Annotated in this window: 48 protein-coding genes, 1 tRNA gene and 1 pseudogene (1 of these 50 only partly in view); 36 read left to right on the forward strand and 14 right to left on the reverse strand. The window is 43.9% G+C overall.

Annotated elements, in window-relative coordinates:
- Both pyrR and CLV31_RS04660 read left to right on the forward strand, forming a co-directional pair.
- A protein-coding gene (pyrR, locus tag CLV31_RS04655) for a bifunctional pyr operon transcriptional regulator/uracil phosphoribosyltransferase PyrR (protein WP_111391729.1) crosses the window boundary here: on the forward strand, nt 1–480 show its 3' portion. 69 nt of this gene lie to the left of the window's left edge; only the last 480 of its 549 coding nucleotides appear in the window; the start codon falls outside the window, past its left edge; it ends in the stop codon at nt 478–480.
- Nucleotides 481–482: 2 nt separating this feature from the next.
- Complete coding sequence (locus CLV31_RS04660) at nt 483–1,409, forward strand: aspartate carbamoyltransferase catalytic subunit (RefSeq protein ID WP_111391730.1); 927 nt, start codon at nt 483–485, stop codon at nt 1,407–1,409.
- Nucleotides 1,410–1,771: 362 nt separating this feature from the next.
- On the opposite strand, the gene CLV31_RS04665 is transcribed toward CLV31_RS04660, so the two are convergent.
- Nucleotides 1,772–2,374 carry an outer membrane beta-barrel protein gene (locus CLV31_RS04665; protein WP_111391731.1) on the reverse strand — a complete coding sequence of 201 codons (603 nt, stop codon included), beginning with the start codon at nt 2,372–2,374 and terminating at the stop codon, nt 1,772–1,774.
- Nucleotides 2,375–2,587: 213 nt separating this feature from the next.
- Between CLV31_RS04665 and CLV31_RS04670 the strand changes: the two genes are divergently transcribed.
- The 4 genes from CLV31_RS04670 to CLV31_RS04685 all read left to right on the forward strand — a co-directional run bounded on the left by CLV31_RS04670 (nt 2,588) and on the right by CLV31_RS04685 (nt 7,108).
- Nucleotides 2,588–3,304 (forward strand): ABC transporter ATP-binding protein, encoded by a 717-nt coding sequence (locus tag CLV31_RS04670; protein ID WP_111391732.1) that lies wholly within the window; start codon nt 2,588–2,590, stop codon nt 3,302–3,304.
- Complete coding sequence (locus CLV31_RS04675; RefSeq protein ID WP_111391733.1) at nt 3,297–4,922, forward strand: putative ABC exporter domain-containing protein; 1,626 nt, start codon at nt 3,297–3,299, stop codon at nt 4,920–4,922. The genes CLV31_RS04670 and CLV31_RS04675 overlap by 8 nt, the downstream gene beginning before the upstream one ends.
- A gap of 153 nt (nt 4,923–5,075) precedes the next feature.
- Nucleotides 5,076–6,443: a pyridoxal-phosphate dependent enzyme gene (locus CLV31_RS04680; protein WP_111391734.1), complete on the forward strand. Its 1,368-nt coding sequence runs from the start codon at nt 5,076–5,078 to the stop codon at nt 6,441–6,443.
- A gap of 2 nt (nt 6,444–6,445) precedes the next feature.
- Entirely contained in the window at nt 6,446–7,108 is a 663-nt protein-coding gene (locus CLV31_RS04685) for a hypothetical protein (RefSeq protein ID WP_111391735.1), read from the forward strand.
- On the opposite strand, the gene CLV31_RS04690 is transcribed toward CLV31_RS04685, so the two are convergent.
- Nucleotides 7,086–7,814, reverse strand: a complete 729-nt coding sequence (locus CLV31_RS04690) for a lysophospholipid acyltransferase family protein (RefSeq protein ID WP_317048773.1) — start codon at nt 7,812–7,814, stop codon at nt 7,086–7,088. The two genes, CLV31_RS04685 and CLV31_RS04690, sit on opposite strands and share 23 nt — an antisense overlap.
- A 221-nt stretch (nt 7,815–8,035) precedes the next feature.
- Between CLV31_RS04690 and CLV31_RS04695 the strand changes: the two genes are divergently transcribed.
- From CLV31_RS04695 to CLV31_RS04720, 5 genes and pseudogenes are all read left to right on the forward strand, one after another.
- Nucleotides 8,036–8,269, forward strand: coding sequence for a hypothetical protein (locus CLV31_RS04695; RefSeq protein WP_111391736.1), 234 nt, complete (start codon nt 8,036–8,038; stop codon nt 8,267–8,269).
- Between the two features lie 60 nt (nt 8,270–8,329).
- Complete coding sequence (locus tag CLV31_RS04700) at nt 8,330–9,484, forward strand: 6-bladed beta-propeller (RefSeq protein WP_111391737.1); 1,155 nt, start codon at nt 8,330–8,332, stop codon at nt 9,482–9,484.
- A 192-nt stretch (nt 9,485–9,676) separates the two neighbouring features.
- Nucleotides 9,677–11,449: pseudogene (rpsA, locus tag CLV31_RS04710) on the forward strand (30S ribosomal protein S1).
- A 303-nt stretch (nt 11,450–11,752) separates the two neighbouring features.
- Nucleotides 11,753–12,349, forward strand: a complete 597-nt coding sequence (locus CLV31_RS04715) for an outer membrane beta-barrel protein (protein ID WP_111391739.1) — start codon at nt 11,753–11,755, stop codon at nt 12,347–12,349.
- Nucleotides 12,350–12,393: 44 nt separating this feature from the next.
- Entirely contained in the window at nt 12,394–12,768 is a 375-nt protein-coding gene (locus tag CLV31_RS04720) for a hypothetical protein (RefSeq protein ID WP_111391740.1), read from the forward strand.
- A 14-nt stretch (nt 12,769–12,782) separates the two neighbouring features.
- Here CLV31_RS04720 and CLV31_RS04725 read toward each other — a convergent pair whose 3' ends face one another.
- The 3 genes from CLV31_RS04725 to CLV31_RS04735 all read right to left on the reverse strand — a co-directional run bounded on the left by CLV31_RS04725 (nt 12,783) and on the right by CLV31_RS04735 (nt 15,742).
- Entirely contained in the window at nt 12,783–14,939 is a 2,157-nt protein-coding gene (locus CLV31_RS04725) for a xanthine dehydrogenase family protein molybdopterin-binding subunit (RefSeq protein ID WP_245943323.1), read from the reverse strand.
- An 84-nt stretch (nt 14,940–15,023) separates the two neighbouring features.
- A complete protein-coding gene (locus CLV31_RS04730; protein ID WP_111391742.1) occupies nt 15,024–15,497 on the reverse strand; it encodes a (2Fe-2S)-binding protein in 474 nt (157 codons plus the stop codon).
- A gap of 174 nt (nt 15,498–15,671) precedes the next feature.
- A tRNA-Cys gene (locus CLV31_RS04735) sits at nt 15,672–15,742 on the reverse strand.
- A 366-nt stretch (nt 15,743–16,108) separates the two neighbouring features.
- Between CLV31_RS04735 and CLV31_RS04740 the strand changes: the two genes are divergently transcribed.
- The 22 genes from CLV31_RS04740 to CLV31_RS04845 all read left to right on the forward strand — a co-directional run bounded on the left by CLV31_RS04740 (nt 16,109) and on the right by CLV31_RS04845 (nt 44,165).
- A complete protein-coding gene (locus tag CLV31_RS04740; RefSeq protein ID WP_111391743.1) occupies nt 16,109–17,368 on the forward strand; it encodes a c-type cytochrome in 1,260 nt (419 codons plus the stop codon).
- A gap of 38 nt (nt 17,369–17,406) precedes the next feature.
- Nucleotides 17,407–20,487, forward strand: a complete 3,081-nt coding sequence (locus tag CLV31_RS04745) for a TAT-variant-translocated molybdopterin oxidoreductase (protein WP_111391744.1) — start codon at nt 17,407–17,409, stop codon at nt 20,485–20,487.
- Between the two features lie 17 nt (nt 20,488–20,504).
- Nucleotides 20,505–21,869: an NrfD/PsrC family molybdoenzyme membrane anchor subunit gene (gene nrfD, locus CLV31_RS04750; protein WP_111391745.1), complete on the forward strand. Its 1,365-nt coding sequence runs from the start codon at nt 20,505–20,507 to the stop codon at nt 21,867–21,869.
- 2 nt (nt 21,870–21,871) lie between these two features.
- On the forward strand, nt 21,872–22,402 hold the full coding sequence (locus CLV31_RS04755) for a DUF3341 domain-containing protein (RefSeq protein WP_111391746.1): 531 nt from the start codon (nt 21,872–21,874) through the stop codon (nt 22,400–22,402).
- A gap of 13 nt (nt 22,403–22,415) precedes the next feature.
- Nucleotides 22,416–23,108: a c-type cytochrome gene (locus CLV31_RS04760; RefSeq protein ID WP_111391747.1), complete on the forward strand. Its 693-nt coding sequence runs from the start codon at nt 22,416–22,418 to the stop codon at nt 23,106–23,108.
- A gap of 2 nt (nt 23,109–23,110) precedes the next feature.
- The gene (locus CLV31_RS04765) at nt 23,111–24,406 is read left to right on the forward strand and encodes a quinol:cytochrome C oxidoreductase (protein WP_111391748.1); all 1,296 of its coding nucleotides are present in this window, start codon (nt 23,111–23,113) and stop codon (nt 24,404–24,406) included.
- Between the two features lie 24 nt (nt 24,407–24,430).
- Entirely contained in the window at nt 24,431–25,468 is a 1,038-nt protein-coding gene (locus CLV31_RS04770; RefSeq protein WP_111391749.1) for a cytochrome c oxidase subunit II, read from the forward strand.
- A gap of 11 nt (nt 25,469–25,479) precedes the next feature.
- A complete protein-coding gene (locus tag CLV31_RS04775; protein WP_111391750.1) occupies nt 25,480–27,366 on the forward strand; it encodes a cytochrome c oxidase subunit I in 1,887 nt (628 codons plus the stop codon).
- 25 nt (nt 27,367–27,391) lie between these two features.
- Nucleotides 27,392–28,426: a COX15/CtaA family protein gene (locus CLV31_RS04780; protein WP_394335949.1), complete on the forward strand. Its 1,035-nt coding sequence runs from the start codon at nt 27,392–27,394 to the stop codon at nt 28,424–28,426.
- A 2-nt stretch (nt 28,427–28,428) separates the two neighbouring features.
- A complete protein-coding gene (gene cyoE / locus CLV31_RS04785) occupies nt 28,429–29,334 on the forward strand; it encodes a heme o synthase (protein WP_111391752.1) in 906 nt (301 codons plus the stop codon).
- A gap of 3 nt (nt 29,335–29,337) precedes the next feature.
- On the forward strand, nt 29,338–29,919 hold the full coding sequence (locus tag CLV31_RS04790) for a cytochrome c oxidase subunit 3 (RefSeq protein ID WP_111391753.1): 582 nt from the start codon (nt 29,338–29,340) through the stop codon (nt 29,917–29,919).
- 27 nt (nt 29,920–29,946) lie between these two features.
- On the forward strand, nt 29,947–30,723 hold the full coding sequence (locus tag CLV31_RS04795; RefSeq protein WP_111391754.1) for a cytochrome c oxidase subunit 3: 777 nt from the start codon (nt 29,947–29,949) through the stop codon (nt 30,721–30,723).
- A gap of 18 nt (nt 30,724–30,741) precedes the next feature.
- Complete coding sequence (locus CLV31_RS04800; RefSeq protein ID WP_111391755.1) at nt 30,742–31,071, forward strand: cytochrome C oxidase subunit IV family protein; 330 nt, start codon at nt 30,742–30,744, stop codon at nt 31,069–31,071.
- A gap of 74 nt (nt 31,072–31,145) precedes the next feature.
- On the forward strand, nt 31,146–31,817 hold the full coding sequence (locus CLV31_RS04805) for an SCO family protein (RefSeq protein ID WP_111391756.1): 672 nt from the start codon (nt 31,146–31,148) through the stop codon (nt 31,815–31,817).
- Nucleotides 31,801–32,358, forward strand: coding sequence for a DUF420 domain-containing protein (locus CLV31_RS04810; RefSeq protein WP_111391757.1), 558 nt, complete (start codon nt 31,801–31,803; stop codon nt 32,356–32,358). Before CLV31_RS04805 ends, CLV31_RS04810 begins: the two co-directional genes overlap by 17 nt.
- 42 nt (nt 32,359–32,400) lie before the next feature.
- On the forward strand, nt 32,401–32,646 hold the full coding sequence (locus tag CLV31_RS04815; protein WP_111391758.1) for a hypothetical protein: 246 nt from the start codon (nt 32,401–32,403) through the stop codon (nt 32,644–32,646).
- Nucleotides 32,647–32,700: 54 nt separating this feature from the next.
- A complete protein-coding gene (locus CLV31_RS04820; protein ID WP_111391759.1) occupies nt 32,701–36,405 on the forward strand; it encodes a sensor histidine kinase in 3,705 nt (1,234 codons plus the stop codon).
- A 45-nt stretch (nt 36,406–36,450) separates the two neighbouring features.
- A complete protein-coding gene (locus tag CLV31_RS04825; RefSeq protein ID WP_245943324.1) occupies nt 36,451–39,915 on the forward strand; it encodes a hypothetical protein in 3,465 nt (1,154 codons plus the stop codon).
- Between the two features lie 63 nt (nt 39,916–39,978).
- Complete coding sequence (locus tag CLV31_RS04830) at nt 39,979–40,683, forward strand: SDR family oxidoreductase (RefSeq protein ID WP_111391760.1); 705 nt, start codon at nt 39,979–39,981, stop codon at nt 40,681–40,683.
- A 3-nt stretch (nt 40,684–40,686) separates the two neighbouring features.
- On the forward strand, nt 40,687–42,669 hold the full coding sequence (gene ispG, locus CLV31_RS04835; protein WP_111391761.1) for a (E)-4-hydroxy-3-methylbut-2-enyl-diphosphate synthase: 1,983 nt from the start codon (nt 40,687–40,689) through the stop codon (nt 42,667–42,669).
- Between the two features lie 155 nt (nt 42,670–42,824).
- Nucleotides 42,825–43,019 (forward strand): DUF6728 family protein, encoded by a 195-nt coding sequence (locus tag CLV31_RS04840; protein WP_111391762.1) that lies wholly within the window; start codon nt 42,825–42,827, stop codon nt 43,017–43,019.
- A 66-nt stretch (nt 43,020–43,085) separates the two neighbouring features.
- Nucleotides 43,086–44,165 carry an amidohydrolase family protein gene (locus CLV31_RS04845; protein WP_111391763.1) on the forward strand — a complete coding sequence of 360 codons (1,080 nt, stop codon included), beginning with the start codon at nt 43,086–43,088 and terminating at the stop codon, nt 44,163–44,165.
- Here the strand turns inward: CLV31_RS04845 and CLV31_RS04850 are convergent.
- From CLV31_RS04850 to CLV31_RS04860, 3 genes are all read right to left on the reverse strand, one after another.
- Nucleotides 44,162–44,788, reverse strand: a complete 627-nt coding sequence (locus tag CLV31_RS04850) for a hypothetical protein (protein ID WP_111391764.1) — start codon at nt 44,786–44,788, stop codon at nt 44,162–44,164. The two genes, CLV31_RS04845 and CLV31_RS04850, sit on opposite strands and share 4 nt — an antisense overlap.
- 4 nt (nt 44,789–44,792) lie before the next feature.
- Nucleotides 44,793–46,040: an LVIVD repeat-containing protein gene (locus CLV31_RS04855; RefSeq protein WP_111391765.1), complete on the reverse strand. Its 1,248-nt coding sequence runs from the start codon at nt 46,038–46,040 to the stop codon at nt 44,793–44,795.
- A gap of 111 nt (nt 46,041–46,151) precedes the next feature.
- Nucleotides 46,152–46,979, reverse strand: coding sequence for a sugar phosphate isomerase/epimerase family protein (locus CLV31_RS04860; RefSeq protein WP_111391766.1), 828 nt, complete (start codon nt 46,977–46,979; stop codon nt 46,152–46,154).
- 180 nt (nt 46,980–47,159) lie between these two features.
- Between CLV31_RS04860 and CLV31_RS04865 the strand changes: the two genes are divergently transcribed.
- The 3 genes from CLV31_RS04865 (at nt 47,160) to CLV31_RS04875 (ending at nt 50,186) form a co-directional block, all read left to right on the forward strand.
- A complete protein-coding gene (locus tag CLV31_RS04865; RefSeq protein WP_245943325.1) occupies nt 47,160–48,149 on the forward strand; it encodes an NHL repeat-containing protein in 990 nt (329 codons plus the stop codon).
- 277 nt (nt 48,150–48,426) lie between these two features.
- Nucleotides 48,427–48,807: a VOC family protein gene (locus CLV31_RS04870; RefSeq protein ID WP_111391768.1), complete on the forward strand. Its 381-nt coding sequence runs from the start codon at nt 48,427–48,429 to the stop codon at nt 48,805–48,807.
- A 77-nt stretch (nt 48,808–48,884) separates the two neighbouring features.
- Nucleotides 48,885–50,186, forward strand: a complete 1,302-nt coding sequence (locus CLV31_RS04875; protein WP_111391769.1) for a sensor histidine kinase — start codon at nt 48,885–48,887, stop codon at nt 50,184–50,186.
- A 52-nt stretch (nt 50,187–50,238) separates the two neighbouring features.
- Here CLV31_RS04875 and CLV31_RS04880 read toward each other — a convergent pair whose 3' ends face one another.
- The 6 genes from CLV31_RS04880 to CLV31_RS04905 all read right to left on the reverse strand — a co-directional run bounded on the left by CLV31_RS04880 (nt 50,239) and on the right by CLV31_RS04905 (nt 57,582).
- The gene (locus CLV31_RS04880; protein WP_111391770.1) at nt 50,239–50,799 is read right to left on the reverse strand and encodes a LutC/YkgG family protein; all 561 of its coding nucleotides are present in this window, start codon (nt 50,797–50,799) and stop codon (nt 50,239–50,241) included.
- The gene (locus CLV31_RS04885) at nt 50,796–52,154 is read right to left on the reverse strand and encodes a lactate utilization protein B (protein ID WP_111391771.1); all 1,359 of its coding nucleotides are present in this window, start codon (nt 52,152–52,154) and stop codon (nt 50,796–50,798) included. The genes CLV31_RS04880 and CLV31_RS04885 overlap by 4 nt, the downstream gene beginning before the upstream one ends.
- Nucleotides 52,151–52,909, reverse strand: coding sequence for a (Fe-S)-binding protein (locus CLV31_RS04890; RefSeq protein ID WP_111391772.1), 759 nt, complete (start codon nt 52,907–52,909; stop codon nt 52,151–52,153). The genes CLV31_RS04885 and CLV31_RS04890 overlap by 4 nt, the downstream gene beginning before the upstream one ends.
- Before the next feature lie 9 nt (nt 52,910–52,918).
- Entirely contained in the window at nt 52,919–54,253 is a 1,335-nt protein-coding gene (locus CLV31_RS04895) for an FGGY-family carbohydrate kinase (RefSeq protein WP_111391773.1), read from the reverse strand.
- A 115-nt stretch (nt 54,254–54,368) separates the two neighbouring features.
- On the reverse strand, nt 54,369–55,406 hold the full coding sequence (locus CLV31_RS04900; protein ID WP_111391774.1) for a GntR family transcriptional regulator: 1,038 nt from the start codon (nt 55,404–55,406) through the stop codon (nt 54,369–54,371).
- Between the two features lie 55 nt (nt 55,407–55,461).
- The gene (locus CLV31_RS04905) at nt 55,462–57,582 is read right to left on the reverse strand and encodes a bifunctional aldolase/short-chain dehydrogenase (protein WP_111391775.1); all 2,121 of its coding nucleotides are present in this window, start codon (nt 57,580–57,582) and stop codon (nt 55,462–55,464) included.
- Nucleotides 57,583–57,671: the final 89 nt, after the last annotated feature.

Here is a 57,671-nt window from a genome sequence, read left to right on the forward strand (position 1 = left end):
ATCGAAAATCATGACGATTTCGAAAATACAGTACTTTTAGGACTACAGCCCAGGGGCATTATCCTTTTGGACAAGATTGTGGCACTTTTAAAAGAAATTGCCAGAATTGAAGTGCCTTCCGGGTATTTGGATGCTACTTTCCACCGAGACGATTTCAGACGAAGGGATTTTCCGCTTAAGGCCAATGAGACCAAGATTGATTTTTTGGTAGAGGGAAAAAAGGTGATTCTTATTGATGATGTACTCTACAAAGGCAGATCGGTCAGAGCGGCAATGGACGCGATGATTGCTTTTGGAAGGCCTCAAAAGGTTGAATTGATGGTCTTGGTAGACCGAAGGTTGACCAGGGATTTTCCGATTATGCCCGATTATGTGGGGATCAAGGTCAATACCTTGGATTCGCAGCACGTGGTGGTAGAATGGAAGGACCAAGGTCTTCCTCAGGATGCAATTTGGATTACAGAGAAAGAAAAAAGCTAACCATGTCTCAACTCAGCACCAGACACCTGCTCGGGATTAAGGATATTTCAGAAACTGATATTCGCCTGATTCTGGAAACAGCCGCCAACTTCAAAGAAGTAATAAACAGACCTATCAAGAAAGTACCATCACTGAGAGACATTACAATCGCGAATATTTTCTTTGAAAACTCCACCCGCACACGCCTTTCATTTGAACTGGCCGAGAAAAGACTCAGTGCCGATGTGGTCAATTTTTCCTCTTCCAACAGTTCCGTGAAAAAAGGGGAGACCCTGGTAGACACAGTGAATAATATTCTGGCGATGAAAGTGGACATGGTCGTGATGCGTCATGCCAGTCCGGGAGCTCCTCACTTTCTCTCTCGGAATGTCAAAGCAAACATTGTCAATGCAGGCGATGGCACTCATGAGCATCCTACCCAAGCGCTGTTGGATGCGTTTTCCATGCAGGAAAAATTGGGGGATTTGGCCGGAAAAAAGATCGCGATCATCGGCGACATCCTGCACAGTAGAGTGGCTCTTTCGAATATTTTTTGCCTGCAAAAGCTGGGTGCTGAAGTGATGGTCTGTGGTCCGATTACCTTGTTGCCCAAGTATATTACCAGCTTGGGAGTGAAAGTTGAACTGGATGTGAAGAAAGCACTGGAGTGGTGTGATGTGGCCAATGTCCTCCGGATTCAGCTCGAACGTCAGCAGATCAAGTATTTTCCGAGTTTGAGAGAATATTCGCTCTATTACGGAATCAATAAGAAAATGCTCGATGCCTTGGATAAAAAAATCGTAGTCATGCACCCAGGCCCCATCAATAGGGGTGTAGAATTGAGTTCCGATGCAGCTGATTCTGACCAATCCATCATTCTCGATCAGGTAGAAAATGGGGTGGCTGTGAGGATGGCGGTACTCTATCTCCTGGCAGGAGCAAAAGGTTAAATTGCACCAAGTATTAAGAATCCGGTATCAAGATGCCAGGGTTTAGACTTAATAAACAGGATGCGTGTCATTAGATTCCGAGATCGACGTGAATCTATGCAGTAAATAAGGGTGAGATTTCGGTCTCACCGTTTTTGTTTATGGTTGGATCAAAGATCAATATGATTATTGGATTCCGAAAACTGATTATACGCTATTCTGCCAGTTGACGAATATTCCACTGATTTTGGGCTGGAAGACCGATGGCCGAAGACCGAAGATTCCCAAAAATATGGCGTTAACTTGGTCTTCTGACCTTTAGAAATGCTACTGGCAAGATTCCGAATATTTATTTTCCGAAATCCGAGATTCCAATTCCAAAATTATTTCCCCCATTTTCCTCCGCCTACAAAGAAGCCTAGGGTGATTCCATAATATTGATTGATGGCTTCTCCGATTACTTGTCCACTGACGTTCTGAAGGTCACTTGGTGGTACGATATTGTACTCGGCTCCGATACGGAATTTGCCCAATTCCACACCTGCTCTCACCATGGGAGCCCAGGCAAAGCTTGCCTCTAAGGTTCCTGTTTCATAGTCAATGTCTGAATCATCTATTTTTACCGAGCTCAAGGCATAATATCCAAACCCTGCACCTATATAGGGAGCAACTCTACTGTTGCCGTTATTGAAATAGTAATTCAGGGTACCGGTGATCGAAGCATTGCCGGAAACCTCTCCTTCAAAATCTTCTGAAATCGTGTAATAGGTAACATCCTTGGCCAATCCAGCCACTCCAAATCTTAACCCAAAGGCCAAATTGTCCCTGAGCAAGATCTGGGGTTCGAGATGAAAAAGAGCACCGATTCCCCCATCTTTAGGAATTGCAGCTCCCAAATCTGTACTCAACCTAAATCCACCTGCCCGCTGAGCCATGGCAGAATGTACAAGAATAAAAACCAATAGAACTCCGAGAAGTTTTTTCATAGAATTTGTGAATTTTTAAGAGCTTGCGGTTGCAAAAAGGATTCCAAAAATTAAACCAAATAGGCCAGTACTTGGGATATGGACCGATGGTTCAATTCCAAACCAAATGATGGTTGACAATCTTTTACCTTCGATGATGGACGGAATACTTCGATCCTGACATTCGTACTGGAAAAAGTTCCAAATTTTAGACAATCTCGCAAAAAGAGTTTTATGCTTACAGTCACTGATTTGACCAAAAAATACGGAAAACAAAACGCCGTAGACGATATTAGTTTTCATCTGGAAGGTGGAGAAGTGGTAGGTTTGCTAGGTCCCAATGGTGCCGGTAAGAGTACTACCATGAAATGCATCGTGGGGCTTTTGAGAAAATCAGCCGGAGAGATAACCATCGGAGGGCATGATCATCTCAGTGTCGAAGCCAAGAAATTTTTCAGCTACATCCCCGAAACCCCTTATGTCTATGATCTTTTGACGGTCTGGGAACATATGCAGTTTATCGCACAGGCTTATGGGGTAAGGGATTGGCAACCCAGAGCCAAAGAACTCCTTTCCCTTTACGAATTGGACGATAAGGAGAAAAAATTGGGTAGAGATTTGTCAAAAGGGATGAGGCAAAAAGTTTCCATCTGCTGTGCATTATTGCCGGACCCTCAGCTGTTGTTTTTCGATGAACCCATGATCGGCTTAGATCCCAAGGCCATCAAAAACACCAAAATCTTGTTTAAAAAACTCAAGGAACAGGGGAAAACCATTCTGGTGTCCACCCATCTGATTGACAGTGTGGAGTCCATTGCCGACCGGATCATGATCATGAAAGACGGTCGTATCATCGGCAATGACACTATTGAAAATCTCAAAACTCAGGCTGCTTCCGGACAGGGCTTGAGTTTAGAAGATTTGTTTTTAGAATTGACCAAAGATGAATGAGATCCGATTGTTGCTCCGCAAGGATCTTTGGATCCTGAAAAACAATATCCTGCTGATATTTCGAAATCCTACCCGGCTTATCCCTTATGCTGTGGCGGTGGGGTATTTTATTTTTATCTACACCCGAAGGATGGGGCGTGATCGTGTTTCCACTGAGGAGATCAATTTGGATGCTGCGGGTGAAGTGGATTTTGCCATGCAGAATCTCATCGGAGGAGTGACTATTCTCGCCTTGGGATTTTTGATGTTTCAATTGTATCGGGCGACCAAAAACAACGTCACGTTTTTCAAAATGGCCGATGTCAATCTGTTGTTTACTGCTCCTGTCAAACCTGAAAATCTTCTGATCTATTACATGGCAAGGTCTATTCTTCCGGCATTGGGAGGTTCGCTCTTTTTTTTGGTGTACAGTGGAGGTCAGATGGCCAGAGATTTTGAACTGGGAGCACTGGGAGCCATATTTCTGCTCTTGGGGTTTGCCCTGTTTTTCTTTATGATTTTTCCGCTCAGGTTTTTGATTTACACGCTTCACACCCGTTTTGGAATTGTCGAATACCTCAGAGGGGGGATTGTCATACTGGGAGTTGTGTTGGCTTCGGTGATTTTGATTCCCGGTTTTATGGCTGAGAAGTTTTGGCAGGGCCTGTTTTCGTGGATTGCTTCTCCTTGGTTTGATTTGTTTCCTTTGGTGGGTTGGAGTAGAGGGATGATGGGATATTTTGTTACCCAAAACTGGATCTTATCTGTCGGGTTTTTGGTGCTTTACGGTCTGAGTTATTTTACGGTGGTCAAGCTGGTGATCCGATATTCAGGCTACTATTACGAGGATGTATTAGAGTCTACCAAGTCCAATGAGGAAAAACTGGAAAAGGCGCTCGGAAAGCGTGAAGTAACCGAAGACACGTATAGCCTCAATGCCAAAAAGCAGTTGGCCTTGCCTGAATTCGGAGTGGGAGCCAAAGCTTTTTATTGGAGAAATTATGTACACAGTAGCAGGCAGGATTTCCATCCTTTGATCGGAGTTTATTCCATGGGTATGGCGCTCTTGGGTATTCTGTTTGCAGGTCTGTCCAATTTTGATTGGTTTTCGCACAAGGTGCTTTATTTCTACCTCTGCTTTATGGTTGCTTTTTACTTTTTGGCTGGGATAGGAAGGGCAAATATTGGAGATCTCAAAAAGCCTTGGTTTATATTGGTCCCATCGAGCTGGGCATCCAAATTTTGGAATATGATCAAGCTGGACTTGGTCCAAACCCTGATCTTTTCAATTTTGTTGATTGTGCCGTCGGTGTTTCTCGCGCAGATAGACCCTTGGTTGATTTTGATTTTTCCTTTGGGGATGATTTTTTCTTACCTGGTGGGGTTGGCGATCAACCTTATCCCACAGGTTGGGCTGGAAGAAGGGTGGGACAGGATTTTGATCAAGCCCCTTATGATTGGAGGGATTTTCCTGTTTGGATTGATTCCTTTTTTCATTTTGTCCGTGATCGTATTGGCTCTTACCGACCAGTTTTTTCTGGGGATGTTGGTCATGGTCCTCGGACTTGGGTTTATAGCAGCTATTCTCATCCATGTGACCTTGGATATTTTGAAAAGGCTTGAGTTCAAAGAGATTTAGGACAAGCTTAGCAGTTTGGAAAGTGAACCAAGAGTACTTCAATTAACTCTTTTCAGAACCTGAAGTGGGCAAAATATTATTTGGTTTTCCGAATGGAAAATCCTTTTGGCCTGAAAAAATCCTGTAATTTTGAATTCCAAATATAACAATGCTATGATTTATAACTCCATCATCGATACCATCGGAAATACCCCGATGATCCGGCTCAACAAACTTTCCAAAGGAATCAAAGGAGAGGTCTTGGTCAAAGTGGAATATTTCAATCCCGGAAATTCCATGAAAGACCGGATGGCTATCAAAATGGTGGAGGATGCAGAGAAAGCAGGGATATTAAAACCAGGCGGAACCATCATCGAAGGTACATCCGGAAATACCGGGATGGGTTTGGCTTTGGCCGCGGTGGCAAAGGGGTACAAGTGTATTTTTACCATGGCGGACAAACAGTCCAAAGAAAAAATAGACATCCTCAAGGCGGTCGGTGCTGAGGTGGTCGTATGTCCCACCAATGTGACTCCGGATGATCCCCGATCTTACTATTCAGTAGCCAGAAAACTGAATCGCGATATTCCCAATTCTTTTTACCCCAATCAATACGACAACCTCTCCAACACCGCGGCCCATTATGAGACCACAGGTCCGGAAATCTGGAAAGATACCGGGGGCCGAATCACCCATTATGCAGCTGGAGTAGGTACCGGTGGATCGATGTGTGGAACAGCTAAGTTTTTGAAGGAGCAAAATCCTGATTTGGTGACAGTCGGGATCGATACCTATGGTTCTGTATTCAAAAAATATAAAGAGACCGGAATTTTTGACGAGAAAGAAATCTATCCATATCTGACCGAAGGAATCGGCGAGGATATTCTTCCCAAGAATGTCGATTTCAGTTTGATCGATCATTTCATCAAGGTGACGGATAAGGATGCCGCAGTAATGACCCGACGGTTGGCTCGTGAGGAAGGACTTTTTGTGGGATGGTCTTGTGGATCGGCGGTGCATGGAGCTTTGGAATATGCCAAAGACCATTTAAAAGAAGGCGATGTGATGGTGATCATTCTACCGGATCATGGTACGCGCTATTTGGGTAAGATCTACAATGACGAGTGGATGCGAAATCACGGCTTTTTGGAAGACAAAACATTTTCTACAGCCCGGGATATCATTGCGCAGCGTAGTGGAAACTATCACTTGCTGTCTGTGAAAAAGACAGATTCGGTAAAAGAAGCCATTGCCATGATGAATGGCAAAAGCATTTCCCAGATTCCTGTAGTTGACGGGGACGAGGTGGTGGGCAGCTTGACCGATAATAAGCTGCTTTCCAAAATCATCGACAATCCTTTGCTCAAAGATGCTTCTGTTGCCGAGGTGATGGAGCCTTCGATGAAATTTGTCGCTTTGGACTCTACGTTGGATGTACTTTCATCTATGGTGGAGAAAGAAAAAGCAGTTTTGGTGAGAGATACATTTGACAGCATCCATATCATCACCAAGCATGATATCCTGGAGGCGTTTACCAATTAATTATGGAGGCAGAACGGCTAAACAAGCTTTTGACTGTATCGGTAGATTTTGATATCAAAGAATCATTTGTAAAAGCCTGGGAATTATTCAAATCCCAGGCTTTGTTTCATGTCATGTACATGCTTTTGATTCTATCGATTCAGGGACTTGTGGTGATCTACGTTCAGGAGTACATGATTATTTACAGTGCTTTTTTGGCTCCAGCTCTCTATTCGGGATTCTTTTTGGTAGCCAACAAAATCAGTCGCGGAGAACCCGTGATTTATCCTGATTATTTCGGGGGTTTTCGGTTTTGGTTGCCTCTTGTAGGGATTTCATTGCTTTCTCAGGTGCTCGTTGCCTTAGGGTTGTTTGCCTTGGTGATCCCTGGAGTGTATTTGGCGGTAGGTTACCTTTTTGCCATGTTGATGGGGATTTTTGGTGGCTTGGACGTGTGGTCAGCAATGGAATGGAGCAGAAAATTGATCACCCGAAATTGGTGGCAGTTTTTCGCATTGCTAATGATTTTGATAGCCATGAACTTGCTTGGACTTCTTTTGGCAGGCATCGGACTTTTGGTCAGCTTTCCGATGACTTTTTTGGTGTTGTATGTGATTTTTGAGGATATGACTCAGGAGGTATTCTCTGAGGAAGGCGCCGGGATCACTCATGGGCCAGAAGCATAGCTTCCAGCCTATTCCGGCATTTGGAAGCAAATTCATTCACCGCGTTTTCGCTCGGGATAGGTGGATTGATCGGGTCTGAAAAGTAGATCCTCACTTTTCCGGGTGTGAGGAGGATAGAGCCTCTTTTCATAATCTGATCTGCACCGATCACTGCCATAGGTAAAATGGGGATCCGAGTATCAATGGAAAGCCGAAAAGCGCCTTTCTGAAAGGGAAGAAGAAGATCCGAGCTGTCGTTCCGGGTGCCTTCCGGTGCCACCACCACAGAAATTCCCTTTTCCAAAATGCCGATCAGCTTTTCCAAACTAGCTCTTCTTGATTCCACGGAAGTACGATCCACCCATACGGCCAATTTCCCCACTACCCAACCAAAGAATGGAATTTTGGAAAGTTCTTTCTTTCCCAGTGCCCGAAGCGCTTGAGGAATGGCCATGGGGATGACCGGTGCATCAATAAACGAGCGATGGTTGAAAATATAGATGTATGGTTTGGTCGGATCGATTCTTTCTTTGCCATGGACTTCAAACCGGATCCCGGAAAGAAAAGCCCAAATCCCTGCCCAAACACGAATAAGCCGAATGGAAACCTTGTCCCCCCGGTCTGCGACCAATATCGGGATGACAATGAATATTCCGAGCATCAACAATAGAGCGATAAAGATCAGTGCAGAATAGAGGGTGTAAATCCACTGGAAGAACTTGATCATTGGCGAAATTGAGTTAAATTTGGGTTCGTTAATTATCCTTCAACTCTTTGCTTGCAGGTCCCAGTTTGATTAAGTTCAAAATGGGACCTTTTTTTAACTAATTCAAATTCTTTTAAATCAAAATTATGCCGTTCAGACGATATTAATAGGTTTCATCCAAAGTGACTTTTATTTTTTTTTTATTGAAATTCAGATCATGTTCAACTTAATCTTTTCGTAAAATGAAAAAGTACCTTTTATCAGCCACATTCACTTTTGCAATGGTGGTAATGTTGTTATCTTCTGGGAAAGTACAAAGCCAAGCATCTCTTCCAGAACAGGGCTATGAACCAAAGCTTGAACCTTTCAGCTATCCTATAGTTGCTGGTACACTTTGGGTCGTTAAGTGCAGGCCATTGGAGGATGCATCATGTTCAGTTTCTGCTCAAATTCCATGTGCCGAAGCCGAAGGTTAAATTTAAATAAGCCTTTATGAAATGGTTATTCATCTAGGCTTATTTTTTTAAAATTGTATTATGAAAACATATTTCTTTTGCATTGTACTGGTCGTTTTCTTTAGCTGTACAAAAGAAATCGACAAAGAGAAAATTTCGATTAACTTGAACGATACTAAAGATTTGAAGTATTCGGAAATTTTTCAGAGTTTTGAATATATTTATCTTCAAATACCTGATAGTGTACCTCTTATAAACCCTGTTAAATTAACAATAAATGAATTCGGGATTTTTGTTCAGGATAGAGACCAAGATAATTTATTAATATTTAGTAGTTCAGGTAAATTTGAAAGAATCATTAAATCATCTGGGCCTGGACCTGGTGAATTCTTAAATCTGGAAGATTTCCAAATTCTCCTAGATGAAATTTTAATATTGGATAATAATTTAAAGAAATTAATAAAGTTTGATTTGTTGGGAAGATTTAAAGAGGAAAGTAAAATTGAATTTCACCCATACAACATTCATCAATCAAGCAATCGACTATTAATGTATTTTGCTAATAGGCCTGAGTACAAGAATTTTTCTATTGTTGGAAAAAATAAGAATGAGCTTTCAGGGATGAAAAAAGTAAAAGAAGAATTCATAGGGATAAATTATTCTTCAACTGCTGGCTTCTTAAAAGACGATTTAAGGAAAAAGATTTTTTTGAAACTTGACACATCTTATGAAGTAGTTATTTTTGATGAAACTGGAAATATCGAAAATGAGATTGAATTTGATTTTGGACGGTATAATTTTTCAGATCAAAAGAGAAAGGAATTCGGGCTTTCTCCTGAACGTTATACTTATTTAAGGGAGAATAATATGGTAGAAAATATATTTTCGTTTCTTCCACTTAAGAGTAATTTCTTGGCAACAATTGTTCAAATCGGATTAAAGGCCAAATACGTTATTTTAAATGAAGACTTAAAAAGTTATACAGTTGCTTCGAAATTTATCAACGATATCGATAATTTTGAGGGCGATTTTTCGCCAATTTCTCAATTCAACGGGAATATTATTTTATCCAAGGATTCAAGAAGTTTTCAAAAAGAATATCTCAAAAGTTTTGGGGGAAAATCAATCAGTTCTAATGATTTTAATAAACCGGATGGCATTCATCAGTTTTATAAAAAAAATGAACATGATTTTCAAAATGATAACTTTGTTGTAATTAAAGCTAAGGTGAGATAATGAACTGTTTTTTTGATTTGTAAAATTGTTGAATAATCTTCCACCACTTATTCTCCTTTTTCAAAAAAACCTTACCTTTGCAATCCGTTCGGGTGAATGGGGTGTTTTGCGTTTGCAAAGCGCTGATTTCTAACCAAAAAAGCAGCAGTCTCATGACTCTAGGACTGTTGGTTTTCAGAGTCAATTTTATTTATGTCTAGTTCAAAAGAATTTAATTGGGACAACTTCGGCACCAAAGGTTTCGGAGAAGGCTATTCCAAAGAGCAAAGAGCTCAGATGGAAGCCATGTACGCCGGAACCTTGAATGAGATCACTGAAAAAGAAGTGATCAAAGGTGTGGTAGTAGGAGTAAACGACAAGGATGTAATCATCAACATCGGGTTCAAATCTGACGGACTTGTGCCGCTTTCTGAATTCCGGGATGTAGCCAGCATCAAGCCAGGCGACGAGGTGGAAGTATTCATCGAGGAGCAGGAGAATGCATTGGGTCAGTTGATCCTTTCCCGTAAGAAAGCCAAAATCGTCCGTGCTTGGCAGGACATCGAAAGCGCTCTTGAAAATGACAGCGTGATCGAAGGTTTGGTGAAGAGAAGAACCAAGGGTGGTCTGATCGTAGATATCTACGGGGTAGAGGCCTTCTTGCCAGGTTCTCAGATCGACGTGAAGCCTATCAGAGATTTCGATATCTATGTAGGTAAGAAAATGGAAGTAAAAGTGGTGAAAATCAACCACACCAACGATAACGTAGTAGTTTCTCACAAAGTGTTGATCGAGAAAGATCTCGAAAAGCAAAAGGCAGAAATCCTCAACAACCTCGAGAAAGGTCAAGTTTTGGAAGGTGTGATCAAGAACATGACCAACTTCGGTGTATTCATCGATTTGGGTGGTGTAGATGGTCTACTTCACATTACAGATATCTCTTGGGGCCGTATCAATCATCCGGAGGAAGTATTGCAGCTTGACCAGAAGGTTCAGATTGTTGTTCTTGATTTCGATGATGACAAGAAGAGAATTTCGTTGGGTATGAAGCAGTTGACTTCACATCCATGGGATTCTTTGGCTGCTAACCTTGAGGTTGGATCCAGAGTACAAGGTAAGATTGTCAACGTAGCTGACTACGGTGCATTCTTGGAATTGGCTCCGGGTGTAGAAGGTTTGATCCACGTTTCCGAAATGAGCTGGTCTCAGCACTTGAGAAACCCAGCTGACTTTGTAAAAGTAGGTGACGAGATCGAAGCAGTAGTATTGACTTTGGATAAGGATGACAGAAAGATGTCTTTGGGTATCAAGCAGCTTACCGAAGATCCTTGGACAAAAGGTGATATGTCTACCAAATATGCGGTAGGTACCAAGCACAAAGGCGTGGTAAGAAACTTGACCAACTTCGGTCTCTTCCTTGAATTGGAAGAAGGAATCGACGGATTGGTTCACGTATCTGACCTTTCCTGGACTAAGAAAATTAAGCATCCTTCTGAGTTTGTAAAAGTTGGAGACGAGCTAGAAGTAGCTGTTCTTGAACTTGACGTGGACAACAGAAGATTGGCTTTGGGTCACAAGCAGTTGGAAGAAAACCCATGGGATACGTTCGAAACGGTATTCCCTGTAGGTTCAGTGCATAAGTGTACTGTCAACTCCAAAAACGACAAAGGTGCTGTCCTTGAGCTTCCTTACGGACTGGAAGGCTTCGCCACTGTGAAAAACTTGGAGAAAGAAGACGGTACTTAGGTAGAAATTGGTGAATCTTTGGATTTCAAAGTGACCGAATTCTCTAAGGACGATAAGCGTATTGTTCTTTCTCACACAGCTACCTTCAGAGAAGAAGCTAAAGCGGCTAAGAAAGCAGCAGTACCAGCTGGCAAGAAGAAGGAAGATGCAGTCGAAATGCCTGCCCAAGCTGAAAAATCTACTCTCGGAGACATCGATGCTCTAGCTGAGTTGAAAGAGAAAATGGAAGGTAAAAAATAAGAAGCTAGATTCTAGACATTAGAATCAAGACTAATTACAGTAAATAAAAGAAGCGCCGGCTAAAAAGTCGGCGTTTTTTTGTTTAAAACCTGCCATGTCTTAAGTTGTCTGTGAGAGCTTGTAGCGATTCTACTTGGTTCTTCGTAAGGTCATTGTATATTCAGTAAATCACTTTCCACTTTAAAAAATGATGAAATACCCATGAGAAAATGCTTCTCACACAGGGGGATGATTATCCGGGGCATTCTCCCGATGAAAGATCGGGACAGGCTATGTGGCAAATGAAAATCAAATTATAAACAGATGAAAAAGAACTTGCTTTTTACTTTTATGCTTTTGAATTCGGTCTTTGCTTTTGGTCAAAGTGGTCTGGAGTTGAAAGGGTTTGTTGGATTTTCTAGCACTATTCTCGGTCCAAAACAGGAATTTATCGGCGGGAGCTCAGGGGAAATGAAAAACCTGAAAGAGTTTGGATTAATTCTCTCTCAAGAAATCGGGCCAAACATCAGGTTAAAGAGCGGGTTAACTTATTCCTATTCAGCAGTACAATTTACACCTCCTCCCTGTCCGAATTGTGGTGTAAATGATCTTTTTGCTCATAATCCTGATTTCAAAATGCTTTCTATTCCAGTATTTGCAGAATATGCCTTAGGAGATTTCTTTTACGCTGCTGCAGGACCTATCCTGGATTTCCAGCTTTCTGAAGGAAACAATATTACGGATCAAAGTGGATTGGGCTATTTGGTAGGATTTGGGGGGAAAGTGAAAACTGAAAAATTTTCGTTCTCACTTTTTCCCAATTACAAAAGACACAGCGTCATTCCTTTTGAGAATAATGGAAGCGGGAAAGATATCTTACGTGAGTTTGGAGTTCAATTGGGAATTGGGTATCGGTTTTAACTAACTTTTTTCAATCGACGCTAGCTGTGAGATTTATTGGGATCATGATTCTTGTACTTTTTGTTCTTTCTTCATGTGATAGAGAAGATGATCTTCCTTTTGAACTAACTGCCGAGGGACTGGTGGGAACCTGGGAGCAGTACCAATACCGGGGAAGTACCGGTATAGAAAAATTTGAAACAGAATACGAATCAACAGGGAAGACAATCACTTTTTTCTCAGACGGAGAGTGGGAATCAGTTGATTTTTTTGAATGTGATGAAGGGGAATACAGTGTAACAGACCAAATCCTGACCATGATTTTCCAATGTGATGATCCAGTAAAAACTCAACTATTCAGGCTGAAAAGAGAAAAGGATCAACTGATTATTTCACCCTCATGCTTTGAGGGATGTTTTTATGTTTTTAAGAAAATTTAGGCCTTCGATAGGGCTCAGCTTACGTTATTCCAGTCCACTTTTTCTGCCGAAATCGGTAATTCCCGAACCCTGGTGCCTGTCCCGTTAAAGACTGCATTGGCAATTGCCGCTGACACAGGTCCTTGTGCAGCTTCACCGGCACCCAAGGGAGGAAGTTCCGGTCTATTAATAATGTGTACTTCTACGACAGGCACCTCTTTTGCTCGGAGAATGGGATAGGAGTTCCAGTCGGTACTCAGCACACCATGTTCATCGAAATCTACCTTTTCCAGCAATGTCCAACTGGCTGATTGGATCATTCCTCCTTCGGTTTGGTTCTTCAGCCCATCGGGATTGATACATTGACCGGAATCGATTACTCCGGTGAGTTTTTCCAGTTTGAATGTTTTAGAGGATTTATCAATCGATACTTCCGCGACCACAGCAAAGTAAGAGGCAGAGTTTTTGTATTTGGCAAAAGCGACACCAAAACCTTTATTTACTGCGTTTTGAGCCGTATTCCAGTTTGTTTTTTCGGCGACTGATTGTAAAACTGCCTTTGCGCGATCGTCATCTAGATTCTGTATTCGAAACTCGATTGGATCTATCTCTGCTGCTGAGGCGAGTTCATCAATAAATGATTCCAAGGCAAAAATATTCCCATAAGCCCCCAATCCTCTTAGGGCTGAGGTCCTGAGTGGTCCATCGTAGTTATGAAGAAGCAGTCGCTTTGAAGGAATGGTGTAAAGCGGAATGGCATTTCTGTACGAGCCTCCTGAAAATCCTCCTTTTTTGAATTCAAAAGGCTTTTCCAAATGTCGTGCTGATACATAATGTCCTCCATTTCCATTGGGACGGGTACTATGCGTATCTGAAAATAGATTGGTGTCCCAAGCGATAATTTTTCCTTCCGGATTCAAACCCGCCTCCAGTTGTATGACCATGGCAGAGCCATAAGGTTCCCACTGATGTTCATCCTCTCGCATCCATTGAAGTCGGACCGGTTTTTCGGGAAATTCTCTTGCAATCAAGGCTGCCTCAGCTGAAACATCATCTGCCCCATTGTGACCATAGCATCCCGATCCCGGTATTCCGATGCATCTGATTTTTTCTTTGTCCAGCCCGAACAAATCGGATAAGGAATTCTGAAGGGGATAAACTCCTTGTGAAGGGGACCAAACAGTGAGGTTACCGGCTTTCCATTGCGCCACTGCACAGGAAGGACCTGTAGAGGCATGCATGTGGTAAGGGCGGTGGTATTCCTGTATTAATTTCTTGGAGGCAATTTTCAGATTTTTTGAAATATCTGCAGAATCTTCTATGGTCTCGGGTGACATGGATTTGGCTTTCATGTCTTCGAAGAGTGAGGCTTGAGAAACTTTGATTTGAGGTGTTTCCCATTCGCAAGTGGCTTTCAAGACCATCCAAGCTTTCACCGCCTGATATTCGCGGGTGGCTATCACCGCCAAAAAGCTCCCGTTACGAACTACCTTCAGAACCCCTTCCAGCATTGAAACTTCTGAAAAATCATTCGTTATCAATTTTGCTCCATAGGTTGGGGGATGTAAAACCCTTGCGTGAACCATCCCATCAATCCGAAGGTCCTGTACAAAGTGGGCCTTTCCTCTCACCAAGTTTTTAATATCATCTCTGGCAATGGGTTTGCCGACTAGTTGATGTTCTTGATACTTTTTGAGAATTGCATTTCCCGTGATTTTGCCCTCCAGATTTTTTCCTGCCAAAAGTTCCCAATAGGAAATTGCCTGGTTCGATTTGCTTTTGATGATGCCATTTTGCACGCTGAGGTTGGATATGTTCTCATTCCATGCGTTTGCAGCAAGAGTAAGCAGATACAGTCTCGCTTCCGCTGCAGCCTGTCTGATGGCTTTTCCGCTTCCTTCCACCGAATTACTACCGGCGGTGTAGCCTTCGTTGGCGGTCTGTCCGGTGTCACCATTGATGATGTGGCAAATCTCAAATGGAACATCCAGTTCTTCAGCGGCCATTTGGAGAAGTGTGGTGCGTATGCCCTGACCCAACTCCTGCTTTCCTGTAAGGATAGTCACATGACCATTGGCATCCAATCTGATCCAAGAATCGATCAAATCCTTGTCAACATGAGGTCTAACCGGAATGCCTTGGTATGTACCAGGTTGTGAATTTGTGCTTCCGGTACATGAAAGTAAAGGCATAAGTTGAAATCCCAGTACAAGTTGTCCAGTGGACCTCAGGAATTTCCGTCTTGAGAAATCCGTTGATTCTGTATTTTTCATATCTCAGAAGGATTCAGTTGATTTCGCTGCGGTCTTCACTGCCTGAATAAATCTGGAATGTGTGCCGCACCTACAAATGACCCGGTGAAGGGTTTCCCGGATCTCACCGTCTGATGGATTGGAATTTTTTTTCAACAGACTGACAGCGGAAATTATCATTCCATTGATGCAGTATCCGCACTGTGCCGCTTGGGTTTCAATGAATGCTTCCTGGACTGGGTGAAGTTTTCCATCTTTTTCGAGTCCTTCTAGGGTTAGTATTGATTTGGTCTGAGCAGATTGGCAAGGTAACAAGCAAGAGGGTTCGGCTTCTCCATCCAAGAGCACTAGGCACGCTCCGCACTGTTGCAGTCCGCATCCGAATTTGGCACTGTTGATTCCAAACTCTTCACGGAGAATGTACAAAAGCGGCTCTGAAGGGTCTGCCGAGAAGGTCTTGTTTTCCGAATTGACGTTAAGTTTGATTGGCTCCTTCACTTTTTTGTGACAATGGTTGGTCTTTAAAATAAAAAATCAATTGGCCAATACCAATTTAAGAAGGGGCTGATGGTCGGGATAGGTTATGAATTACTATCGGAACTTGAAAAAATCGGGTAATGAAGGTATTGAAACGTAAAAAAGCATCCGTTTTGGCGGATGCTTTTTCTGTTGAGGTCGCGAGCGGATTCGAACCGCTGTACAAGGTTTTGCAGACCTCTGCCTAGCCACTCGGCCACGCGACCATTTTCTAATGGAGTGCAAATGTAGAGATATTCTTTGCTTGTTCAAATAATCCCAATTTGATTTTTTGAGTTCACAAGATCAAAAAAAATCTAAATGAAGTGGATTTATAAACCTTTTTATCCCTCAAATCCTGATAATCAAGCCCCTAAGAATCCGGCTTGAAAATTATGCTATTTATAATTATTCCAAATAATATCAGGATCAAAAAAAAAGACTCAATATGCTGTAAATCAATATCCTATCAGTTTGAAAGTTGAGTATTGCTCAGAAATGGGGGTTTGGAATTCATGTTTGAAAAATTAACGTCCGATAGTACCTTTGCAGGGGTTAAAGAGAACCTTAAAAACTATTTAATTAGCTAAAATATGTTATCCAAACGCTCGTTAGTAGGGATTCGATGGAGTTTCCAGACGCTGGCAGTGCTGTTTTTCTTGCTGATTGGAGTTTCGGCTTATGCTGTAGACCCAGCGGTGGCAAGCAGTGACGAAGCAATTGCGGCAGGTAAAACTGTCTTCAATGCAAACTGTAAACAATGCCATAAGCTCGATCAAAAAAGTGTTGGTCCAGCCTTGAGGGGAATTACAGAAAGACAGACCATAGAGTGGGCAAAAGCTTTTATTGTAAATTCTCAGGCAGTTATTGCTTCAGGAGATGCCTACGCCAATGCATTGTACAAGGAGTACAACAATACGGTCATGCCTTCTCACACTTTTTTGACCGATGGCGATTTGAGCAATTTGTTGGCTTATATCGAATACGGGGATAAAGTGGATCCAGCTGCTGCGGCCGTCACCGGAGGTGATGCTTCCGGAGCAGCAGCTAGTGGAGGAATTCCAAGTGAATATCTGTCCATTATTCTGGGAGTATTGGTTCTCGTGCTCTTACTGATCCTCGTAGTCTTGGGCTTGATTATTTCGGTTCTTACCAAATACATCAACAAACAGGATCTTTCTGAGGATGACAAGGAGTTCGTTTCTCAAAAGTCAGACCTTTCCAAGGTATTCAAGAGCGATGCCTTTATTATTATAGTAACTGCCCTGGTGATAGCCTTAGTCGCTAAAACTGCCATTGACGGCCTTTATTCTGTAGGGGTTCAGCAAGGTTATGCTCCAGCCCAACCGATCGCATTTTCCCATGCACTTCACGCGGGCCAATATGAAATCGCCTGCCAGTATTGCCATACCGGGGTAGAAATCGGTAAGTCCGCCAATATCCCTTCAGCCAATATTTGTATGAACTGTCACACTCATATCCAAAATGTGGGTGGTAAAGAAGGAATATCCCCTGAAATTGCCAAAATCTACGCAGCCGTAGACAATAATCAGCCTATCGAATGGGTAAGGGTTCACAACCTTCCCGACTTGGCCTATTTCAATCATGCGCAGCACGTGGCAGTAGGTGGCATCGAATGTCAAACCTGTCATGGTCCTATCCAAGAGATGGAAGTAGTGGGTCAGCACAGTTCATTGACCATGGGCTGGTGTATTGACTGTCACAGACAAACCGAAATTGCTACCGAAGGCAATGCCTATTATGATAAGTTGGTTCAGTTGCACTCCACCTCTAAAGATGCTTTGAAAGTAAAAGACATCGGCGGCTTGGAATGTGCTAAGTGCCACTATTAATTCCTTATCCTTTTGCTAATTCATTCCTAGAAATAAAAATGAAGGAAAATAAAAAAACCTACTGGAAAGGGCTCGAGCAACTCAGCAACGATCCGGAGTTTGTGAAGCATGCCGACAGGGAGTTTGCAGAACTTCCTACCAACATGAATGAGGATGGCAGTGCTTCCAGGAGAGATTTTCTCAAATTGATGGGTTTCAGCTTGGCAGCAGCTTCTCTTGCGGCTTGTGAGGCCCCTGTGAGAAAGGCGATTCCATATGTTAATAAGCCGGTGGATGTCAATCCATCCATTCCAAACTATTATGCATCTACTTTCGCATCAGGCGGTGATTATGCTGCTGTGGTGGTGAAAACAAGAGAAGGGCGTCCGATCAAGATCGACGGAAATGACCTCTCACCTATAAATAAAGGAAAAGTAAATGCCATCGTAGAAGCTTCTGTGCTTTCTCTTTACGATAAGCAAAGATTAGCTGGACCGATGGTGGCAGGTGCCAAGTCTGACTGGAAAACAGTGGACGAGCAAGTTAAATCCAAACTTGCTTCTGCAGGTTCAATAAAGATCGTCGCAAATACCATTTTGTCTCCTTCCACTGAGAAAGCTATCCAAGAATTTGGAGCTGCTTTTGGTGGAGCAGAGGTGATCATGTATGATCCGATCTCAAACTATGGTATTTCTAAAGCGGCTGAAACTTTCTATGGTCAGGCGGTAATCCCTTCTTATCATTTCGATAAAGCCAAAACTATTGTCTCCTTTGGCGCAGACTTTTTGGGCACTTGGATATCTCCGATAGAATTTGCTGCGGCCTATGCCAAAACCCGGAAGGTGAGCAAAGAGAAGCCTGAAATGTCCCGTCATTATCAGTTTGAGTCTAACCTGTCATTGACTGGTGCCAATGCTGATTACAGGACTCCAATCAAAGCTTCTCAGTCTGGGCTGGCTGTACTGGCGCTGTATAACGCTATTGCTTCCAAAGCCGGAGCAGCAACAGTTTCTGCCGCTAAAGTTGAAATTGCAAACCTTGACAAAGCTGCAAATGACCTTTGGGCTGCTAAAGGTGCTTCTTTGGTAGTTTCAGGTTCAAATGATCCTAATGTTCAGATTGTGGTAAACGCCATCAACGAACTTCTTGGAAACAATGGTGCTACGGTGGATTTCTCCACTCCGGTATACTTCAGAAAAGGAAATGATGCCCGCATGAATCAATTCATCGCTGAATTGAAAGGCGGACAAGTGGGCGGAGTTATTTTCTACAACTGTAACCCGGTATATGATCATGCCAGAGGTGCTGAAATCGCGGAAGGAATTGCTAAAGCTAAAGTAAGTATCGCTACCAACGGTACCATGGACGAAACTGCATCTTTGGTGCAGATTGTGGCTCCCGATCATCACTTTTTGGAGTCTTGGAATGACTATCAGCCTAAAAAAGGGCATTTCTCTTTAGCTCAACCTACCATTTCTCCTTTGTTTGACACCCGTCAGGCTCAGGATTCTTTCTTGACTTGGGCTGGTTCGACTACAAACTACTATGATTATCTCCAGGCTAATTGGAATACCACACTTTATCCATCGATGGGTGGTGGAGTTTCTTTCCAAGAATTCTGGGATAGATCATTGTTCAACGGTGTTATTGCTTCTGAATCCACACCTTCTGCGATTGCTCCGATCACTGATGCTTCAGCAGCAGCTGCAGAAGTGGCAAAAACATACGCCGCCGACAATGCAGGTTCAGAATTGGTGATTTATTCGAAAGTAGGTATCGGCAACGGTACATTCGCCAATAACCCTTGGCTTCAGGAAATGCCAGATCCAATCACCAAAGCGACTTGGGACAACTATCTGACGGTCTCTCAAAAATGGGCGATTGCAAATGGCGTGACTATGGTGGAAGAAAACACCAAGAAAGCTCAAATCTCAGTGAACGGGAAGACTCTTATCGTTCCGATCTTGGTTCAGCCAGGCCAGGCAGATGGTACCTTTGGTTTGGCATTGGGATACGGTCGAACCAAAGCAGGAAGAGTAGCCGATGGAGTAGGGGTGAATGCCTATGACCTTCTGGATTCCTCCAAAGGCTTTGTGAACTTTGATATTACTTCAGGTGTGGAAGTAGCCGTTACCGGCGATTCCTATAAAATAGCAAGAACTCAAACTCACCAGACTTTCATGGCTCGCGAAAACGTGATTCAGGAAGCGGTGTTAGCGGATTATAAGCAAGACGCTTCAGCGGGACGATACAAGCCTGAGATTTATAAGGATGGAGAGTTTGTAAAACCTTCCAAGATTTCCCTTTGGAGTGGCCATAAATACAGCCAGCATCATTGGGGTCTTGCCATCGATATGAACTCTTGTATCGGTTGTGGAGCGTGTACAGTGGCTTGTCAGGTTGAAAACAATGTGGCTGTAGTCGGTAAGCAGGAGGTCTTGAATAGAAGAGAAATGGCGTGGATCAGAATCGATCGCTACTACTCCTCTGATGCAGCCGCTGATGATTTGAGTGGTTTGGAGATTGCTTCTGAAAATCCGGAGGTTACTTTCCAACCCATGATGTGCCAGCAGTGTAATAACGCACCTTGTGAAACGGTATGTCCAGTAGCTGCAACCACTCACTCATCTGAGGGGCTAAACCAAATGACTTACAACAGATGTATCGGTACTAGATATTGTGCCAACAACTGTCCATATAAAGTGCGTCGATTCAATTGGTTCAAATATCACGACAACAAAGACTTTGCTGGAGTAAACGTTGCTCAAAACGATGATTTGGGTAAAATGGTATTGAACCCGGATGTAACTGTGCGAGTGCGTGGGGTAATGGAAAAATGCTCCATGTGTGTGCAGCGAATTCAGGCGGGTAAGTTGACTGCAAAACGTGAGAAGCGTAAGCTGGAAGACGGTGAGGTAAATGTAGCCTGCGCGGTAGCTTGTCCTACTGATGCGTTGGTGTTTGGTGATATGAATGATCCAAACAGTAAAGTTTCCAAACTACTGAAGATTGAAGAGACAGACTCTGCAATCAAAGAAGTAGGGGAGGAAAGAGCGTATCACGTGCTGGAAGAAATCAACGTGAGTCCTAACGTTTGGTACTTCACCAAGATCAGAAATAAAGATAAAAACGAAGCGTAATCATAATTTTATAAACTATGCAGGTTACTTCATCCGTACGCGAGCCGTTAGTTACCGGGGGTAAATCCTACCATGATGTGACACATGATGTGGCACGTCAGGTAGAAGGTAAGCCGACCAAACTTTGGTTTTTGGCTTTCCTGACTGCCGCCGGGGTATTGGCTCTAGGATCAATTGCCCTTCTTGCTACCCTCTGGGAAGGGATCGGAATGTGGGGTCTTAACAAAACAATCGGCTGGGCTTGGGACATTACCAACTTCGTGTGGTGGGTCGGTATCGGTCACGCAGGTACATTGATTTCCGCGGTTTTGTTGCTTTTCAGACAGAAATGGAGAACATCCATCAACCGTGCTGCCGAGGCGATGACCATTTTTGCGGTTATTTGCGCAGCGATGTTCCCGGTTATCCACATGGGACGACCATGGTTGGGAGCCTATTGGGCCCTTCCTCTTCCCAACACCTTCGGTTCGCTTTGGGTTAACTTCAACTCACCGCTTCTTTGGGACGTATTCGCAATCTCCACTTATTTCTCTGTATCCCTTGTATTCTGGTATATCGGTTTGATCCCTGATTTCGCGACTATTCGTGACCGGGCTACCGGATTGAGAAAAACCATTTACGGTGCACTTTCCTTTGGTTGGGATGGCGCAGCCAAAACTTGGATGAGATATGAATCGGTATCCTTGATTTTGGCCGGTTTGGCTACTCCTTTGGTACTTTCAGTTCACACCATCGTATCCTTTGACTTTGCAACTTCGGTAATCCCTGGATGGCACACGACTATCTTCCCTCCATACTTCGTTGCCGGTGCGATTTTCTCCGGATTTGCGATGGTATTGACCTTGATGATCATCACCAGAAAAGTGTTCAAGTTGGAAGATTACATCACGATGGGACACATTGAGTTGATGAATATTGTCATCATCATCACGGGTTCTATAGTGGGTATTGCTTACATCACAGAGTTTTTCATCGCTTGGTATTCCGGGGTGGAGGCAGAACAGTATGCATTTATCAACCGAGCAACAGGACCTTATTGGTGGGCTTACTGGTCAATGATGACCTGCAACGTGATCTCTCCTCAACTTTTCTGGTTCAAAAAAATCAGAACTTCCATCATCGCCACCTTTATTCTTTCCCTAGTGGTAAATATCGGGATGTGGTTTGAGCGATTTGTAATCATCGTGACTTCTCTTCACCGTGACTTCTTGCCTTCTTCTTGGGCGATGTTTTATCCAACTTGGGCCGATGTGGGAGTCTATATGTTCACTTTCGGATTGTTTTTCACCCTATTCTTCCTTTTTGCGAAGTTTTTCCCGGTGATCAACATGGCTGAAGTTAAATCTGTATTGAAATCTTCATCTGATAAAGCACACAACTAATCATGGAAAGAGATACTCATTTTATTCTTGGAGTGTACGACGATGAAGACGTATTGCTCCACGCAGTGGAAAAAGTAAGAGGGAATGGAGTCAAAATTCACGAGGTTTATTCTCCATATCCTGTTCATGGGCTGGAGCATGTCCTAGGCTACAAAAGAAGCCGGCTCCCAATTGCCGCATTTCTTTTTGGCATGCTGGGTACCAGCTTGGCACTTACCATGCAGTTTTACATGATGAGATTTGACTGGCCTATGATCATAGGTGGTAAAGACTTTGCCGCTTTCCCTGATTTTATACCTGTTACTTTCGAAATGACGGTCCTATTGGCCGCATTCGGAATGGTAGGTGTCTTTATGGTCAGCTCAAATCTGAAGCCTTGGGCTCAACCCAGGATCTTTGATATTCGAAGCACCGATGATAAGCATGTGATGGCTATTGACATCGCTCACAACAGTGCATTGGAGATTGAAAAAATCAAAGAAATTCTGAAGGCATCTGGTGCGACGGAAGTGAATAATAAAAGTTTTGAATAGAAATACCGGATATATGAAAATTGCTAACGCATTATTATTCGCAGGTTCTGCTCTTGCTGTTTCCCTAATGGCAGGCTGCAAAGCTAATGGCGACAATCCGGGGCTGGAATATGCGCCTCAGATGTATCACTCTGTAGCTTATGAACCATTGACTCAAATCAAGGATGAATCCCAAGGTTCATGGCTTTCCAATAGAGAGGATGGCAAAGGGGAATTCTTTAATTCCAATGTGTATAATCCACATGGTATGAACATGAGAGAACCGGTAGAAAATACCGTTCCAAGAAATAAGCAAGGATATTTGCCTCATCGACTGAAGCAATTTGAATTGGAGCAAGCGGCCTTGATCAAAAATCCGGTCGCAACTTCTGATCAGGTTCTTAAAGATGGAGAGAAGCTTTACCTACAGTACTGCAATGCCTGTCATGGTAAAGGCGGAGAAGGGGATGGCAAAGCAGGAGAAGTAATCGGTGGTGTAGCCAATCTTAAAGGCGGAGCCTATGTCAATCTTCCTGAAGGCCATATTTTCCATGTGATTACCAAAGGTAAGGGAAGGATGGGCGCTCATGGTTCTCAAATCCCTGCTGAGAGCAGATGGAAAATTGTCCACTATGTAAAACAAGTAATCCAAGGTCAGGCTGTAACGGCTGAGTCAGCTCCTGTTGCAGATTCTACCGCGGTAGCACAAGTAACCCCAGCGAATTAATCATGGCTCATCACGGCGAACATCATTATAATTTGGATCAGAGATTTGAATTCTCTGCCTCAATTAAAAAGTCTATCATGACCGTTTTGGTCATCGGTGCAGTTCTTTTGGGTTTAGGTATTGTCTTGGCTATGACTGGAGGTCACCACGAAGAGGCAGGCGAAGCCGGCGGACATGCGTTTCATTGGTATGAGCGGTTGTATGCCAATCTTTGGATCAATAACGTATTCTTCACAGGCATAGCTATTGTAGGCGTTTTCTTCTTCGCCATTCAATTTGCCGCTCAGGCTGGATGGTCTGCCCCTATTCTGAGAGTGATGCTGTCTTTTGGCAATTGGCTGCCAATTGCCGGTGTCCTGATGATTGTAACTTTCTTTATTGCCAATCATGATCTTTTCCATTGGACACATTCTTATCTGTTTGATACGAATGATCCTCAATATGACAAGATCATTGATGGAAAAGGAGCGTTCTTTTATTGGCCGATGGAAAAAGGTACCTTCCCGGTATTCTACATCGCCAGAATGGTCATCTTCTTCCTTTTCTGGGTGTTTTTCTTCAATAAATTCAAGAAAATTTCTGATCAGGAAGATCAGTTGGGAGGTACATCACACTGGTTTAAAATGAGAAGTTGGTCTGCGTATTTCCTGGTTTTCTTCGCAGTTTCTTCCTCCATTGCCGCATGGGACTGGGTAATGTCTATTGATACTCACTGGTTCTCTACCTTGTTTGGCTGGTATGTCTTTGCATCTTGGTTTGTTTCCGGACTTTCGGCAATCACCTTGCTTGTCCTTTTCCTAAGAGGCAAAGGATACCTTGAAATGGTTAATGAAAACCACGTACATGACCTTGGGAAGTTTGTATTCGGCTTCTCTATTTTCTGGACGTACCTATGGTTCTCCCAATTCTTGCTTATTTACTACGCCAACATTCCTGAGGAGTCTGTGTATTTTGTAGAAAGATTGACAAGCGATATTTACAGTCCTTTCATTTTTGTGAATCTTGGGCTAAACTTCTTCTTGCCTTTCTTAGTTTTGATGACAAGAGATGCCAAAAGACATGGTGTTTTCCTTAAACTGGTTTGCTCTATTCTCCTCGTAGGTCACTGGATTGACTTCTTCTTGATGGTTCAGCCTGGTACTTTGGGACACAATGGTGGAATTGGTTTAATGGAAGTGGGTATGTTCCTGGTTTATGGGTCAGCGGTGGCGTTGGTGGTGCTTGGAGGTCTGGCGAAGAAAAACCTGATTGCGAAAAATCACCCAATGCTTGAAGAAAGCTATAATCATCACATTTAATTAATTATCCGAAAAAACTAAGATATGTACGGATTTCTGATTGGAGTAGGGGTTCTTCTGTTGCTTTCCATCATTTGGATGGTTTACAGAATTCAAACCTTGGTGTCTGTTGTTAAAGGTTCAGACAAGAAGATTGCTACTGGAAGCAATAAGATCAATGCAATTCTATTTGTTGTTTTCCTGCTAGGCACTGGTTTTCTGATGTTTTGGTATTCCATTAAGGAATTCGATAATTATCAGTTGCCCGTGGCTTCTGAACATGGGGTAATCACTGATCAGCTTTTCTGGATTACTATGGCAGTAACCGGGATTGTGTTTTTGATCACTCACGTGCTTTTGTTCATCTTCCCATACAAGTATCAATACAAGGAAGACAGAAAAGCATCTTTCTATCCGGATAACAATAAGCTTGAAATCATTTGGACTGTAGTACCGGGTGTTGTTCTTGCTGGATTGGTTATTTCTGGTTGGATGGCTTGGTCTGACATCACAGCACCTGCACCTGAGAAAGCGCATGTGGTTGAAATCATGGGGTACCAATTTGCATGGGATGTAAGATATCCTGGCAAGGACAATGTTTTGGGCGACTATGATTACCGATTGATCACGGCTTCTAATTCCCATGGTGTTGATTTTACAGACAAAAATTCATTGGACGACTTTCCTTCTCCGAAAGTGGTCATTCCAAAAGGTGAGCCTGTACTATTCAAGATCCGTGCGCGTGATGTTCTGCACTCCGTTTTTGCTCCTCACATGAGGTTGAAGATGGATGCCGTTCCGGGTATGCCTACTCGCTTCTGGTTCGTCCCTACTAAGACGACCGAAGAAATGAGAGCAGAATTGAATGATCCTGAATTTGAATATGAAATCGCTTGTACAGAAATCTGTGGGCGTGGGCACTTCTCTATGAAGAAGGTGATTGAGGTGGTAGAGCCTGAGGCTTACCAAAAGTGGTTGGCGGAACAAAAGTCTTTTATTCAGCAAAATCCTGCCTTGGCGGAAGGGTTGACTCCTGAGATGAAAGAACTTGCAGAAATTCAATTGAGCGAAAGTAAAAAATAAAATTATAGGTTATGGCTACAGCATCTGTTGCACATCATGACGGCGCAGTTCACGATCATCACGATCATGAGCATCATGATAATTTTATAACAAAGTACATTTTCAGTACTGACCATAAAATGATCGGTAAGCAGTTTTTGGTTACCGGTATTTTCTGGGCGATTATTGGTGGTTTCCTGTCTATACTTTTCCGACTTCAACTGGGTTTCCCGGAAATGAATTTGGAATTTCTTCGTCCCCTATTAGGGGGCTGGATAGATGAAGGAGGAAAATTGGATCCGACATTCTACCTGGCTTTGGTCACGATGCATGGTACCATCATGGTATTCTTTGTTTTGACAGCGGGTTTGAGCGGTACATTCTCCAACTTTCTGATTCCTCTTCAAATCGGTGCTCGTGATATGGCATCCGGATTTATGAACATGCTTTCTTACTGGTTCTTCTTCTTGTCCAGTGTGATCATGTTTATCTCTTTGTTTATCAAAACAGGTCCTGCCGGTGGTGGTTGGGTAGTGTATCCGCCGCTTTCTGCCCTTGAGCAAGCTATTCCAGGATCAGGTTTAGGTATGACACTTTGGTTGGTAGCGATGACCTTCTTTATTGCATCTTCCCTGTTGGGAGGTATCAACTATATCACTACGGTCATTAACCTGAGAACGAAGGGAATGTCATTCTCCAGACTTCCGCTGACCATTTGGGCGTTCTTTTTGACTGCCGTGATTGGATTGTTGTCTTTCCCGGTGTTGTTTGCAGCTGCTTTGCTGTTGGTGTTTGACAGAAGTTTTGGTACGTCCTTCTATTTGTCTGATATCTATGTAGCAGGTGAAGCCTTACCTAATACTGGGGGTAGCCCGGTTCTCTATCAGCACTTGTTCTGGTTCTTGGGGCACCCAGAGGTTTACATTGTATTGTTACCTGCTTTGGGTATTACTTCTGAAGTAATTGCTACAAACTCGAGAAAGCCTATTTTCGGTTACAAAGCCATGGTTGTTTCTATGTTGGGAATCACCATACTTTCATTTATCGTTTGGGCGCACCACATGTTTGTTTCCGGAATGAATCCTTTCTTGGGATCGATCTTCATGTTCTTGACGCTGATCATTGCAGTTCCTTCCGCGGTGAAAGTATTTAACTACCTCACCACACTTTGGAGAGGTAATTTGATCTTTACACCGGCGATGTTATTCTCCATCGGTCTGGTATCCTTCTTTATTTCAGGAGGTTTGACAGGTATTTTCTTGGGTAACTCTGCCATCGATATCCAATTGCATGATACTTATTTCGTAGTTGCCCACTTCCACTTGGTAATGGGATCTGCTTCTTTCTTTGGACTTTTGGCAGGGGTTTATCACTGGTTCCCTAAGATGTTTGGAAGAATGTTGGATGCTCGTCTTGGTTACATCCACTTCTGGTTGACATTTGTAGGAGTTTACATGGTGTTCTTCCCAATGCACTACATCGGAATCGCCGGTTTCCCAAGAAGATATTACTCTTGGACCAATTTTGAGTTTTCCAACATGTATACTGATTTGAACATGTTTGTATCTGTAGCGGCCATCATCACCTTTGCGGCGCAGTTCATTTTCTTGTTCAACTTCTTCTATAGCATGTACAGAGGTAGAAAAGCAACTCAAAATCCATGGAGATCCACCACTTTGGAATGGACAACTCCTATCGAGCCCGGTCACGGCAACTGGCCTGGAGAAATTCCAACAGTGTATCGTTGGCCATATGATTATTCCAAGCCCGGTGCAGCTGAAGATTTTATCCCTCAGACCGTTCCTTTATCTCAAACTCCAGAATCCAACCTTCCTCATGAACAAGAACTGGTGAAGTTGGAATTGGAAATCATGAAAGACGAGGCAGAGGTTTTGGTTGCAAATGAATCCAAACACTGATACTAAACTAAACAGCTTTCGCCGTTTGTCTACATGGACGGTGATCGCTGTTTACTTCTTGATCTTGGTAGGTGGGATAGTCCGGAGCACTGGTTCTGGAATGGGTTGTCCCGACTGGCCAAAATGCTTTGGGAGTGTGATTCCGCCAACAAGCGAGAATCAGCTCCCAAAAAATTATCAAGAGATTTACCTCGAAAAACGATTAGCTAAGAACGAACGGTTCGTGGCTACACTTGAAAAGTTGGGATTCACCAAGACTGCGAATGAAATCGCCAATGATAAATCTATCCTTGTCGAGGAAGAGTTTAATGCTACCAAAACCTGGATTGAATATATCAACCGACTGATTGGGGTGCTGATTGGTCTCTTGATTATTGCCACCCTTTGGAAATCATTGAGTCTTTGGTCTCTGGATAAATGGATCCCGATCAATTCTGGAATTGCCTTGGTTCTTGTGTTGTTTACAGGGTGGATTGGTTCGATTGTAGTTTCTACCAATTTGCTGCATTGGATGATCACCTTCCACATGCTTCTTGCCTTGGCTTTGGTAGCTGTTTTGCTATATGCAAATCATCGCTCCTACAGACTTCTGCACCCAAAAGAAAAAGAAGACCGTGTTCCAGGTAAGGTGAAAGTTGTACTGATTTCCGGGACGATTCTGATGCTTATTCAAGTCATTCTCGGGACCCAAGTCCGGGAGCAAATCGATCAGATTTCCTTTGCTTTGGGAAATATGTTTCGGGAGGAATGGGTTGATCGAGTAGGAATCGACTTTCTGATTCACCGCTCATTCTCTTTGGTTCTGCTAGGGATTCATATACTGTATTTCTTTTGGGCTTTCAAATATACCCTCCGGAAGTCCAAAGTGAATCTTTGGAGTCAACTGTTGATGGTGATTCTTCTTCTTGAAATAGGCTCTGGGATTGGCATGGCTTATTTTGGAATTCCGGCTTTTTTACAGCCGATTCATTTGCTGCTTGGATCTTTGATATTGGGAATTCAGTTTATTCTGATTCTTCAATTGAGAGATTTAAAACAAATTAAGTTTAACTCAAATTGATCATGAGGACAGTTGGTGTAACTGACCATTCTATAGCTACTTTGATTCTCGCACGGATCAAAGCTTATTCTGATCTGATTAAGTTGAGGTTGTCAGCTTTGGTCACCTTTTCAGCCGTCTTTGGCTATATCCTTGGTGATCGAGGTACAAGCTTCGGCTGGTCTGGTTTCTTGGGCTTGGCCCTGGGAGGATTCTTGATTTCAGGAGCATCCGGTGCCGCCAATGAAATTATGGAGCGGGACCTGGACAAGTTAATGAAGCGGACACAGAATAGACCCCTTCCCCTTCAAATCATCTCACTTCAGGAGGCATATTGGTTCACCTCATTGGTGGCTATCCTCGGGATATTCTTGTTGTGGGTATTTACCAATCCGCTTACAACTTGGCTTGGTATCCTGAGCATGGTTCTATATGTATTTGCCTATACTCCACTCAAACGAGTCGGTCCGATTGCCGTGTTTGTAGGAGCTATTCCTGGTGCAATGCCTCCGCTTTTGGGATGGACTGCCGCCACTGGGCAGATAAGCTATGAGGCGCTGATTATTTTCGGCATTCAATTTATCTGGCAATTCCCTCATTTTTGGGCAATTGCGTGGGTAAGTGACGAAGATTACAAGCGTGCTGGTTTCAAATTGCTTCCAAGCGGTGGGGGTCAGGATTTGAATACTGCTATTCAGATCATGATCTATACCCTGTTTTTACTTCCTTTGGGCTTGTTGCCAAGTTACTTTGGATTAACTGGTCTTAATTCCGGTATCGTTGCTACAGTATGCGGGGTATTATTTCTTGCGCAGACTTTCTCATTGATGAGAGATTGTTCCAGAAAATCAGCGCTTAAAATCATGTTTGGTTCTTTTCTCTATTTGCCGATTGTACAGATTGCGTATTTGCTTGACAAATTGCCCTAACTCATGGAAAAGGAATTAAAATATATTGACATTGTCGAGCAGCCGATCAGCATGCACCCCAAGAAGTTTGCCTTATGGCTGTTTTTGGTAACGGTGGTGATGATCTTTGCAGCCTTGACCAGTGCTTACATTGTCCGTCAATCCGAAGGAAATTGGTTGGAATATGAGTTGCCCGAGATTTTCTGGGTAACATCCGGAATTGTTCTTTTGAGTTCTGTAACCCTACAGTGGTCTTATGTCTCTGCAAAAAAAGACAATTTCGTATCCCTGAGACTGGGAATGCTGCTCACTGTGTTACTTGGGATTGCATTTTTGGTAGGGCAATGGTACAGTTGGATCGCTTTGGTGGATAGAGATGTGTTCTTTGTCGGAAATCCTGCGGGTTCGTTTCTGTATGTTTTCACCGGATTGCATGCCTTGCACCTGATCAGCGGTGTGATATTTCTGATTATTGTGCTAATTTCGACCTTCAGACTGAAGGTTCATTCCAAATCTTTGAACACGATGGAAATGGCCACCACCTATTGGCATTTCTTGGGTGGCTTGTGGCTCTATCTGTTCATGTTTCTTCTTTTGAATCATTAAAATTAACCTGGTACAAATAAATAATTTATGTCTGCGCATTCTACTGCTATAGGAGTAAGCTCGAAAAGAGGCGTTTGGGGTGGAGGTAATGAACCCCTTAAGGCCAGCTATGGAAAACTCATGATGTGGTTTTTCCTGCTCTCCGACATCTTCACTTTTGCTGCATTTCTAATCAGCTATCTCGCCATCCGAGTCAGCTATCCGGCTTATGCAGGGGCAGCCGATACATTTACGGGATCCAATGAATACTGGCCTGTGCCGGAATTGGTATTTGAAGCTGTCCCTTTTCTACATGGGGTTCACGCGCCTCTGGTATTTGTGGGAATTATGACTTTTATCCTGATTGCCAGTTCGGTAACAATGGTATTGGCTGTGGAAGCAGGACATCGAAATGATCGATCAGATGTGGTCAAATGGATGCTTTGGACACTTTTGGGTGGTATCACTTTCTTGAGCTGTCAGGCTTGGGAATGGTCTCACTTTATTCATGGTACGGACGGTGGTTCAGTCTTGACTTATGTTAATTCTCTTGGACAAAATGTGACAGAAACGGTTTTTGGAGCCAATTTGGTGGTCAATGAATACGGACCAGCAGCATTTGCCCAGCTTTTCTTCTTCATTACAGGATTCCATGGTTTCCACGTGACAGTAGGGGTATTTCTTTTATTCCTTTGCTTTTACCAAGCAGCCGTAGGGGTTTATGACAAAAGAGGCCACTACGAGATGGTGGAAAAGATTGGTTTATACTGGCACTTTGTAGACTTGGTATGGGTGTTCGTGTTTACTTTGTTCTATTTGATTTAAGAAAAAAATCTTCGAAATATGGAAATTCAAGACACTAAATCCACGCTTCAGGTAGAACCTAGAAACGAGGAGAAGATCAAAAAAATCTGGAAAACAGCTGGAATCCTTTTGGCGATTACCGTTGCCGAATTCATCATGGCCTTTACCATGGACCGAGGGATTTTACTTTATGCCTTGTTTATTCTTCTCACCATTTGGAAGGCTAAGTACATTATGATGGAGTTTATGCACTTAGGCGACGAAGTAAAGCCTTTGTTCTATTCCATTATTGTTCCTTTGATTTTCCTGGTATGGTTGGTCATCGCTCTGATTAAGGAAGGTTCTGATATCTTTTTGATGCGTTGGTAATCCTCTAAAAATAATTGATGAAAAGACAGGTTGGAGTGAATCACTTCAACCTTCTTTTTTGTTAAAGAATCGATATGAGAAGTTTGAGAGTTCTACAAGGCCTAGTCTTGGTCTGTATCCTACTGATCCCCGTGCTTATCTTCATGTTTCTCCGGGGATTTGGGAAAAATGAATACGATCTTCCGGTTTATTTTCAAAATGGGGTAGACAATCCCTTTTTGGAGTGTTCAATATCGGATTCCACCCAGCATGTGATTCCGGAATTTTCCTTTGCCAGTCAGGAAGGTTCAAGGATAGGCAGAAAGGAGATGGAGGGAAAAATCACGATTGTGGATTTCTTTTTTACGTCATGTCCAAGTATCTGTCCTGTGATGTCCAAAGAGATGGAACGGGTAAATGATATGTTCAGAGATGAACCCAAGGTCCAAATTTTTTCCATCAGCATTGATCCGGAATTTGATACTCCTGAGATTTTGAAGCAGTATGCCGATGATCATCAGGCGATCCCGGGAAAATGGCATTTTCTTTCTGGCCCGAAAGAGGAGACTTATCGGCTGGCCCGTTGCGGATTTGTACTTCCGGCACTGGATGGAAATGGGGTGCCGGATGATTTCGTACACAGTGATAAGTTTATCCTTGTGGATGAGATGGGGAGGATTCGGGGGTATTATAGCGGTACCAACCGGGAAGATGTAGATTTGTTAATGTTGGAGACTAAAGTGTTGTTATATGGCAAAAGCAAGTAATTCCATAGGCTTACGAGATGAAGCCAAAGTGAAAAGTTGGATTATAGGGATCTCAGTTGCGATTCCCTTGGCGGTGGCGGTACTCTTGTTTATGCCTGCAAAAATCACCTCTTTAGGCGATTGGGTGTATTTCCTTCCCCATCTCAATGCGGTCGTAAATACAGCCGCTTCACTGGCCTTGGTTTTGGGACTGGTATTTATCAAGCAGAAAAAATACACCCTACATGGCGCCACCATGACAGTGGCCTTTGTATTAGGTGCCATCTTTCTGGTCTCTTATGTGATTTATCACAGCGCAGCAGAAAGTACTTCTTTTGGTGGAGAGGGGTGGATACGTCCTGTCTATTATTTTCTCCTGATTACCCATATCATCCTGGCCGCTGTTGCATTGTTTCCTATTCTGTTTGCCTACTATTATGGCTATACCGATCAGCTGGAAAAACACCGAAAAGTGGTTAAATTTGCCTATCCGATTTGGCTGTATGTCTCGGTGACCGGTGTGGTAGTGTATCTGATGATATCTCCTTATTATATTCACTAAGTCCATCTTAGTCGTTTTGGATTGACTCGAAAAGAAAAGCTGATGAAACTTAAAATAGTCTGTTTAATCCTTCTTTCATTTTTGTTGGATTTCGCTGCTTCGGCACAATGTGCCATGTGCCGTGCGTCCGTGGAAAACAACGTGAGCAATGGTGAGACTTCTATCGGGGCAGGGCTAAACAACGGGATTTTGTACCTGTTTGTCATGCCCTATCTGATGGCCGCCATTATTGGGTATCTCTGGTATAGAACGGCCAAGAAAAGGAAGGCAAAACTCACTTTGAGGTAATAGATTCCATAGCAAAGTTTGATACCAGACTTTGCTTTTTTATTTTTAGCCTACATGAAGCTCACCTTCCGCAGCTTGGTCATCGTGGCCAGTGTTATTCTCCTCTTGATCGTGCTGATCTTGAATTTTTTTGTTTTTCAGAAAAGTCAGGAGGAAGAATATCTTGAATCTATTCAACGGAGAATCCAGCAGGTAGACAAGAGGTTTGATGCGGATTTCATTCAGGTACTGATGGACATACGTCCTGAGGACCCTATTTCTTTTGAGCGAGTCAGTAACCAGCGGCATTCCTATCCCTTTTTTATCCTTGATCCGGAAGGAAAATTGCTTTTTTGGTCCGACTTTACCGTCACCTTGGATTTTTCCAATCTGGATTTAGGAAGAGAGTATCAAATTTTGGAAGACCCCTATGGGACTTTTCTGGTCAAAACCAGGAAACTCAAAAGAAATACCTCGGATTATTTTTTGGTTCAAACATTCAGGCTTATCTGGCCCGGAACGATAGATAATGATTTTTTGAAGACTGGGCCTAACCCGGAGATATTTGGGAATGACCGTTTTCAGATTTTTGCCAATCCTGAAGAAGGTGCCCATCAAGTCAAGACCCAATCCGGTAAGCCGCTTTTTGGAATCAATTTTCAATTGGGATTTGACCCGGTCGGGCGGGTGTCCAACACTCCTTTGTTGGTGTTTATATGCTCGGTGTTTTTGTTGTATTTTCTTTTCTCATTTGATTTTTTGAGGAAAAAGTGGAAAAAGGGCTATCCTTGGCAAACGATTGGGTATGGCTTTTTGATCTTGGGGGGAGTCCGATTGGTAATGATCGGATTGGATTTTCCGGGGGATTACCTGGATTTGTCACTTTTTGATCCTTCTAATTATGCCAGTTCCTGGTTCAATCCCAGCTTGGGTGACTTATTGTTGAATACCCTCTGTGCAGGGTTGATCTTCGGTTTGATGATTTTTGAACTGGCTTCTAAAACTTCCTTTGAAAAATCAATCGGATGGAGTCGGAAAGTCCGGTTGGAGGGCTTGATCGGATTGGCTTTCGGAGGCTCGACTTTGTTTTACTTGTTGATTTGGTTTCTTCCCAGAGATTTGATTTTCAATTCCCAATGGATTCTTGACATTCGATCTATCCCCTCTTTCGACTGGTTTAAAGGACTGAGCTTTTTGATTCTTTTTCTTTGGGGGTCGGTGTATGTCTTGGTAAGCCTCACCTTACTAAGTCTTCTTTTTCATTTAAAAAAGGAGAAGGGAATCTATTATCGGTTTCTCGTATTTCTAGCCATTCCGGTGATGGCAGCGTGTTTTATGACTGGTTTTTGGTTTGGTATAGCCAGCGTGATCCACTTTGTTTTTCTGTTTTCAATCATTCGGTTTGAATTGTTCCAAAATGTATTTCGCCTGGGCTTGGATACATTCCTGACTTTTTTCTATGCCTGCTTGATTACTGCCCTGATCTCCGGTATTAGTACTTTTCAGACCGAGCGCGAACGCTTGATTCAGTCTAAGGTCCGATTTGCCAATCAAAACCTGATTGAAAATGACGTCATGACCGAGTTTTTTCTCGGGGATATTTTTTCCCGACTGAGAAATGACCTGTTTATCCAAAATCGTCTGGCCGACCCCTTACTTTCCAAAGATCCCATAGAATCAAAAATCAGAAAAATCTATTTGGACAATTACTTTGACCAGTTTGAAGTGGTGATCCGAGTATTTTCAACCTCCGGAGCTCAAGTGTTGGGGCCGAGTGAGGGAGGAGACCTAAGGCAGTTGAGACAGACTTTTGTGAAAAGCGATTATGCTACGGGAGTTCGTGACTTGTACTTTGTTAGAGGCAAGGAAGCCAATCTCAGCAATAAATTCGTTGCCTTTGTACCCGTTTTGAGGGAGAACAATCTCCTCGGTACTATTTATTTGGAGCTCAAGCAACTCAGGATTCAGCCGGGAAGTGTGTACCCCAAATTGCTGTTGGATAAAAAATATGCGGAAAAGCTTGATCCCATTTCCTTTGACTATGCAGTAATCAGAGAAGGAGAGCTGGTTCGCAGCACGGGTACTTTCAACTATAATCAGGAAGAATTCAAAAAGGAATTAGATCGGGAGCAATTGTTTGAAACCGGGATTATCAGTCTTGGTTTTCACCATTTTGGAATGAGGAATGGAGAAGAATTAATTATCCTTTCCTCGCCCACACATACCATTTCCCAGTTTTTTGGAAATATTTCTCTGTACTTCGTTGCCTTTGTTTTTCTCACTTTTTTGGCCATCCTTATCAATACGCTGCTGAAAGGCTATAGGAATTTTGAGTTCAATTATTCCACCAAATTGCAGCTCTATCTCAATTTTGCCTTCTTTTTTCCGATCATCATCATTTCCATCATTACGGTGGGATTGCTTGCAGGCAGCTATCGGGATGATCTCAATCGGCAATATGTCCAAAAGGCATCCTTGATTCAGAGCAATCTGGTCACCTTTTTCAGCAGTCAGGGCAATGCCCAGCCCGACCGAGATTTACTCAACGAGGAAGTGAATGCCTTGGCCAATACTATAGCCAGCGATATTCACCTGTATACCAAGGAAGGATTTCTTGAGGCCTCAAACCGCAGCAATATCTTTGAGAAAAAAATACTGGCACCTCAGATCAACCCTGCTGCATTGGCTGGAGTCATGGAGAAAAATCTTTCTCAAATCCTAGTCGAGGAGCAGATCGGGAAACTCAAATACCAGAGTGTCTATTTGGCGGTTCCCTCTCAGGTCGATCAGTCTGTGATCGCTGTGTTGGCAGTTCCATTTTTTGAATCAGAGGCAGAGCTCAATTCCCTGATAGCAGATGTGTTGAGTAATATCTTCAATGCCTTCGTAGTCATATTTATCCTGTTTTTGATTGTTTCCTCCTTTGTTTCCAAAAATCTGACTTTGCCTTTTAAGCTACTCACCCAAAAACTAAAGGCTACCAATCTCGATAATAATGAGCCTATGTATTGGGCCTCAAAGGATGAAATCGGGCTTTTGGTGACTGAATACAACAACATGCTCTACAAGTTGGAGGCCAGTAAGAAAGTGCTCGCTTCTACCGAAAAGGAATCTGCCTGGCGGGAAATGGCCAAGCAGGTGGCCCATGAGATCAAAAACCCGCTAACCCCCATGAAACTCACCCTTCAGCATTTGTTGAGGTTGGAGCAGGAAGGGAAGCTAGAAGATCAGGAAAAGCTCAAAAAGTCACTCGAAACCCTAATTCACCAAGTGGATGCCTTGAGTGGGATCGCATCTTCATTTTCCACCTTTGCCAAGATGCCTTTGCCCAAAAATGAGCTGATGAATTTCAAGCAGGTTCTGAATAAGGTTCTGGACCTCTTTGTCAATGACAAGCGGGTCCAGCTTGATTTTCAGGATGATTCCTACACGGAGAATATTCCGATCATGGGAGATGACAAGCTGTTTGGACGGGTGATCTCAAACCTGATCATCAATGGCATTCAGGCAGTAGAGCCCGGAAAAACACCTCATATCCGAATCTGGCTATGGCTCACTGAGCAGGCGGTGTTTTTGGAAATTACGGATAACGGCAAAGGGATCGCTCCCGAACTTCGGGACAAAATCTTCATCCCCAACTTCAGCACCAAAAGCCAGGGCTCCGGATTGGGATTGGCCATTGCCAAAAGTGGGGTGGAGACCGCAGGCGGAAAAATATGGTTTGAAACCGAGGTGGGAAAAGGGACCACATTTTACCTGACTTTTCCATTGGTTCAATAGTTTGAGCTTTTTAGTACCTTGAAAGAAAATGCCTCCAAGGGTCTAATGCGGCGATTGATCGGTTTCTGGATATTCTTTTTTGCGATAGTACTTGCAGCTTCCGCACAGGAAAAGTGCCGTTGGGTGATTGCAAAGGATTTTGCATTTCCTCAAATCCTGGATTCCTTGACTGCTTTGGAAACAAGTATTCGCGTAGTGGATGCTCAAGGACAGGTTTACTCCTTTGTATATTCTACTTCGCAGCGAACACTTCAAATTCAATTTTCAGATCCCAATCCCCCCGATTCCCTGATGGTTTGTTACAAAACCTTGGCGGTCAGGTTGGATAGGAGTATTGCAAAAAGGACACTCGAAGAAGATTATGATTCCACAGCAAGATTCCGGGATACCCGAGTGGCCGCTGTACCCAGTTTGGATATTCAAGAAGAGCTTTTCCCCAGCTCCAACCTTTACAAAACCGGAAGTCTTACCAGAGGGGTGTCTTTTGGGAATACTCAAAATGTCTTTGTCAATTCTGCCTTAAACCTTCAACTGGAGGGTGATATCGGAGAGAATCTGAAAATCCGGGCAAGTATCACTGACCAAAATGTCCCTTTTCAGCCAGAAGGGAATACCCAGCAAATCCAGGATTTCGACAACGTACTGATCGAACTTTACAATGATAATTTCAGATTGGCAGCAGGGGATGTGGTATTGCAGCAGCGACAGTCCGAGTTTCTCAGATATTACAAGAATGTACAAGGACTCCAGCTGACCACCAAGTACCAAACGGGTAAAAATTGGGATGCCAGTACACAAGGCTTTGTTTCCGTTGCCAAAGGTAAGTTTGCCTCGATACAGCTTCCGATTTTGGAAGGTGTGTTGGGTCCATACCGGGTCAATGGGCCAAATGGAGAGCGTTTCGTAATCATCATGGCCAATTCCGAACGCGTGTTTTTGGATGGAAAACTGCTCCAAAGGGGGTTCAACGCCGACTATGTGATCGATTACAATCAAGCTGAAATCACCTTTACCCCAAGGGTGTTAATTACACAATATTCCAGGGTAAGAGTGGATTTTGAGTTTGCGGAGCGGAATTATTCCCGATCGATTCTTGGGGCAAATCATTTGCAAACCAATGGGAAAGTGGATTTTTACCTCAATTTTTACCAAGAAAAAGACAACAGAAACCGTCCGCTTTTTACAGCGTTTTCCCCCGGCGAACAAGCGCTATTGGCATCGGTAGGGGATCAGATATTGGATGCGGTGATCCCCAGGATTGATTCCATCGCGTTTGACCCCACACGGATCATGTATGAAAAGGTGGAGGATGAAGATGATCTGGGCAGGCCCATCACTTTTTATCGCTACTCCACCGATCCACAAAAAGCTTTTTTCGTACTCGGGTTTTCTCAAGTGGGTGCAGGCCTGGGAGATTACAAGCGAGTCAATCAACTGACCAACGGGACTGTGTTCGAATACGTGCCGAGGATCAATGGACAGCCTCAGGCAGATTATTCCATTCTGACTCAACTTCCCGCACCTGACTCCAAGCGGATGACCACCGCCGGTACCCGGATCAAATTTGGCAACCATGAAAAAATATATACTGAGTTGGCTCTTTCTTCTCAGGACAAGAATCTTTTTTCTGAAATAGACAATGAAGATAATCAGGGAATTGCCTGGAAAGTGGGGCTTCAGTCCGAGGATCGGGAAATCGGACTGCTTAAAGGATATAAGCTGAAAGCCCAAACCGAGCTGGAGTACAATTCGACGAATTTCAATTTCATTGATCGTTTTCGCTATATCGAGTTTGACCGGGATTGGGGATTGGATGCAGCAGATCTGCAACAGGCAGCGGCTGAGCGTTTTTTCTGGACACAAGTAGCCTTGGACAAGGATGCCCGAAACAATTTTCTCTATAAAATCTATTTGAGAAACCGGGCAGATAAACTCTCAGGTTCTCAGCACACGGCTGCCTGGAATACCGAGTTGGGAAAAAGGGTGGGAATCAAGCAGGAGTTTTTTAGACTGAATTCATCCAAAGATTCACTCCAGTCCGATTGGGTGAGGTATTTGGGGAATGTCAGCTACCGATCCAAAATTCTCGTTCCCGGTTACCAGTTTTCTTTGGACCAAAATACGCTTCGATTGGCAGCGCGTGACTCCGTGCTGAGTACAGCCATGAATTTCAAAGAACACTTGGTATTCCTGAAAAGTAATGACACGCTGAGCTATGCGTTTTCTGCTGATGCAGCATGGAGGCGGGACCGATTGCCGGTGAGTGGGAGACTTTTGGATGATACGGAGGCGTTTACGGCCAATTTTACCTTCCGTAAACAATGGGCCAATCATAACCTGAGCAGCACTTTCACCTACAGGGAGCTTGAGTTTTTGCAGCGGGAATCAGCCGGAGAGCTCACCTTGCTCAGCAAAGTGGATTATTCGGGGTCTTTGGGGAAAAATCTCATCAGAAACGAAATCAGCTATGCCTTGGGCAATGGCCGGGAACTTCAGCGGGAATTTGTCTTTTTGCCTGCTCCCAATGGAGATGGTACACATACTTGGCGTGATGACAACGGGGACGGGATTCAGCAGCTGAACGAGTTTTACCTTGCGATCAATCCAGAAGAAAGATTGTACATCAAAATTTTCGTTCCTACCGATACCTATGTCGAAGCCTATACCACGCTGCTCAATTATCGGATTCAAGCTCGATTTCCCGAGGAATGGAAAAGTGCTGGAGGGTTTAAGTCCTTCTTGCATAAGTTTTCCAATACATCCAGCTTGAGTGTGGAAAAGAAAGTCACTTCGGATGATTTTGTAAGCCGGATCAGTCCCTTCATCGGGGGAGTTGATCGGGATCGGATTCTTTCGCTTCGTCAGGTGATCCGAACTTCCTTTTTTTTCAATCGGGCTTCTGCCAAGTATGGCTTTGATCTTTCTCTTTTTGATTCGCAGTTAAAGCAGCTTCTTTCAGGGGGATTTGAAGATCAGATTCAACAAGATTGGAAGCTGAATACGCGATTCAACTTCAACTCGATTACGACACTAAGACTAATTGGGGGAGTGGGGAACAGAATTTCAGCCTCTGATTTTTTGGAAAACCGAAATTACACGATTCGACAGCGATCACTTGGCCCTGAATTGGCATGGCAGCCTTCCCCATTTTTCAGAACCACCGGCTCTTACTCTTACACCGGAAAAGAAAATACACAAAACCTAGAGTTCGAGGAACTAGCCAAAATCCATCAAGTCGGGGTGGATTTGCGATACGCAAAAGCCATTAAGACCACTTTGACAGGAAATCTCAAACTCATCCAAATCGATTACAATGGCGAAGTAAATTCACCCGTGGGCTATGAAATGCTCCAAGCCCTCACAGCAGGTACCAATGTCACATGGACTGTGAGTTGGTTGCAAAAAATTGGAACAGGCTTGCAACTTAACCTAGTCTACGAGGGAAGAAATTCTGAAGGTCTGGATCGGGTGGTCCATGTGGGACGAATGCAAGTCTCCGCACTCTTTTAATAAAAAAATGTAACTTTGTTCGCGTTAGATAGTTGTCATACTAACTATTAAACTGCTAAACAAATGAGGAAAAGTATCCTGGTGACAGGAGGTACAAAAGGGATCGGCAGGGCGATCATAGAGCGGTTTGCGGCAGAGGGATTTGATGTCTTTACCTGTTCGCGAAATGAGGCCGATTTGCTTGCTTTGAAAGCTTCCTTAGAGGCTAAATATCCGGACATTCATGTTTTTGTTTCAGTAGCAGACCTTTCAAAAAAGGAGGAGGTATTTCGCTTTTCCAATGAGGTAAAGGAAAGAGCCCTTCCGGATGTTTTGGTAAATAATACGGGAATTTTTCTTCCCGGGGCTTTGCATGATGAGCCGGAGGGCAACTTCGAATTTATTATGCATACCAACCTTTTCTCTGCTTATTACCTCAGTCGAGCCTTTATTAGGGAGATGATCCAGCGCAGATCAGGTCATTTATTTAGTATGGGCTCTATTGCAGGATTGACTGCTTATCCCAATGGGGGAAGTTATGCCGTGTCCAAATGGGCCATGCTAGGGATGACTAAATGTCTTCGGGAGGAATTGAAGCCTCATCAGATCAAGGTGACCTCCATTTTGGCTGGCGCCACCCTGACCGATAGCTGGGCAGGTGTTGAGTTACCCAGTGAGCGTTTTATCCGTGCGCAGGACGTGGCAGAGAGTGTTTGGGCTGCCTATAACCTTTCCCCCCAAACCGTTGTTGAAGAACTAATTATCCGCCCACAACTTGGAGATATTTGACCTATGGAGCCTTTGATCAAAAGCTTGGATTCCCGCTATTGCGACAGTCTGACGCAGTATTCCCGTAGAAGGACCATTCCCGTAAACGTAGGTGATGTGATCATCGGAGGGGAAAATCCCATCGTGGTTCAATCAATGACGACGGTGGATACCATGGATACCCTCGGCTCCGTGGAGCAATGCATCCGAATGATCGATTCGGGTTGCGAATTGATCCGAATCACAGCCCCTTCCATCAAGGAGGCAGAAAACCTGAGAAATATCAAGTCGGAGCTTCGAAAAAGAGGCTACCAGACTCCCTTGGTGGCGGACATTCACTTCACCCCAAATGCAGCTGAACTTGCTGCACGAATTGTGGAGAAGGTGAGAATCAATCCTGGCAATTATGCGGATAAAAAGAAATTTGAAGTCATCGACTACACCGATGCTTCCTACGCTGAGGAACTGGAGCGGATCAGAGAGCGGTTTTTGCCTTTGGTGAAAATCTGCAAGGAAAACGGTACCGCGATGCGTATCGGTACCAACCATGGTTCGCTTTCTGACCGAATCATGAGTCGATACGGGGACACTCCGCTGGGGATGGTAGAGTCTGCGCTGGAGTTTTTGAGAATTTGCGAAGACGAGAAGTTTTTTGACATCGTCATCTCTATGAAGTCTTCCAATACGCAGGTTATGGTCCAGGCGTATCGCCTTTTGGTTCAAAAGCTCAATGAGGGAGGATTCAAACCTTACCCCCTTCACTTGGGCGTAACCGAGGCTGGAGAGGCCGAAGATGGTCGCATCAAGTCAGCAGTAGGTATTGGCACCTTGCTGGAAGATGGATTGGGAGATACCGTTAGGGTTTCTCTGACAGAAGATCCCGAGTTTGAAGCTCCGGTAGCAAGAGCCCTGATCGATCGCTATGCAACCCGTGGAGGTCATGCATCCATTCCCGAAATCAGGCATTATCCGATTACTCCATTTGAATATAACAAGAGACATGTCTCAGAGCTCTACAATTTCGGCGGGCACCATGTGCCGAGAGTAATTGCAGATATTTCCAAGGTTGAAAAAATTACCGACCGGGAGATGAAAGCGGTCGGACACTTCTATCTTCCCGAGTTGGACAAGTGGAAAATGAACGATTTAGGGTCTGATTTTGTCTATTCAGGTTCCAATCCTATCCCGTTCATGCTGCCCAATGGCATGAAGGAGATTCAGGATGTATCTGTTTGGGAAAAAACTCCTGATCAGGTAAATAAATTCCCACTTTTTCACCTAGATCAATATCAGGAAGCCTCTAGATTCCATTCCGAACTAAATTTCCTCGAAGTAGCGGATACCGAAATAGATCAGGTCATCCCGGCGGTTACAGGGAGAAAAGATACCATTCTCATCCTGAAAACGTCCAATGTGCACAGTATGCCCGCCTTGCGAAGAGCATTTGTCAGTCTGTTGGATGCCAAGTGTGACTTGCCGGTAGTAGTGAAAGTGAGCTATCAAGATCAGTCAGCGGATATGACTATGCTCTATTCGGCTACAGATGTGGGAGGGTTGCTGGTAGATGGCTTGGGTGATGGGATTTTGATTTCTCTGGAAAAGGAGGGAGAACATTCCCGTCAAGAAGTGTTGGGTCAGATCAAGTTGCATAATACGGTAAGTTTTGGGGTGCTGCAGGCAGCCCGTACGCGCATGTCAAAGACGGAATACATTTCCTGTCCTTCCTGTGGACGTACACTCTTTGATCTACAGGAAACTACGGCCATGATCCGTAAAAGAACAGACCACCTGAAAGGAGTGAAAATCGGAATCATGGGCTGCATCGTAAACGGTCCGGGAGAAATGGCTGATGCCGACTATGGTTATGTAGGTTCCGGAAAAGGAAAAATCACGCTTTACAAAGGGAAAGAAGTGGTCAAGAAATCTGTGCCTTCGGAAAAGGCCGTGGACGAACTGATCAATATTATCCGTGAAGACGGCATGTGGAATGAGCCGGAGACTATTTAAAAAAAAATACAGTTGAAATACAGTTGAAATACAATGTTTCTCTGGGTATTTCAGACCGCGAAGCGGTCTTTATTTCAATGGTATTTCAGAATCTCAATTTTCAAAAAGGAAATCAATTTCGTCTAAACTTGGTTAAAGCATAAAACGCAAGCATCATGTCAGAGAAAAATCAAGTCAAAGAATTCTTCAAGTTGGGTGAGGTTGGAAATTATTTCCTCAACATTTTCCGAAAACCGGATCCAAACAAACCGACTAATTTCAACCTACGAATGATGCACGGAATCAACAAAATTTCCATTTTGGTCTTTTTGTTTGCCCTGATCGTGTGGACGATCAAAAGATTGATGTAACCTGACCCTATTCGTAAATTAGCACCGTATTTTTTTAACTTTAGTGGATTCCCAACCTCATCCACTATGCTTACCTTCCTTCTTCCGTTTTTTGCTCCTTTAGTTTTTGGACTGTTGATTGATTTTGAAGAGCGCTATTATACTTTGGATGATTTTCAAAAAGTCAGAAAAATCGATACGCATACCCATCACAATTCGGAAAGTACCGCATTGATAGAGGCTGGGAGGGAATCTAATTTTTTCCTTCTTACTGTCAATGTCGATGTGCCCAGTTACCCACCTCTTACCGAGCAGATCCGACTTTCCCTTCTTCAGAAAAGTGCAAATCCAACCCATATCGATTTTCTTTCCACCATTTCACTAGCGGATTGGAAGGACCCGGATTGGGCAGAAAAGGAAATCAAGCGTATTGCGGCCACTTTTGAGCAAGGAGCAATAGGGATCAAAATCTGGAAAAATATCGGGATGACCTATCGGGATGAAAAAGGGGAGTTTATTATGGCGGATCATCCCAGACTCGAACCCATATTCAGGTTTGTGGAGGCGCAAGACAAGACGTTGATGGCCCATCTGGGAGAGCCCAAAAATTGCTGGCTGCCTCTTGAGGAAATGACTGTAAACAATGACCGTACCTATTTCAAAGAGCATCCGGAATACCACATGTACTTGCATCCCAAATATCCAAGCTATGAGCAACAGATTGAGGCTCGGGACAGACTGTTGGCCAAGTTTCCCAATATCCGGTTTGTCGGAGCACATTTGGGAAGCTTGGAGTGGGACGTGGATGAACTGGCAAAGCGACTGGATCGCTATCCCAATCTGGCAGTGGATATGGCTGCGAGAATCGGTCATCTCCAATTTCAAAGTCAAAAGGATCGCAAAAGAATCCGCGATTTTATGATCAAATATCAAGACCGGCTGATTTATGGGACAGATTTGGGTATTTCCGGCAATCCTGATCCGGAACGAATAAAGGCAAATGCCAAGTCCACTTGGCTAAGGGATTGGAAATATTTTGTAACCGATGAGAGGATGGAAGTTTCTGAAGTCAATGGACCTTTTCAGGGATTAAAGCTCCCCAAAGACGTGATTGACAAAATATACTATCACAATGCCATGAAGTGGTTTCGACCCACTTTCAATTAAAACATCACACCCATTCGGAAAACCAGACTGTGGAATAAAAAGCTGGTTTCTGTCATGGCAGAGTAACCCCTAGGCAAGGTAGAGCTTCCAGGAAGCGGCTGATTTCCTGATCTGTCAAATGATCCCTCGAAAAAATAGGCCTGTTGTCTTTTGTAACCCAAGGTTCCTGACAGCGCCCATTTTCCATTTTTTGCGGGTAGTCGGATCCCAAGGGAGGGGTGGAGCATCAATCCGCCTTCATACCAATTGGAATACCAATCTGTGGTTTCTTTTTTTTCCAAAAGGGTCGATCCTCCGCCCAAATCCATTCCTCCGAACAACTGAGATCTACCTTCTTTTCCCAAGAAACCTCTCCACCCCAGTGAAATGGGAATCAGGGAAAGATTTTCGTATTGGTCGTAGCCAATGCCGAAACCTACTACATGATGTGCATTGATCTTGGCACCATGAAAAGAAGATACTGTCAGATTCATCCGATTTTCATAATCTCCTTCCCAGGATTTGGTTCCCTTTCCCCATAGAAATCCGACTTCCGTTTGATTAAAGTAGGCCCTTTCCTGCGCCAAGCCTTTGACATAGGAGAAAAAAAACAAAAGGATAAGGTAAATAACCCTGTTTCGCATCGGTTTATTTGATCACTACGGGATTATTGACTTGAATGCAGCTGAGTTTTCTCAGTTTGGAAGGCGTGCTGTAATCAAACTGGCACACTCCATCAGGACCGATGACAATCAATGATTTAGGTCCAGGAATCAGGTCGACGGATTTCATGTTTTCCAAAAACTCCAATTGGTTTTGATCGATGGCCATGACGTTTTTGACATTGAAACTCTTCAGTCCATGCCTCCCTTCGGCGATATAGAGAAAGTCTCCCGCCAATCCCAATCCATGGGGGTTCAACATGGGGTAAGCCTTTTTCAAGGTTGGCTTATAAGGATCTTTGATATCGATGACCTGAAGTTGGTTGATATTATTCACACAGAAATTCCCGCTTCGCAGGGTTACAAAGGCATGTTCTTCATTGACCACCACAGGATCACAGGCTACTGCGTGCTCGTAGACGGCCATTCTAGTGGGAGAGTGCGGAGTAGAGGCGTCGTATATATGCATTCCTCGATTAGATCCGATAAATAGTTTTTTCTGAAAAGGAAAAATGGTTTCGATTCCCCAACCGAGATCGATTGGCTTGACAAATTTGGGCTCATTGGGAGTTTTGACATCAAATACCCGAAGGGTAGTCTCATCTACCGCATACAGATGTCCGTCCATGAGGGTAAATCTCGCCATCGATCCCCCAGTCCCATAACTCTGGGAGGCTGCAGAGAAATTGGCGGCGAAACTCATGTCTGATCTCACAGCCCATCCACGCCAAGTTTCCCATCGAGGGCTATCGGTCGTGATCACGGTGTCTTTGAACGTGATGATCTGTCCCGTATCATGACGATACATGTGGGTGAAAACATCCTCTACTCGATTGATAAGCTTGATATTACTGATCTTGCTGATGTCAAAAGCTAAAAGATCGACATAATTGTCCGCATAGAGAATGTCGCTGTTAACCGCCAGATCTACATTGCCTTCGATCGGGATAAAGCTCAAATTGACCGGACTCGAGGGATTTGAATTGTCCAGAATGTGAATTCCCTTCGTGGGCTCATTTACCAGGAGATAGTCTTTGTACAGGTAGATTTTACCGGGATTGTCCAAGGGCTGGGCAGGTTCCACGGCAATCATCCTTGCCCGTACGTCACTCATCTCCAAATACACCGGCATCATCGTCCGGTAGGTGTAGGTGGTATTGATTTGATCTTCGCAAGAAAAAAACAATCCACTTGCCAAAATCAGAAATGCCTTAATGAGTCTTGGTGTTTTCATAGCTTTCAGAATTAGAATGAGATCAAAGAACCTATCTGCCAAACGAACGATTGGAAAAGAGTGCTACAAGGAAAAATAAAAAAGCCCATCTTTTTTGGATGGGCTGGAAACTTATTGATTCAAAACACTTTTTATATAAGCAACACTCTGAGGAATCTGTTCAACAGATCGCGAACTCTCATCCTCGATTACGAGGTATTTTGTTCCTTGTTTTTTGGCTTCCTTGATCAACCCAGCGATATCAATATCGCCCGTACCTAAGACGACATTGGCCTCGACATCTCCTCTGCCGTCCGGTGATCCGGGAGTACCTTTCTTTCGGTCTTTTAAGTGGAGTTGAGGGAATTTGCCGGGATGAGATTTCATTATAGCCAATGGATCTCCGCCTCCCATTTGTACCCAGAATACATCCATGTTGAATTTGAAATGTTTGGCATTTTCCAGCATGTAATCCATGGGAGTTCCTGACCCGGACTTGACAAATTCATAGCCGTGTGGATGATAGGTCAAGGTGACTCCCTCCTTGGCAAATTGCTCTCCTACTTGATTGAATAGCTCAGTGGCGGCTTTCATTTCTTCCAGGCTGATCGGTCCTTCAGCATGAGGAATCCAATAGCAGGTGGCGAATTTGGCACCGTATTTTTTAGCTTCCGAAAGGATAGAGGCTGGATCGGTTTTGAGTTTGTTGTAATCTGCTCCTACACCGACCACGCGAAGGTTGTTGTCATTCAGCAGTTTTTGATATTCGCTGTCCGACATGCCATATCCACCACCCCCTTCCAGGGCAGATATTCCCCACTGACCGATCAGTTGGTGGTATTTGACCGGATCTATTTTCATTTCATTTCGGAGCGAATAGAGTTGAAGTGCGATTTCCTGAGCGCTGAGGCTCAAAGGGCAGAGCAACAGCAGGGAAAGTAATAGGCGTCTGATGTTCATAGCAGGTTGATTTTGAGTTTTTCTAAGGTACTTATTTCTTCATTTGAAGGAAAGGTAATTAATGCTAAGTTATTTTATCAAGCAGTTATTTTTCCATATTTTCAACGTTCGTTCTCTTTTTTGAATACGATGCACTCTCGAAGAAAATTTATCCAAAACGCTTCCTTACTCAGTCTAGCCATGAGTCTTAAACCCGACTTTTCACTCCTTGCAGCCCAGGATCAAATCCTTGGGCATGGGGATTTTCGATATAAAGTGGATACCCAATGGGGAAACCTTGACCCCACTCAAGTACCTGTAGTCAATTGTCATGAGATGGTCATGGATCGGAAAAAGCGAATGATTCTCCTCACAGACGAGCCCAAAAATAATGTCATCATCTACGATCAAAGTGGAAAATTGCTGGATATTTGGACGCTTGGTCTCAATGCTGCCCATGGATTGTCCCTGGTGGATGAAGGAGATGCGGAATATTTGTGGATTGTAGATAATGGAGGGCGAGTGATCAAAACCAGCCTGGATGGAAAGCTCGTCGCTGAAATCCCCAATCCGGTGAGTGAAGGGATCTATGAAGAAAAGATGCGTTGGGTGCCGACTGAAACAGCCGTAGCTCCAAACGGAGATCTGTATATCGCTGATGGGTATGGCTCTCAATATTTTCTGCACTATGATCGCAATGGGAAGTTTATCCGCAAATTTGGAGGGTCAGGCAAGGAAGATGGACAATTTAGTACGGCGCATGGGATCGCTGTCGATCAGCGGGGTGGAAAGGAACCCACGCTGATTTGTACCTCCCGTGGCCATAATTCCTTCAAGCGATTTACCCTGGATGGGAAGTATCTCGAGACGATTTTTCTTCCCGGAGCGTTCGTTTGTCGTCCTGTGATCCATGGCGAAAATTTATACGCTGGGGTTTGCTGGTCAAGATTACGCTATCTCGAGCAAACTGATAATTCTGGTTTTGTGACCATTTTGGACAAAAACAATCAAGTCGTCTCTAATCCCGGAGGAACTGCCCCGGAATATCGAAATGGGGAGTTGCAGCTGATGGTTCAGAAAGAATCGGTCTTCAAGCATTGTCACGATGTCTGTATCGATCAGGATGAAAATATCTATGTCTGCCAATGGAATGCAGGAAAAAGCTATCCGATCAAGTTGACACGGGTTTAAATTAAATGAGCAATGGACAATGAGCAATGGACAATTACTCAAGTGAGACTCAACGTCTGGTATTCCTTGAAAATTGACCATTGATAATTTAACTATCTGTATATCCGTTTTCATACCAGTAGGCTTAGCTAGCTTAAGAAATTTCTCAAAAAGGCAGAAATCAAGAATCCTTCGGTCTTCGGTCATCGGTCTTCCGCCCTATTAAACAAAGAGAATTTGGCTGGTGGTGCAATAGCGGACAATCATATTTAACTATTATCCAATAACGAAAAACACCATGAAATCAGTCACCGTAGGATGGTTTGAAATTCCGGTTCAGGACATGGATCGGGCCATCGGATTTTACGAAAAAGTATTCGATTGCAAATTGGACAAGCAAGTCATGGGTGATTTTCAAATGGCTTGGTTTCCTTGGGATGAAAGTAAAGGCGGTGCCGGAGGCAGTTTGGTTTTTCACCGGCAATTCTATGCTCCAAGCGCCCATGCAGGGGCCTTAATTTATTTCTCCTCCGAAGATTGTGCCCTGGAATTGGCCAAAGTAACAGAGGCTGGAGGAACTGTCCAAATAGAAAAGCGACTCATAGCTCCGGATATCGGGTATATGGGCGTATTTCTGGATTCGGAAGGAAACCGGATCGCGATCCATTCCAAAGCCTAAAGGTTACTTTTTATTGGAGTTTTTTTAAACAACAGCTTAGCTTTACGCCTTTAGTTCATAATCACCGGATAGAATTCATGCTCAATAGGTTTTTTACAAAAGAAAATGATCCCGGAAACCTGGAACAACTCCAACACCGCATTGCATTAATTTTTGTTTTTTTGACCTTTTCGGCGATTCTTATTTTTGGAGTCACCGACTATTTGCTTGGACTCAATCCCATTTTGGGAAAAGTCAGAGTGGTGTATGCCATTTTGTTTGCAGCATGCTTTGTCTTGATGGTTCGTTACCAAAAGTTTTTTTTGGCCATGAATCTTATGTTGGGGTTAATCTTAGCCTTTTCCATGTTTAATTACTTTTTCAATGATGGCTTCCAAGGGCCTACGATTTTCAACCTCTTCGTTTTCGTGGTTGCAGTAGCCATTTTCTTTAAAAAACCATGGAATTTGATCTGGTGGGTAGCCTGCATCGGAGGGTATTTGTTGCTTTTTTACCTGGAAATACGGGAAGTAATTCTGGTTTCCAAAAACTATTCGCTTCCCATGGATTTGTTTTGGGACAATGCCATCTCGATTTTCCTATGTGCCATTTTTATATTTATAGGCATTTATCTTTTGATCATAAACTATCAAAAACAGCAAGAAAATCTCCTCAGTTTGCAGAAAGAAAATGAGCAGCAACTGGCCGAACTCACTTCCCTTGACCGCAAAAAGAATGACTTGATAGCCTTACTTTCTCACGATTTGAAGGGCCCCATTTATTCACTCAATTCCACCCTGGAGTTGGTAGAGCAAGGGATCTTGGATGGGAGAGAATTAGGGGAAATACTGGAGCTTCTCAAATCCCAAAGCTTCCAACTCAATCAGGTTTTGGACAATACCCTCGACTGGGTGACTTCCGAGTTGGAAACCAAGTCTTCAGAGAAGCACCTCACCGATCTGAAGCAGTTGGGGGAATTGATGAGGGAAACCATGCAGATTCAGGCAATGCGAAAGAATCAACGTATAGATTTTGAGCTATTTGGGTCCAATCAGCAAGTGTATCTTGAGTCAAAAGAAGTCAAAATAATACTCAAGAACCTCCTGGACAATGCGATTAAGTTTGCCAAATCCGGAGAAATCATTCGGCTCCATCTGGTTTTGTCCCCGGAGCAAATTCGTTGGGAAGTCCTAAATCCTGGAGAAAACATCCCTGAAGAACTGCAGCCTTCCCTATTTGAATTTGGGGCAAAATCCTCTTTTGGGACTCAAAAGGAAAAAGGGACTGGAATAGGCTTGTCCTTATGCAAAAAAATCGCTGAGAGTCTGGGGATGAAGCTGGGATATCAGGCAGCAAGTCCCAATACCAATCTCTTTTTTTTGGAGATAGCGATAAATTAAATCCGGATGATGCCTTAGAATTCGTAGTGGATTTTCTGGTGCATATTTCAGGTTAAACCAAAATCACCCTCAAACTCATTGCGCCATGGGCGCCGATTACTAAGGATTGTTCAATATCTGCTGTTTTGGACGGGCCTGCGATAAATAGACCAAATCCGGAATGCTGATTTCCTATTTCCTCGTAAGCCTGATGCATCGTTGGGAAAAGTCTGCTTTTAAGTAATACGATCACCAAATGCTCGGTGATAAAGGGAAGCGCCCGATGAGGCAGATGTCGGTCATCCAGCCAGATGGCCCCATTTTCAGCCACCCCTAACTGTCCCTCCAAAATTGCCAGATTTAAATCATCCAGCTCATGGGGGTCCTCCGGTAAAGAAATAGTAGCGGAAAAAGGAATGCTCGTGGAAGCAACAACTATTTTCGGAAAATTATTCGCTCGAAGCCATTCCGAAAATTCTTCCTGATTTACCACTTGACCCTTATTTGCTTCGATAGATTTCCTGAATGCGCTTTCTAATTCCTCTTCAATTCCGAAAGAGGGCAACTCAGGTAAGGGCTTTCCTTTCTGTCCAATACCCCGGATTGCGCTCAGAATAAATGCTTTACTGCTCATTTCCTGTTTCTTTGATACCAATCTTTGAAGGATTCGTTGGGTGTTTCGGGAAGATTCCGCCCTTTTCCCCAGCTGTTTATCGGATGATAAATCAAAGACTTGGGAAGGGTTTTGAGCGCAGCCCGCATGAGGTTTCCGGAGATTTTATAGGCTAGAGGACTTTTGAAAATCCCATTGGCCAGTTTCATGGAAAGCCCTTTTCCGAGTTCGCCGTGAGTTTTGGTGATTTCCTGTCTCCACTCATAGAGTTGCTCGTGGATGTTGATTTTCACAGGGCATACGTCCGAGCAGCTCCCGCAGAGTGTGGAGGCAAATGGCAAGGTGCTGTGTTTTTTCATATCCAAGCCCGGTGAAAGGATGGAGCCTATCGGTCCAGGGACCGTGCTTCCATAGCTGTATCCTCCACTCCGGCGGTAGATCGGGCAGGTATTCATGCAGGCTCCGCAGCGGATGCATTTTAGGGAGTTCCGAAATTTTTCCCGAGCCAATTGAGCCGTTCGCCCATTGTCTACGAGAATCAGGTGAATTTCTTTTCCTGGAGAAGGGCTTCTGAAATGCGAATTATAGTTTGTGACAGGCTGACCGGTAGCAGACCTCGCTAGTAATCGAAGGAATACGCCAAGGTCTTTCCTTCTTGGAATAATTTTTTCGATTCCCATGCAGGCGATATGGACATCTGCGAGATGAACCCCCATATCGGCATTACCTTCATTGGTGCAGACGACAAATTCACCTGTCTCCGCCACTGCAAAATTGACCCCGGTGATGGCTACTTTGGCTTTCAGAAATTTTTCTCTTAAATGCAGTCGGGCCGCATGGGTGAGGTAGGTAGGGTCCTCATTTCCTTTTTGGGTGTGGAGCTTTTCATGGAAAAGCTCGGAAATCTCCCCTTTCTTCAGGTGAATGGCCGGCAATACGATATGGCTCGGAGGCTGATTGAGAAACTGCACGATCCGCTCACCCAAATCGGTGTCCACTACTTCGATCCCGTTTTTTTCGAGATAAGGATTGAGGTGACATTCCTCGGTCAGGATGGATTTACTCTTGACGATTGCCCTGCACTTTTGCTTTTGCAAGATGGAAAGCACGATCTCATTGTGTTCTTCGGCGTCTTTGGCCCAGTGGACTTGGATGCCGTTTTTTTGGGCGTTCTGCTCAAATTCCTCCAGGTACACATCCAATTGGGACAGTACATTTTCCTTAATCTGGGAAGCGAGATTTCTCAATTCTTCCCATTCTGGAATCGTTTTGCTGATGCGGTCACGCTTGTCCCGTACAAACCACAGGGTTTCATCATGCCATTTGGCTTTGGCTTGGTCTTTTAGAAATTCGGTCGCTGCCTGTGGGTGACTCATTGGATAGCTTGATTTAGGATTTCGGCCAGATGCATAAACTTCACATTTCTACCTTCTCTACTGGCTATGCCCTGCAGGTGCATGATGCAGGACATATCTCCTCCGGTCAGGATTTCCACCTCATGTTGGGCATGATCATCCAGTCGGTCTCTGCCCATTCGGAGAGAAAGGGCTTCCTCCGTGACTGAAAAGGTCCCTCCAAATCCGCAACATTCGTCCGTTCGGCTTAGGGTTATCCATTCCAGCCCTTCCAGATTCTCCAAAAGGCTTTTTGCCTTATTGAACGGGGTGCTGTTCATTTCTGAGCTTGAGGCCAATCGAAGCCCCCGTTGTCCATGGCAGGAGGCGTGGTAGCCGACTTTGTGCGGAAATCGCCCCGAGAGATGGTTGACATTCAGAATGTCCGTCAAAAACTCGGTCAGCTCAAAAATTTTGTCATGGATTTCCTGTTGTTCTTTTTCCAAACCTGAGATTACTGGAAAATGCTCCTTGACATGCAGCACGCAGCTTCCGGAAGGAGCAACGATGTAATCGAAATCTTTGAACAGTTCGATGAAATGCCGAGCTGTCCCTACGGTATCCCGCTCATATCCCGCATTGGCCATGGGTTGTCCGCAGCAGGTTTGCCCCAAGGGAAAGCTTACTTGGCAACCGAATTTTTCAAGCAGTTCCAAGGTGGCAATCCCCACTTTTGGGTAAAATTGATCCACGTAGCAGGGGATAAAAAGTCCGATATGGGGCGAAGTCAAATTCATGATAGTAAGTTAATCTCCTCGATGAGAATTCACCAGCAATGCTGCACCTAAAGCCGAACCATTTGGAAAATCACTCGGAATAATTTCGATGCCCGGAAGTTTGATGCGAAGTAGTTCAAGGAAAATAGAATTGGCATTGAATCCTCCGTCTACAAAAATCCGATCCACCGGTGCTCCGTCCAAAACCAACTTCAAAGAAGCGACCTGAATATCCGTCAGCTCGTGAATAAAGGTGTAATACGCTTCGGTAAAATCTGAAAAACTGCTCCAATCCGTGAAATCCGCTTTTTCCAACCCATAATCTTCCGGTTTGAGGTAATGGAATCCGATTCTTTTTTGAGCGTTGGCAGCTACTTTTTCAAAAATCGACGGATCGAATTGAAGCTTTTTATAGGTGCCTAAAGGAAGATTCCAATGGGCATACATTTCGTCAACCTGATACTTATGCTCCTCGCCGATAAACAAGCGGGAGATTTTGATGGGTTGACCCGAAATGCTGAGAAACTGAAGACAATCTTTATTCAATTCCGACTCTGTGAGCGATGTTTTATTGAAAGGATTGATGCTGATCGCCCAAGTGCCGGTGGACAGAAGTGCAAAAGGCTCTTTTTCCCGTCGTAGGTAGGGCAATAGGGCTCCCGATGAATCATGCACCCCAATGCCACAAGGCACCGATCCCAGATCGGGTTTGGTGATTAGCAAGCTGTCTCCGGGTAAAATCGGGGGTAACAGTGCTTCGATTCCCTCTATTTTTACCCAGCTGTGGTAATCCATTTTCTCAAAATCCCAAAGCCCCGTATGACATCCGATACTGGTGAAATCAGATACCATTTTTCCTGTGAAAATAAAACTCAGGTATTGCGGCAGGTGCAGGCTATGATGGATTTTTTGGTATTGTTCCGGCTTGGCGTATTTCAAAAAAAACAATTGAAGTCCGGAATTGAGCATAGCCAGGGGAGGAGAGGAGGTTTGTGTACAAAATTCCATTTTCCCTCCGTTTTCAGAATAAAATCGATCCAACAGATCTTCCGGAAAGGGCTTTAGGTAATCATACAGCGGCGTGGCGGGTTCGCCCGATTCATCGACGTGAACAAAGGATGCTCCGTGTCCTGAAAAATTCAGTTTTTTGATTTCAAAATCAGGCGATTTCAAAGCTTCCTGAAAGGTTTTGATCATCCATTCCCTCATCGGAAGTACCGGCTCGCTCGGAAATCCATCCTCATCCGGCACCGCTTCCAGCCTGGTGTAAGTGCTGTAGACCTCCTTGAGGTTTTCGTCAAAAAGGAAGAATTTTTTGTTGGTTTTTCCGATGTCAAAGACGGCGGTTACGGGGATTTTGGACATGGTGATTAGAGAATCAAGATGCTAGACACAAGAAGCAAGAAAGGATCTTGTGTAGTGCATGATATCAAGAAAAAGAGAGTCTGAATTTGTGATCCGGACTCTCTTTGATTTTTGTTTAAAGTGACTTTCTAAGAGTCATCCGGAAAGGATTTTTGATCGGGATTCGATCTTCAATACCCAGAATTTGCTCTGCGATAGATTTGCCCATGTGGACAAAATCCGTGGAAATCGTGGTGATCCCTTCCGCCAGAATTTCTTTAAGCGGGGTGTCATTGTAGGATATTACTCCTACCTCCCGTCCCAATTTGAGCAGCTGTTCTCTTGACTTTTTTACCAGGTTGACCAAATCAGATTCCGCCAAAACGATATAGCAGTCACCTACATCCAAAGGTTCGTCATCGTCCACTCCGTCTACGATTAAGTTTTTGAAGTCATGGAAAAAGCAAAACCGCTTAAATCCATCCATGATTTCTACCGGATAAAGATCGCCTTTGGGAAATACCAAAATCAGTCGTTCGTATTTCCTCAGGTGGGAAATCCCGGATTCCAGCACCTCAAAGATGTCTTTGGCAAAGTCTTGATACACACCCGGGAATTCGTTTTCGTGGCCTTTCACTGCCCGATCAATGATCAGTAATTTTTCTTTTGGAATTCGCTTGACCAAGTCATAGGCAGTTTCGGGATGCCCATTTTGATCAAAGAAATGCGGAGCCAACACATATTGGTTGTAGTTCCCCAGGTTCTGTTCCAACAAATCCTCCAGCAAATTCCTGTTGTAATGGTGAATGTAAAGATCCACAGTGGCCTGTGAGCCCAGCTTGTCGAGAATGGAGTAATAGATGATTTTTTTGTAAGAACTAAGTTTGTTGAACAGTAATAAAACCTTCACTTTATTTCCCATGTTCGTTGAAGAAATGTAAAAACCTTTGCCTCGAACGGAAGAGATGATTCCACGGTCTCTTAATTCATTATAAGCTTTTTCCACGGTGTCACGGGATAAAAGAAAGTCAAAACTGGTCTCATTGATAGAAGGAATCCGATCTCCGATTTTAAGTTTCCCTTTTTCAATGTCCTCCAAGATCAAATTGACTACCTGTAGGTACTTCGGCGTGCGCGAATCCACGGCGATTTTTTCAGATTTGTCGAGAAGCATAGGTTACTGGGGTTTATTGGGTTAGGTTGTTACAGGGTAAAAGGTAATTTCGTGCTTACCGAGGGAAAGCCGCCGCTAGGCCGCCGTCCACGTTGAGCATATTTCCGGTTGACTTGCTTAAAAGTCCACCGACGAAAGCAAAAGCTGCATCAGCAATGTCGCTGACTTTCACGCTTTCTTTTAGCAGGGTTCTGTTTGCATAGTATTGAGGAAGGTCCTTTACATCGATGCCATAGGCTTTGGCGCGGTTTTCCGCCCAGCCTCCTTCCCAGATGTTGGAATTTTCGATCACAGCATCCGGATTGACCACGTTGACGCGGATTTTGTCCTCAGCAAGTTCGGCTGCCATGAGGCGAGACATGTGAAGTTGGGCTGCCTTGGCAGTGCCATAAGCCACATTTTTCGGTCCGGCCACTAAAGCATTTTTGCTCACCACATTGACAATGTCGCCGCCGAGACCTTGTTCACGAAGGATTTGTACTCCTGCCTTGGATACATGGTATTGTCCCATCACCAAGATGTCATTCAGCCTGGCCCAATCCTCATCCGTATGGGCTTCAAATGCTCTGGAGATGGATATTCCTGCATTGTTGACCACGATATCCAATCCGCCGAATTTGAGACAAGTCGCCTGAACGGCTTCGGCTAGGCTTCCGGTATCTGTGACATCCAAGCGAACTCCGAGGACGACATCTTTTCCATATTTCTTTTCAAAATCAGCCACGGTACCATTCAGTCTTTCCTGATCGATATCGGTTAGTACCACACAGGCGCCTTCCTGCACATACCGTTCGGCGATTCCCTTTCCGATTCCTCCCGCACTTCCGGTGATCAGGGCAATCTTTCTGGAAAGCGGCTTTTCTTTGGGCATCCGCTGTAGTTTGGCTTCCTCAAGGAGCCAGTATTCAATATCAAAGGCTTCCTGAAGCGGAAGGGAAACGTATTCAGAGACAGCCTCAGCTCCTCGCATCACGTTGATCGCGTTGATGTAAAATTCCGAGGCAACCCGGCTGGTTTGTTTGTCCTTGGCGTAGCTAAACAGCCCTACTCCCGGCCAAAGAATGACCACCGGATTGGGGTCGCGCATGGCTGGACTGTTGGGGTGCTTATGCTTTTGATAATACTCGGCGTACATCTCCCGATAAGCCTGAAATGCTTTGCCGATTTTTTCTTTGAGGCCTAGAACATCGCTCAGATCCGCATTGGGAGCCAAGTCCAAAACCAATGGACTGATTTTGGTTCTCAAAAAGTGGTCTGGGCAAGAGGTGCCCATAGGTGCTAATTTTCCAAGATCATGACTATTGATGAATTGTAAAACAGTTTCATTGTCATTGAAGGTGCCGACCATTCGTTTTTCAGAAGAGGCAAGCCCTCTCAAGATCGGAGCAAGCTTAGCGGCTTGAGATTTTCGCTGTGAGGCCTCGAGAGAGCTTACTTTTTCACCACCAAAGACTGGTCGTTTTTTGCCATAATTGGCAGTAAGATAGGCTGAGGCAGCCTCAATGACTTCGAGGCTATTGAGGTAGCATTCGTAAGCGGTATCTCCCCAAGTAAACAAGCCGTGTCCTCCGAGCATGATTCCGCGGATTCCTGGATTTTTATCAAGAGCTTCCTTGAGTTTCAGACCGAGATCAAAGCCGGGACGCTGCCAAGGAACCCATGCAATGGCGCCTTTCCAGAGTTCCTGGGTGATTTTTTCCCCATCTTTGGATGCAGCAATGGCAATCGCAGCATCCGGATGAAGGTGGTCAATATGCTTGAATGGTAAAAATCCATGAAGCGGGGTGTCGATGGAAGGTGCCTTGGAGGCTAGGTCATAAATGCAATGGTTGAATAGCTCCACCATTTCGTCTTCAAACTCAATGCCTCGGTAAATTCCCTTTAGAGAACGAAGTTTGTCCACATAAAGTCCTGCCAATCCTGCACGGGTCATGGTGCCAATGTCTCCACCCGAACCTTTGATCCACATCACTTCGACCGGTTCCTTGGTCAGCGGATCGAGTTCAATGGTTTTGCAGGAAGTATTTCCTCCTCCGTAATTGGTGATTCTCAGGTCGGCCCCGAGGATATTGGATCGATATATCAAAAGGTCAACTTCATTTCCTTCCAGCTTCGCAGCTTTTGCTTCGTCCCAGAGGTAACTTACGTGTTTGAAACTCATAATTGGTGTATTCATATCTTAGGTCTACTGCTGATGTTAGGATGAATTTCCTATAAATCGGGTCAGTAGGTATCCTGTAGTGTCGTGAGTGAAGATTATTTTTT

This window comes from Algoriphagus aquaeductus (assembly GCF_003253485.1).
GTDB classification, from domain to species: domain Bacteria; phylum Bacteroidota; class Bacteroidia; order Cytophagales; family Cyclobacteriaceae; genus Algoriphagus; species Algoriphagus aquaeductus.

Coding starts and splice junctions, on each gene's coding strand:
- CLV31_RS04815 (WP_111391758.1), top strand. CDS start 32,401: ATGAAACTTAAAATAGTCTGTTTAATCCTTCTTTCATTTTTGTTGGAT.
- CLV31_RS04760 (WP_111391747.1), top strand. CDS start 22,416: ATGAAAATTGCTAACGCATTATTATTCGCAGGTTCTGCTCTTGCTGTT.
- CLV31_RS04715 (WP_111391739.1), top strand. CDS start 11,753: ATGAAAAAGAACTTGCTTTTTACTTTTATGCTTTTGAATTCGGTCTTT.
- CLV31_RS04810 (WP_111391757.1), top strand. CDS start 31,801: ATGGCAAAAGCAAGTAATTCCATAGGCTTACGAGATGAAGCCAAAGTG.
- CLV31_RS04690 (WP_317048773.1), bottom strand. CDS start 7,814: ATGATCAAGTTCTTCCAGTGGATTTACACCCTCTATTCTGCACTGATC.
- CLV31_RS04865 (WP_245943325.1), top strand. CDS start 47,160: ATGAGTCTTAAACCCGACTTTTCACTCCTTGCAGCCCAGGATCAAATC.
- CLV31_RS04675 (WP_111391733.1), top strand. CDS start 3,297: ATGAATGAGATCCGATTGTTGCTCCGCAAGGATCTTTGGATCCTGAAA.
- cyoE (WP_111391752.1), top strand. CDS start 28,429: ATGAGGACAGTTGGTGTAACTGACCATTCTATAGCTACTTTGATTCTC.
- CLV31_RS04845 (WP_111391763.1), top strand. CDS start 43,086: ATGCTTACCTTCCTTCTTCCGTTTTTTGCTCCTTTAGTTTTTGGACTG.
- CLV31_RS04855 (WP_111391765.1), bottom strand. CDS start 46,040: ATGAAAACACCAAGACTCATTAAGGCATTTCTGATTTTGGCAAGTGGA.
- CLV31_RS04800 (WP_111391755.1), top strand. CDS start 30,742: ATGGAAATTCAAGACACTAAATCCACGCTTCAGGTAGAACCTAGAAAC.
- CLV31_RS04790 (WP_111391753.1), top strand. CDS start 29,338: ATGGAAAAGGAATTAAAATATATTGACATTGTCGAGCAGCCGATCAGC.
- CLV31_RS04660 (WP_111391730.1), top strand. CDS start 483: ATGTCTCAACTCAGCACCAGACACCTGCTCGGGATTAAGGATATTTCA.
- CLV31_RS04775 (WP_111391750.1), top strand. CDS start 25,480: ATGGCTACAGCATCTGTTGCACATCATGACGGCGCAGTTCACGATCAT.
- CLV31_RS04825 (WP_245943324.1), top strand. CDS start 36,451: ATGCGGCGATTGATCGGTTTCTGGATATTCTTTTTTGCGATAGTACTT.
- CLV31_RS04685 (WP_111391735.1), top strand. CDS start 6,446: ATGGAGGCAGAACGGCTAAACAAGCTTTTGACTGTATCGGTAGATTTT.
- CLV31_RS04755 (WP_111391746.1), top strand. CDS start 21,872: ATGGAAAGAGATACTCATTTTATTCTTGGAGTGTACGACGATGAAGAC.
- CLV31_RS04670 (WP_111391732.1), top strand. CDS start 2,588: ATGCTTACAGTCACTGATTTGACCAAAAAATACGGAAAACAAAACGCC.
- nrfD (WP_111391745.1), top strand. CDS start 20,505: ATGCAGGTTACTTCATCCGTACGCGAGCCGTTAGTTACCGGGGGTAAA.
- ispG (WP_111391761.1), top strand. CDS start 40,687: ATGGAGCCTTTGATCAAAAGCTTGGATTCCCGCTATTGCGACAGTCTG.
- CLV31_RS04740 (WP_111391743.1), top strand. CDS start 16,109: ATGTTATCCAAACGCTCGTTAGTAGGGATTCGATGGAGTTTCCAGACG.
- CLV31_RS04875 (WP_111391769.1), top strand. CDS start 48,885: ATGCTCAATAGGTTTTTTACAAAAGAAAATGATCCCGGAAACCTGGAA.
- CLV31_RS04700 (WP_111391737.1), top strand. CDS start 8,330: ATGAAAACATATTTCTTTTGCATTGTACTGGTCGTTTTCTTTAGCTGT.
- CLV31_RS04860 (WP_111391766.1), bottom strand. CDS start 46,979: ATGAACATCAGACGCCTATTACTTTCCCTGCTGTTGCTCTGCCCTTTG.
- CLV31_RS04880 (WP_111391770.1), bottom strand. CDS start 50,799: ATGAGCAGTAAAGCATTTATTCTGAGCGCAATCCGGGGTATTGGACAG.
- CLV31_RS04820 (WP_111391759.1), top strand. CDS start 32,701: ATGAAGCTCACCTTCCGCAGCTTGGTCATCGTGGCCAGTGTTATTCTC.
- CLV31_RS04905 (WP_111391775.1), bottom strand. CDS start 57,582: ATGAATACACCAATTATGAGTTTCAAACACGTAAGTTACCTCTGGGAC.
- CLV31_RS04900 (WP_111391774.1), bottom strand. CDS start 55,406: ATGCTTCTCGACAAATCTGAAAAAATCGCCGTGGATTCGCGCACGCCG.
- CLV31_RS04695 (WP_111391736.1), top strand. CDS start 8,036: ATGAAAAAGTACCTTTTATCAGCCACATTCACTTTTGCAATGGTGGTA.
- CLV31_RS04840 (WP_111391762.1), top strand. CDS start 42,825: ATGTCAGAGAAAAATCAAGTCAAAGAATTCTTCAAGTTGGGTGAGGTT.
- CLV31_RS04770 (WP_111391749.1), top strand. CDS start 24,431: ATGTACGGATTTCTGATTGGAGTAGGGGTTCTTCTGTTGCTTTCCATC.
- CLV31_RS04795 (WP_111391754.1), top strand. CDS start 29,947: ATGTCTGCGCATTCTACTGCTATAGGAGTAAGCTCGAAAAGAGGCGTT.
- CLV31_RS04830 (WP_111391760.1), top strand. CDS start 39,979: ATGAGGAAAAGTATCCTGGTGACAGGAGGTACAAAAGGGATCGGCAGG.
- CLV31_RS04745 (WP_111391744.1), top strand. CDS start 17,407: ATGAAGGAAAATAAAAAAACCTACTGGAAAGGGCTCGAGCAACTCAGC.
- CLV31_RS04720 (WP_111391740.1), top strand. CDS start 12,394: ATGATTCTTGTACTTTTTGTTCTTTCTTCATGTGATAGAGAAGATGAT.
- CLV31_RS04665 (WP_111391731.1), bottom strand. CDS start 2,374: ATGAAAAAACTTCTCGGAGTTCTATTGGTTTTTATTCTTGTACATTCT.
- CLV31_RS04805 (WP_111391756.1), top strand. CDS start 31,146: ATGAGAAGTTTGAGAGTTCTACAAGGCCTAGTCTTGGTCTGTATCCTA.
- CLV31_RS04885 (WP_111391771.1), bottom strand. CDS start 52,154: ATGAGTCACCCACAGGCAGCGACCGAATTTCTAAAAGACCAAGCCAAA.
- CLV31_RS04895 (WP_111391773.1), bottom strand. CDS start 54,253: ATGTCCAAAATCCCCGTAACCGCCGTCTTTGACATCGGAAAAACCAAC.
- CLV31_RS04850 (WP_111391764.1), bottom strand. CDS start 44,788: ATGCGAAACAGGGTTATTTACCTTATCCTTTTGTTTTTTTTCTCCTAT.
- CLV31_RS04725 (WP_245943323.1), bottom strand. CDS start 14,939: ATGCCTTTACTTTCATGTACCGGAAGCACAAATTCACAACCTGGTACA.
- CLV31_RS04870 (WP_111391768.1), top strand. CDS start 48,427: ATGAAATCAGTCACCGTAGGATGGTTTGAAATTCCGGTTCAGGACATG.
- CLV31_RS04890 (WP_111391772.1), bottom strand. CDS start 52,909: ATGAATTTGACTTCGCCCCATATCGGACTTTTTATCCCCTGCTACGTG.
- CLV31_RS04680 (WP_111391734.1), top strand. CDS start 5,076: ATGATTTATAACTCCATCATCGATACCATCGGAAATACCCCGATGATC.
- CLV31_RS04765 (WP_111391748.1), top strand. CDS start 23,111: ATGGCTCATCACGGCGAACATCATTATAATTTGGATCAGAGATTTGAA.